Annotated in this window: 44 protein-coding genes (1 of these 44 only partly in view); 21 read left to right on the top strand and 23 right to left on the bottom strand. The window is 71.3% G+C overall.

Annotated features, from left to right (window positions below):
- Positions 1-371: 371 nt before the first annotated feature.
- From fliQ to LDL48_RS18695, 6 genes are all read left to right on the top strand, one after another.
- Positions 372-641, top strand: coding sequence for a flagellar biosynthesis protein FliQ (gene fliQ, locus LDL48_RS18720; RefSeq protein ID WP_225253844.1), 270 nt, complete (start codon positions 372-374; stop codon positions 639-641).
- Between the two features lie 99 nt (positions 642-740).
- Complete coding sequence (locus LDL48_RS18715) at positions 741-1100, top strand: YciI family protein (protein WP_225256436.1); 360 nt, start codon at positions 741-743, stop codon at positions 1098-1100.
- Complete coding sequence (locus LDL48_RS18710; RefSeq protein WP_225256435.1) at positions 1097-2347, top strand: RNA polymerase sigma factor; 1251 nt, start codon at positions 1097-1099, stop codon at positions 2345-2347. Before LDL48_RS18715 ends, LDL48_RS18710 begins: the two co-directional genes overlap by 4 nt.
- The gene (locus LDL48_RS18705) at positions 2344-3066 is read left to right on the top strand and encodes a response regulator transcription factor (RefSeq protein ID WP_225256434.1); all 723 of its coding nucleotides are present in this window, start codon (positions 2344-2346) and stop codon (positions 3064-3066) included. The genes LDL48_RS18710 and LDL48_RS18705 overlap by 4 nt, the downstream gene beginning before the upstream one ends.
- Positions 3023-4438, top strand: a complete 1416-nt coding sequence (locus tag LDL48_RS18700; protein WP_372472142.1) for a sensor histidine kinase — start codon at positions 3023-3025, stop codon at positions 4436-4438. The genes LDL48_RS18705 and LDL48_RS18700 overlap by 44 nt, the downstream gene beginning before the upstream one ends.
- Before the next feature lie 34 nt (positions 4439-4472).
- Positions 4473-4982 carry a hypothetical protein gene (locus LDL48_RS18695; RefSeq protein WP_225256432.1) on the top strand — a complete coding sequence of 170 codons (510 nt, stop codon included), beginning with the start codon at positions 4473-4475 and terminating at the stop codon, positions 4980-4982.
- Positions 4983-5023: 41 nt separating this feature from the next.
- Here LDL48_RS18695 and LDL48_RS18690 read toward each other — a convergent pair whose 3' ends face one another.
- Together LDL48_RS18690 and LDL48_RS18685 are read right to left on the bottom strand one after the other, a co-directional pair.
- Entirely contained in the window at positions 5024-5794 is a 771-nt protein-coding gene (locus LDL48_RS18690; RefSeq protein WP_225256431.1) for a DUF5995 family protein, read from the bottom strand.
- A 159-nt stretch (positions 5795-5953) separates the two neighbouring features.
- On the bottom strand, positions 5954-8755 hold the full coding sequence (locus tag LDL48_RS18685; RefSeq protein WP_225256430.1) for a helix-turn-helix transcriptional regulator: 2802 nt from the start codon (positions 8753-8755) through the stop codon (positions 5954-5956).
- A gap of 175 nt (positions 8756-8930) precedes the next feature.
- Between LDL48_RS18685 and LDL48_RS18680 the strand changes: the two genes are divergently transcribed.
- From LDL48_RS18680 to LDL48_RS18670, 3 genes are all read left to right on the top strand, one after another.
- Positions 8931-9530, top strand: a complete 600-nt coding sequence (locus LDL48_RS18680) for an adenylate/guanylate cyclase domain-containing protein (protein ID WP_225256429.1) — start codon at positions 8931-8933, stop codon at positions 9528-9530.
- Between the two features lie 157 nt (positions 9531-9687).
- Positions 9688-11745 (top strand): DNA gyrase/topoisomerase IV subunit B, encoded by a 2058-nt coding sequence (locus LDL48_RS18675; RefSeq protein WP_225256428.1) that lies wholly within the window; start codon positions 9688-9690, stop codon positions 11743-11745.
- A 14-nt stretch (positions 11746-11759) separates the two neighbouring features.
- On the top strand, positions 11760-14294 hold the full coding sequence (locus LDL48_RS18670) for a DNA gyrase/topoisomerase IV subunit A (RefSeq protein ID WP_225256427.1): 2535 nt from the start codon (positions 11760-11762) through the stop codon (positions 14292-14294).
- A gap of 92 nt (positions 14295-14386) precedes the next feature.
- On the opposite strand, the gene LDL48_RS18665 is transcribed toward LDL48_RS18670, so the two are convergent.
- Positions 14387-15460 (bottom strand): HD domain-containing protein, encoded by a 1074-nt coding sequence (locus LDL48_RS18665; RefSeq protein WP_225256426.1) that lies wholly within the window; start codon positions 15458-15460, stop codon positions 14387-14389.
- A gap of 248 nt (positions 15461-15708) precedes the next feature.
- Between LDL48_RS18665 and LDL48_RS18660 the strand changes: the two genes are divergently transcribed.
- Positions 15709-16161 carry a DoxX family protein gene (locus LDL48_RS18660; protein ID WP_225256425.1) on the top strand — a complete coding sequence of 151 codons (453 nt, stop codon included), beginning with the start codon at positions 15709-15711 and terminating at the stop codon, positions 16159-16161.
- 82 nt (positions 16162-16243) lie between these two features.
- Positions 16244-16546 carry a hypothetical protein gene (locus LDL48_RS18655; protein WP_225256424.1) on the top strand — a complete coding sequence of 101 codons (303 nt, stop codon included), beginning with the start codon at positions 16244-16246 and terminating at the stop codon, positions 16544-16546.
- Between the two features lie 48 nt (positions 16547-16594).
- On the opposite strand, the gene LDL48_RS18650 is transcribed toward LDL48_RS18655, so the two are convergent.
- The 4 genes from LDL48_RS18650 to LDL48_RS18635 all read right to left on the bottom strand — a co-directional run bounded on the left by LDL48_RS18650 (position 16595) and on the right by LDL48_RS18635 (position 19726).
- Positions 16595-17440, bottom strand: coding sequence for a hypothetical protein (locus LDL48_RS18650; RefSeq protein ID WP_225256423.1), 846 nt, complete (start codon positions 17438-17440; stop codon positions 16595-16597).
- A gap of 230 nt (positions 17441-17670) precedes the next feature.
- The gene (locus LDL48_RS18645; protein WP_225256422.1) at positions 17671-18564 is read right to left on the bottom strand and encodes a hypothetical protein; all 894 of its coding nucleotides are present in this window, start codon (positions 18562-18564) and stop codon (positions 17671-17673) included.
- Positions 18565-18695: 131 nt separating this feature from the next.
- Positions 18696-19010: an HD domain-containing protein gene (locus tag LDL48_RS45055; RefSeq protein ID WP_225256454.1), complete on the bottom strand. Its 315-nt coding sequence runs from the start codon at positions 19008-19010 to the stop codon at positions 18696-18698.
- Between the two features lie 272 nt (positions 19011-19282).
- On the bottom strand, positions 19283-19726 hold the full coding sequence (locus LDL48_RS18635) for a MarR family winged helix-turn-helix transcriptional regulator (protein ID WP_225256421.1): 444 nt from the start codon (positions 19724-19726) through the stop codon (positions 19283-19285).
- A 75-nt stretch (positions 19727-19801) separates the two neighbouring features.
- On the opposite strand from LDL48_RS18635, the gene LDL48_RS18630 reads away from it, so the two are divergent.
- On the top strand, positions 19802-20176 hold the full coding sequence (locus tag LDL48_RS18630; protein WP_225256420.1) for a cupin domain-containing protein: 375 nt from the start codon (positions 19802-19804) through the stop codon (positions 20174-20176).
- A 768-nt stretch (positions 20177-20944) separates the two neighbouring features.
- Here the strand turns inward: LDL48_RS18630 and LDL48_RS18625 are convergent.
- Positions 20945-21154: a hypothetical protein gene (locus LDL48_RS18625; protein ID WP_225256419.1), complete on the bottom strand. Its 210-nt coding sequence runs from the start codon at positions 21152-21154 to the stop codon at positions 20945-20947.
- A 55-nt stretch (positions 21155-21209) separates the two neighbouring features.
- Positions 21210-22040, bottom strand: coding sequence for a class I SAM-dependent methyltransferase (locus LDL48_RS18620; RefSeq protein ID WP_225256418.1), 831 nt, complete (start codon positions 22038-22040; stop codon positions 21210-21212).
- Between the two features lie 105 nt (positions 22041-22145).
- Here LDL48_RS18620 and LDL48_RS18615 point away from each other — a divergent pair, with 105 nt between their 5' ends.
- Positions 22146-23396: an ROK family protein gene (locus LDL48_RS18615; protein ID WP_225256417.1), complete on the top strand. Its 1251-nt coding sequence runs from the start codon at positions 22146-22148 to the stop codon at positions 23394-23396.
- A 45-nt stretch (positions 23397-23441) separates the two neighbouring features.
- Here the strand turns inward: LDL48_RS18615 and LDL48_RS43540 are convergent, their stop codons facing one another.
- The 12 genes from LDL48_RS43540 to LDL48_RS18555 form a co-directional block, all read right to left on the bottom strand.
- Positions 23442-24104: a DUF305 domain-containing protein gene (locus LDL48_RS43540; protein ID WP_225256416.1), complete on the bottom strand. Its 663-nt coding sequence runs from the start codon at positions 24102-24104 to the stop codon at positions 23442-23444.
- 4 nt (positions 24105-24108) lie between these two features.
- A complete protein-coding gene (locus LDL48_RS18605; RefSeq protein ID WP_225256415.1) occupies positions 24109-25365 on the bottom strand; it encodes a copper amine oxidase in 1257 nt (418 codons plus the stop codon).
- Positions 25366-25382: 17 nt separating this feature from the next.
- A complete protein-coding gene (locus LDL48_RS18600) occupies positions 25383-26153 on the bottom strand; it encodes a hypothetical protein (protein WP_225256414.1) in 771 nt (256 codons plus the stop codon).
- A 194-nt stretch (positions 26154-26347) separates the two neighbouring features.
- The gene (locus tag LDL48_RS18595) at positions 26348-27751 is read right to left on the bottom strand and encodes a GH1 family beta-glucosidase (protein WP_225256413.1); all 1404 of its coding nucleotides are present in this window, start codon (positions 27749-27751) and stop codon (positions 26348-26350) included.
- A gap of 26 nt (positions 27752-27777) precedes the next feature.
- Positions 27778-28785 carry an ABC transporter ATP-binding protein gene (locus tag LDL48_RS18590; RefSeq protein ID WP_225256412.1) on the bottom strand — a complete coding sequence of 336 codons (1008 nt, stop codon included), beginning with the start codon at positions 28783-28785 and terminating at the stop codon, positions 27778-27780.
- The gene (locus LDL48_RS18585) at positions 28782-29867 is read right to left on the bottom strand and encodes an ABC transporter permease (protein ID WP_225256411.1); all 1086 of its coding nucleotides are present in this window, start codon (positions 29865-29867) and stop codon (positions 28782-28784) included. Before LDL48_RS18585 ends, LDL48_RS18590 begins: the two co-directional genes overlap by 4 nt.
- 3 nt (positions 29868-29870) lie before the next feature.
- Complete coding sequence (locus tag LDL48_RS18580) at positions 29871-30851, bottom strand: ABC transporter permease (RefSeq protein ID WP_225256410.1); 981 nt, start codon at positions 30849-30851, stop codon at positions 29871-29873.
- Entirely contained in the window at positions 30848-31954 is a 1107-nt protein-coding gene (locus LDL48_RS18575) for an ABC transporter ATP-binding protein (protein WP_225256409.1), read from the bottom strand. The genes LDL48_RS18580 and LDL48_RS18575 overlap by 4 nt, the downstream gene beginning before the upstream one ends.
- Positions 31955-32034: 80 nt before the next feature.
- Entirely contained in the window at positions 32035-33720 is a 1686-nt protein-coding gene (locus LDL48_RS18570; protein ID WP_225256408.1) for an ABC transporter substrate-binding protein, read from the bottom strand.
- 113 nt (positions 33721-33833) lie between these two features.
- Positions 33834-34838 (bottom strand): LacI family DNA-binding transcriptional regulator, encoded by a 1005-nt coding sequence (locus tag LDL48_RS18565; protein ID WP_225256407.1) that lies wholly within the window; start codon positions 34836-34838, stop codon positions 33834-33836.
- Positions 34839-35019: 181 nt separating this feature from the next.
- A complete protein-coding gene (locus LDL48_RS18560; protein WP_225256406.1) occupies positions 35020-35454 on the bottom strand; it encodes a hypothetical protein in 435 nt (144 codons plus the stop codon).
- 55 nt (positions 35455-35509) lie between these two features.
- Positions 35510-36352, bottom strand: coding sequence for an NAD-dependent protein deacetylase (locus tag LDL48_RS18555; RefSeq protein ID WP_225256453.1), 843 nt, complete (start codon positions 36350-36352; stop codon positions 35510-35512).
- Positions 36353-37270: 918 nt separating this feature from the next.
- Between LDL48_RS18555 and LDL48_RS18550 the strand changes: the two genes are divergently transcribed.
- The 5 genes from LDL48_RS18550 (at position 37271) to LDL48_RS18530 (ending at position 41199) form a co-directional block, all read left to right on the top strand.
- Complete coding sequence (locus LDL48_RS18550) at positions 37271-37594, top strand: transposase (protein ID WP_372472141.1); 324 nt, start codon at positions 37271-37273, stop codon at positions 37592-37594.
- Positions 37591-38484: an IS3 family transposase gene (locus LDL48_RS18545; RefSeq protein ID WP_225256405.1), complete on the top strand. Its 894-nt coding sequence runs from the start codon at positions 37591-37593 to the stop codon at positions 38482-38484. The genes LDL48_RS18550 and LDL48_RS18545 overlap by 4 nt, the downstream gene beginning before the upstream one ends.
- Before the next feature lie 239 nt (positions 38485-38723).
- On the top strand, positions 38724-39200 hold the full coding sequence (locus LDL48_RS18540) for a hypothetical protein (RefSeq protein WP_225256404.1): 477 nt from the start codon (positions 38724-38726) through the stop codon (positions 39198-39200).
- A gap of 132 nt (positions 39201-39332) precedes the next feature.
- A complete protein-coding gene (locus LDL48_RS18535) occupies positions 39333-40031 on the top strand; it encodes a hypothetical protein (RefSeq protein ID WP_225256403.1) in 699 nt (232 codons plus the stop codon).
- Positions 40032-40155: 124 nt separating this feature from the next.
- Positions 40156-41199, top strand: coding sequence for an App1 family protein phosphatidate phosphatase (locus LDL48_RS18530; RefSeq protein ID WP_225256402.1), 1044 nt, complete (start codon positions 40156-40158; stop codon positions 41197-41199).
- A 15-nt stretch (positions 41200-41214) separates the two neighbouring features.
- Here the strand turns inward: LDL48_RS18530 and LDL48_RS18525 are convergent, their stop codons facing one another.
- Positions 41215-41379: a hypothetical protein gene (locus LDL48_RS18525; protein ID WP_225256401.1), complete on the bottom strand. Its 165-nt coding sequence runs from the start codon at positions 41377-41379 to the stop codon at positions 41215-41217.
- A 41-nt stretch (positions 41380-41420) separates the two neighbouring features.
- On the opposite strand from LDL48_RS18525, the gene LDL48_RS18520 reads away from it, so the two are divergent.
- Complete coding sequence (locus LDL48_RS18520; RefSeq protein ID WP_225256400.1) at positions 41421-42071, top strand: hypothetical protein; 651 nt, start codon at positions 41421-41423, stop codon at positions 42069-42071.
- An 83-nt stretch (positions 42072-42154) separates the two neighbouring features.
- Entirely contained in the window at positions 42155-42508 is a 354-nt protein-coding gene (locus tag LDL48_RS18515) for a VOC family protein (RefSeq protein ID WP_225256399.1), read from the top strand.
- A gap of 217 nt (positions 42509-42725) precedes the next feature.
- On the opposite strand, the gene LDL48_RS18510 is transcribed toward LDL48_RS18515, so the two are convergent.
- Positions 42726-44237 (bottom strand): DEAD/DEAH box helicase, encoded by a 1512-nt coding sequence (locus LDL48_RS18510; RefSeq protein WP_225256398.1) that lies wholly within the window; start codon positions 44235-44237, stop codon positions 42726-42728.
- Between the two features lie 243 nt (positions 44238-44480).
- Here LDL48_RS18510 and LDL48_RS18505 point away from each other — a divergent pair, with 243 nt between their 5' ends.
- A protein-coding gene (locus tag LDL48_RS18505) for a sigma-70 family RNA polymerase sigma factor (protein ID WP_225256397.1) crosses the window boundary here: on the top strand, positions 44481-44903 show its 5' portion. The gene runs 426 nt beyond the window's last position; the window shows 423 of its 849 coding nt (coding positions 1-423); it begins with the start codon at positions 44481-44483; its stop codon lies off the right edge, out of view.

Below are 44903 nucleotides of genomic sequence, written 5' to 3'. Positions count from 1 at the left end.
GCCGGACCGACTCACCCGCCGCCCGCCCTAACCCGATCCGTTCCCGCTCCAACGCCGACAATCTCCCTGCCACAACCCACTCCTACCTGCAGAAACGTGGGTGTTGCATCCAAACCTTGAAATCGCCTATCCGACCTCAGGTTCCCAAGATCCACCAGTAACGCAGCCGCCACCAGGCTGAAACGCTCCATGAGCCCGTCCGCCTGAAGGTCTCCCGAGTCCCGCAGGCGGTAACCGGACAGATCGGCAAACCCCCGCTCAGCGGCAGCCGGGGCGCCGGACTTGAGGGGTCGGCGGGGGTGAACCTAACGGCAACCGGGGCGCGTCCGTCCTGCACTCCGGGGGCGGTGTGGTGGCCCGATGGGGATGGCATGACTGACACGCAGATCGTGGAGCTGGGGCTGCAGGCGATGACCATTGCGGCGAAGATGAGCGCGCCGGTGTTGTTGACCGCGTTGTTGATCGGTTTCGCGATTTCGTTGTTCCAGTCGGTGACGCAGATTCAGGAGGCGACGCTGTCGTTCGTGCCGAAGGCGGTGGCGGTCGGGGTGGCGATTCTGGTGAGTGGTAACTGGATGTTGCACGAGATGATGACGTTCACGACGCAGTTGTTCGAGCGGGTTCCGGCTCTGCTGGGCTGACACCGAATTTTCGGACCGGTGCATGTCGAGAACACCGCGGCCGCACCGACCCTATGGTGAACGCGCCCCGCCGGGGCAGCCGATCCAGGGAGAGACGCGATGAAGTACATGCTGATGATGTTCGGTGACGGCGCCACGATGATGCAGTCCCGTACCCCGGAGTGGGTCACCGAGATGATCTCGTTCATGGGGTCCTTCAACGCCGAGCTGGAGCGCACCGGCGAGGCGGTCGAGGCGCGCGGCCTGGCCGACCCGACGTCCGCCAAGACGGTTTCGCTGGTGGACGGCCAGGTGGTGGTCACCGACGGGCCGTTCGCCGAGGCCAAGGAGTCGCTGGCCGGCTACTGGGTGTTCGACGTCAAGGACGAGGACCGGGCGGTGGAACTCGCCTCCCAGGTGGTCGTCTGGGCCGAGCGGGTGGAGCTGCGCGAGGTTCCGGACGGGCCGCCCGAGCAGTGAGCGCCCCGGTGGTCGAGGACCTGCTGCGTGAGCTGGCGCCGCAGGTCCTCGGGGTGCTGATCCGCCGGTACGGCCGGTTCGACGCCGCCGAGGACGCGGTGCAGGAGGCGCTGCTCGCGGCCGCGCTGAAGTGGCCCGGCGAGGGCGTACCGGACAACCCGCGGTCCTGGCTGATCTCGGTCGCCGGGCGCCGGCTGATCGACGAGTGGCGCAGCGACGGCGCCCGCCGCGACCGCGAGGTCACCGTGGCGCTGCGGGACCTGCCGGCGACCGTGCCGGAGCGGGACGACACGGTGACGCTGCTGTTCCTCTGCTGCCACCCGTCGCTGTCCCCGCCGTCGCAGCTGGCGTTGACGCTGCGGGCGGTCGGCGGGCTCACCACCGCGGAGATCGCGTCCGCGTTCCTGGTGCCGGAGGCGACCATGGCGCAGCGGATCAGCCGCGCCAAGCAGAAGATCCGGACCAGCGGGCTGAGTTTCGCCCTGCCGCCCGAGGCGGAGCGGGCCGACCGGCTCCGGGTGGTCCGCCAGGTGCTGTACCTGATCTTCAACGAGGGGTACACCACCAGCGGCGGCGCGGCGCTGCAGCGTACCGACCTGACCGCCGAGGCGATCCGGCTGACCCGGATGCTGCGCGGGCTGATGCCGGACGACCGGGAGACCGCGGGACTGCTGGCCCTGATGGTGCTGACCGATGCGCGGCGGGCCGCCCGCACCGACGCGCACGGCGCGCTGGTCCCGCTGGACGAGCAGGACCGCACCAGGTGGCACGCCGGCCAGATCGCCGAGGGGGTGGCGCTGATCTCGGCGACGCTGGGCCGCGGGCCGATCGGCCCGTACCAGCTGCAGGCCGCGATCGCCGCGCTGCACGACGAGGCGCCGAGCGCGGACGCCACCGACTGGCCGCAGATCCTGGCACTGTACGAGGTGCTGGAGCGGATCACGCCCGGCCCGGTGGTGACGCTGAACCGGGCGGTCGCGGTGGGCATGGCGCGCGGGCCGCTGGCCGGGCTGGCGGTGCTCGGCGAGCTGGACGGCGACGAACGGATGGCCGGGAACCACCGCCTCCACGCGGTCCGCGCGCACCTGCTGGAACGGGCCGGGTACACCGCTGAGGCGCACGCGTCGTACCTGACCGCGGCGCGGATGACCAGCAGCGTGCCGGAGCAGCGGTATCTGACGGTGCGGGCGGCCCTTACCTCGTCCGAACACGGCCCGGACGATAACCCGGGCAGAATGGGCGGGTGACCGATGCGCGGGCCCAGGGCCTCGTCCTGGTGGTCGAGGACGAGCGCCCGATCGCCGATCTCGTCCGGCTGTACCTGAGCCGCGACGGCTTCGGCGTGCACGTGGAGCACGACGGCGCGGCCGGGCTGGCCGCCGCGCGCCGGATGCGGCCGGTCGCCTGCGTGCTGGACATCGCGCTGCCCGGGATGGACGGCACGGAGATCTGCCGGCGGCTGCGCGCGGACGGCGACTGGACGCCGGTCATCTTCCTCACCGCCCGCGACGACGAGGTGGACCGGGTGCTCGGCCTGGAACTGGGCGGCGACGACTACGTGACCAAGCCGTTCAGCCCGCGCGAGCTGGTGGCGCGGGTCAAGGCGCTGCTGCGCCGGGCCGCCGGTCCGGGCGGCGCCCGGGTCCGCACGCTGGGTCCGGTGACGCTGGACCCGGAGCGGCGGCTGGCCACCGTGGACGGCGCGGCGCTGACGTTGACGTCGACCGAGTTCGACCTGCTGTCCCACCTGCTCGGCCGGCCCGGACGGGTGTTCACCCGGGAGGAACTGCTGGCCGCGGTGTGGGGATACGCCGCGCACGCCGGCACCCGCACCGTCGACGTGCACGTGGCGCAGGTACGCGGCAAGCTGGGTCCGGCCGCCACGGTGATCCGTACCGTGCGGGGTGTGGGCTACACGGCCGATGCCACATCCGCCGGCCCCGCCCACCACCCTGAGCCGAACTGACGTGCTGACCTTCCGTACCCTGACAGCCCAGGTCGTGGGGGTCACCGCCGCGACCGCCGTGGTCGCGGTGATCATCACCGCGCTGGTCGCGGTGCCGCTCGCGGTGCACTCGGCGAACCGGCAGGCCCGGGAGGAACTGGTCGACACGAGCGCGCTGGCGGTCGAGCTGCTGTCCGGCGAACGGCCCGCGGCCCGGGAACGGATCGTCCGGCAGCTGCGCCGCGACGACATCGCCGTCTACCTGATCCGCCGCGGCGTGGTGGACCGGGCCGGGCTGCCCGACCGCGTGGTGCAGCAGGTGGCCGGCGGCGCGCTGGTGAACACCCGGGGGCGGGTCGACGGCCGGTCCGCGTTCATCGTCGGGCGGCCGCTGTCCGGCAATTCGGGTGGCGTCGTGCTCACCCGCCCGGCCTCCACCGGCACCGCCGGGCTGGTGCTCGGCGGGGTCTGGCTGGCGTTGCTGGCCGGCCTGCTCGGCGGGGTGGGCGCGGGGGCGGTGCTGGCCCGGTTCATCGCGCGGCCGATCCGGCAGGCCGCCGCCGCGGCCGCGCACCTGAGCGCCGGCGACCGGTCGGTGCGCCTGACCGGCGGGGGACCGGCCGAGGCGGCCGAGCTGGCCGCCGCGTTCAACCACCTGGCCGCGGCGCTGGCCACCAGCGAGGGGCGGGAGCGGGACTTCCTGTTGTCGGTCTCGCACGAGCTGCGCACGCCGCTGTCCACGATCCGGGGGTACGCCGAAGCGCTCGCCGACGGCGTGGTGGGCGCGGACGGCGTACCGAAGGCGGGCGCCACCATGGTCGCCGAGGCGGACCGGCTGGACCGCCTGATCGCGGACCTGCTCGTGCTGTCCCGGCTGGAGGCGGCCGACCTGCCGCTGGACGTGGTCCGGGTGGACCTGGTGGAGCTGATGCGCGCCGCCGCCGAGGCGTGGGCGCCGCGCTGCGCGCCGGACGGGCCGCGCCTGCTGGTCGAACTGCCGCCGGAGCCGGTGCTGGTGGACACCGACCCGGGCCGGGTCCGGCAGGTCGTCGACGGCCTGTGCGAGAACGCGCTGCGGATCGCCCCGCAGGGCGCCCCGCTGGTGCTGGCGGTGCGCGCCGGACCGCGGGCCGGGGTGCTGGAGGTGCGCGACGGCGGGCCCGGTTTCACCGACGACGACCTGGCGGTGGCGTTCCAGCGCGGGGCGCTGCACCGGCGGTACCGCGGTATCCGCAAGGTCGGCAGCGGGCTGGGCCTGGCGCTGGCGGCCCGCCTGGTGGCCCGGCTGGGCGGCCGGATCGAGGCCGGGCACGCGGCCGAGGGCGGTGCCCGGTTCACGGTCGAGATCCCGTACCCGGACCGCGAGCCTTACCGGACCCGAACATTGCCCTGACACCGGTCGAGTGCGGGCGGCGCAGGCTGCTCCCATGACACGAAACCACCTGGCGCTCACGCTCAGCACACTCGGTCTCGCCGGTGTCCTCGGCCTCACGGGCTGTGGTGCCGCACCGGACTCCTCCGGTGCCGCGAACCTCGCGGACGAGGCGTACGCCCTGCAGGCGGTCGGTCTGGAGACCGGTCTGGCCGCCACGCCCGCCCCGTCGGCGTCGGCCGGCGAGGACAAGCCCGGGCGGCACCCCGGGGTCCGCCGGCACCTGCGCAAGAACACCCTGCACGGGGAGATCGTCGTGCAGGCCAAGGACGGGGTACGGACGGTCGTGGTGCAGCGCGGTGCGGTCACCGCGGTCGACGGCTCCACGGTCAGCGTCCGGTCCACCGACGGCTACGTCATCACCTGGACACTGCACGAGAAGGTGCGGGTGCGGCACGCCAAGAAGAAGGCCGACGTCGCCGACATGAAGGCCGGTGCGCAGGTCGGCGTGGCCGGCGCCAAGGACGGCGACGCCACCGTCGCCCGGCTCGTGGTGATCCAGTAAACCGGCCCGGGCCCGCGTCCTCCCCGGCGCGGGCCCGCCGACTACTGGAGCAGCGCGCCGAGCGGTGACAGCAGCAGGCGGCCCAGCGCCGCCGCGTTGCTGTCCAGCCGCTCGCGTTCCTTGGCGGTGGCCGGCAGGTCGTGCCGGACGGACCAGAGCCGCTGGCCGTTGCGCCAGGCGACGTTGCGGGCGTACTCGATCGTCTCGCCCTGCCACCAGTCGTCCAGGTCACCGTTGATCGTGTCGATCAGCAGTTGCCATTTCTCCAGGTAGCCGCGGCGCAGACCGGGGATGGCGTCGGCGAAGATCTCGTTGATCTGCAGGTAGTCGGCGTGCTGGTCGCCGTCGTCCACCGGGTCCGAGCCGAAGTAGTCGAACGTGGTGACCAGCGCGAACGGCAGGTCGAAGTTGATGTGCGCGTTCACCCCGGCGGCGGCCGACGGCAACGGGCGGCAGTCCGGGCCGCCCACCCGGTGGAACAGCACGCTCCACACCCGCGGGCACGCGGCGCTGCCCTGGCTCCAGTGTCGCAGCGCCTCGAAGTACCGGGCCGCGAACTCCACGTCGAGACGGGACAGGAACGCCGGGTCGGCGAAGCGACCCTCGTACAGCCGGTCCAGCACCGTCGTGGTGATGTGCAGGTAGAGCTTGTTGAAGTCGGCGAGCGGATTGCTGCACAGCAGCGGCGGCACCCGTTCCAGGATGTCCTGCAGCTTGGTCAGCTGGTCCACCACGGCGGGTACGTCGTCGGGTTGGCCGGTCAGGAGCGCGGTCATGTCCTGGTGCACGGGTCCCCAGACCGACACGGTCATCGGTTCCTCCACGGGCGGTTCGGGAAAGCGGAGGGGCCCCCTAGCACCGCCCGCCGGCGGATGCCGCCGGGCGGTGCTCCCCCGTGCAAGGAGCCTGGCACCGGCGACGTAGGTAGGGATCGGTAGAACGACGTATTTCCGCCGACCGGGGCGGGACGGTCAGACCGCGCCCAGGTACACCCGGCTGGCCTGCACACGGGTGCGGACCTGCAGCTTGTCGAAGATGTGGCCGACGTGTACGCCGACCGTGCGCTCGCTGATGAACAGCTGCTGCCCGATCTCCTTGTTGGTGAGGCCCTCGGCCACCTTCGCCAGCACCTCGCGTTCCCGCCCGGTCAGCACGCCCAGCGGATCACCGGCGTCCGGTGCCGGCGTGGCCGCGACGGCGTCCGGCTCGCCCAGCGTGACCCGGGCCCGGGCCGCCACGGCGGCGATCTCCGCGGCGAACGGCTTGGCGCCCATCGCCTGGGCGGTGGCGTACGCCTCGCGCAGCGCCGTGATCGCGGCGCTCCGCTTCCCCTTGCGGGCGAACGACGCCTCGGCCATCCGCAGCCGGGCGTACGCCGCCGGATACGGCTGCTGGCGCTTGTCCCAGACGGCCGCCGCCCGGGCCCACGGATGCGGATCGTGGCGGTCCTCGATGCGGCTCAGCTCGGCCGCGCAGAGGTCCTGGTAGCCGTCGATCACGGCGCGGACCGGGGGAGCGGCGTTGGCGACGCCCCGGGTCATCCGGTCCACCACCGTGGTGAGGCGGCGGACCGCGGACGGGTCGACGGTGCCGCCGGCGGCGTGCGCCTCGGCCTCGGCGCGCAGCCCGTGCCAGGCCAGGATGCCCATCAGGACCAGGTCGTCGGAGCGGGTCTCGGTGAGCCCGCGTTGCACCGCCGCGCGGGCCTCGGCGTGCCGGCCCTGCCACATGGCGAGTCCGGCGCGCAGGGTCAGCATCGGCAGGACGTGCCGGGCGCCGCCGCCGGCCAGCACCGTCGCCACCGCGTCGAGGTCGCGGTCGGCCGCCTCGATGTCGCCGAAGCCGACCCAGAGCCGGCAGCGGGCCAGCAGCAGCTCCACCGCGTCGGCGCCGGACGGCCGGTGCCGCATCGCGGTGTCGATCACCCGTTCCGCCTCGGCCCACTGACCGACCCGGAACAGGCCGTTGGCGGCGATGGCCAGCAGCCGGGTCTGGTAGCTGCGCCCGACGCCCATCTCGGCCAGCTTCTGCGCGCCCCGCCGGGCCACCAGCACGCCCTCTTCCAGCGAGTTCAGCGGGCCGGTGAGCAGCTCGGCCAGGTGCAGGTAGGCGCAGCCCAGGTCGTCGGGGTGCCCGGAACGCTCGGCGATCTCCACGGCGTGCCGGATGACCGCCAGCCCGGCGTCCGGGTCCTCCCGGAACGCCTCGCTGAACCCCAGGGCCGCGCTGGCCCGGACCAGGTCGGCGGTGGTGCCGTCGGCCTCGGCCAGGCGCAGCGCCTCCCGCGCCCGCGCGCCGGCGTCCGCGTACCGGCCCAGGTGCAGCAGCAGTTCGGCGAGGTACGCCGCCGCGGTCGCCTTCTCGCCCGGGGTGCAGGCGGGCACCGCGAGCGCCTTCTCGTACTCGATCTCCGCGGTCACCGACCGCCCGGCCGCCGCCAGGTAGCGCGCCCGGCGCAGGTGGATCTCGCACTCGCCGGGCCCGTCCGGCCGGGCGGCCAGCTCCTCCAGCCGGGTCAGCGCGCGCTGGTGCTCGCCGCACTGGTGCGCCGACTCCGCGGCGTGCGCCAGCAGCTCGGTGCGGTCGGTGCTCGCGTCGCAGCTCAGGTCCAGTGCCAGGGACCAGTAGCGGTGTGCCTCGGCGAAGCCGTACAGCCGTTCCGCGGCGTGTGCGGCGGCCACCACCGACGGCAGCGCCCGCTGCGGCTCGCCGGCCTGCTGCCAGTGGTGTGCCAGCCGGGTGTGGTCGGCCGACCCGGTGGCCTCCAGCGCCTCGGCGTACCGGCGGTGCAGCACCGCCTGCTCGGCCGGCAGCACCTGGTGTTCGAGGACCTCGGCGACCAGCCGGTGCCGCAGCCGATAGCCGTCCGGGGCGCCCACCACGAAGCGGTGTGCCACCGCGTTGCGGATCCCCTCGATCAGCCGGTCCTCCGGCAGGGTGAGGACCCGGGCCAGCACCGGGTGCTCGACCGGCTCCACCCCGGCCGCGACCGCGTGCACCACGGCGTGCGCCTGCGGGTCCAGCTCGTCCACCCGGGACAGGAAGATCTCGCGCAGAGTGTCAGACAGTTCGACCCGGCCGTCGCGCAGGTCACGGGCCAGTTCCTCGGCCACGAACGGGTTTCCGCCGGAGCGCTTGAACACCCGGTCGGCGTCCTCGGCCTCGACTCCGTCGCCGGCGATCGCGGTGACCAGTTCCTGGGTGCCGGCGCGGTCCAGCGGGGCCAGGTCGACCACCCGGACCCAGCGCAGCCGGCGCAGCTCGGCGAGCACCCGGCGCAGCGGGTGGGTGCCCTGCAGCGACTCGGCGCGGACCGCGGCGAGCACCGACAGCCGCACGTCACCGAGGCCGGCCAGCAGGTAGAGCAGCAGCTGGCGGGTGCTGCGGTCGGCCCACTGCAGGTCGTCCAGGACCAGCAGCAGGTGGCGTTCGCCGGCCACCGCGCGCAATTCCCGGGACACTCGTTCCAGCAGGGCTCCGGCGTCGCCGTCCACCTCGGTGACCGCGGACCCGCGCCGGCGCAGCGCCTGCAGCACCGGGTGCAACGGGGAGGCGTCACCGATGTCGAGGCAGGTACCGGTGAGTACGGCGGTGCCGCCGGCGCGCAGCGCGTCGGCCGTCTCGCGCAGCAGCCGGCTCTTGCCGACACCGCTCTCGCCGGTCACGAAAACCGCGGCCGTCCCGCCGGGCCCGGTGTCCAGCAGGTCGGTGCGGATGGCGTCCAGCGTGGCGGTACGGCCGACGAGTGGCGCGTCGTCCCCCACCGAGTCCATGCGTGGCAGCCTAGACCGAATCCACCTACCACGGTTTCGTCGGTTCGGCCGGTTCTGCGTCACAAACTTGACGGTCGGCCCGGGCGTCACAGATAGGTAGTTCTGCGGATCCGCTCCGGCGGGTCCGGCTGGCACGGTTTTCTCAGCCACCGCCGGCACTAGGGGGAGCGTGGGAATGACCGTCACCGCGAACGGCATCCGCAGGCAGACTGTCACCGTCTGGTTCGTCGACATCGTGGGCTTCACGGCCCTCGTGGACGAGATGGACTGTGCGGACGTCCGGGCGCTGCAGATGGACTATTTCCGCGCGGTGTCGGCGGTGGTCCGCGACCAGGGGGGTGTCGTGGAGAAATATGTGGGGGACGCCGTCATGGCGGTGTTCGGACTGTCGCCGGGCGACCCGGGGGAGGGCGCCGCGGCGGCGGTCCGGGCGGGACTGCGGGTGCAGGAGGTGCTGCGGGGGCGGCACCTGGCCGGGCGGTTCCCGGTGTCCACCCGGGTCGGCGTTGCCACCGGCGACGTCATCGTCGACCTGGACACCGCCCATGACGGCGGGCAGGCCATGATCAGCGGGAGCGTGGTCAGCACGGCGGCCCGGCTGCAGGCGTACGCGCCGCACGACACCGTGGTGGTCTGCAGCGCCACCCGCGCGGCCAGCGACTCGGCCATCGCGTACCAGGAACTTCCGCCGGTCGCGGTGCCCGGCAAGGCACAGCCGGTGGAGCTGTCCCGCGCGCTGCACCCGCAGGACGCCCGGACGGTCGCGCTCTGCTGACCACCACGATCGTGTCGTGGCTCACGACCTGGCACTTTTGCCGGTAATGTCCGCCCAGTTTCCGGTCCGGCCCCGCCTGGGCTCCCGAATCCTGTCCCAGGCGCCCGGTAGGCTCGCCGCGTTGTAAGCCCACCCTGCCGATCGGGAGTACCACCTCGTGACTGCGCAACCGGAGCTGCTCTACGGTGCGGACGACCTCACCCACCTCGAGGGACTCGACGCCGTCCGCAAGCGTCCGGGCATGTACATCGGGTCCACCGACAGCCGCGGCGTGGGCCACCTGGTCAACGAGATCCTGGACAACTCCACCGACGAGGGCGTGGCCGGCCACGCCACCAGCGTCGCGGTCACCCTGCACGCCGACGGCTCGGTGCAGGTCGACGACGACGGCCGGGGCATCCCCACCGACATCAACGCCAAGTCCGGGCTCAGCGGCGTCGAGCTGGTCCTGACCCGGCTGCACGCCGGCGGCAAGTTCGGCGGCTCGGGCTACAAGACCTCGGGCGGCCTGCACGGCGTCGGCGCGTCCGCGGTCAACGCGCTCTCGCTGCGTTTCGACGTCACGGTCAAGCGCGAGGGCAAGGTCCACGAGCTGTCCTTCCAGCGCGGCGTGCCGGGCGCGTTCGACGGCCCCGGCCCCAAGGCGAAATTCCACCCCGAGTCGGGCCTGCGGGTGGTCCGCAAGATGAAGCGCGGCGAGGCCAGCGGCACCTCCATCCGCTACTGGTACGACGCCCGTTACTTCGAGACCGGCGCCCGGCTCGACGTCGACGCGGTCCGCGCCAAGCTGCGCAACACCGCGTTCCTGGTGCCCGGCGTGGCCTACACGTTGCGTGACGAGACCGCGGCCGAGCCGGTCACCGAGACGTTCCACTTCCCCGACGGCCTCACCGACATGGTCGAGTTCCTCACCCCGAGCGGCGACAAGCCGGTCTCCCAGATCCTGATGGTTACCGGCGAGGGGACCTACAAGGAGAACGCCGCGGACGCCAACGGCGTGATGCAGTCCAACGTCGAGCGGGTCGCCCAGATCGAGGTCGCGTTCCGGTGGGGCACCGGTTACGAGCGCACCGTCGAGTGCTTCACCAACACGATCCGCAACGTGCACGGCGGCACCCACCGCAAGGGCTTCGAGCGGGCCCTGGTCCGGGCCTTGTCCGAGGCGGTCCGCAACGCCCGCGGGCTGCTCAAGCCCAAGGAGGACCCGCCGGTCCTGGACGACCTGCTGGAGGGCATGACCGCGGTCATCCACGTGCGCCTGCCGGAACCGCAGTTCACCTCGCAGACCAAGGACGAACTCTCCACCGCCGGCATCACCCGGGTGCTGCAGGGCCTGGTGGAACGGCACCTCAAGGAATACGTGGACGGCCGCCGCACCAAGGCCGAGGCCCGCACCGTGCTGCAGAAGGTGGTCGACGCGGCCCGGGTGCGCCTCACCCAGAAGCAGCAGAAGGACGCGGCCCGCCGCAAGACCGCCCTCGAGGGCGCGTCGATGCCGCCGAAACTGGTGGACTGCCGGTCCACCGGCATCTCCCGCAGCGAGCTGTACATCGTCGAGGGCGACAGCGCGCTCGGCACCGCCCGGATGGCCCGCAGCTCGGAATACCAGGCCCTGCTGCCCATCCGCGGCAAGATCCTCAACGTGCAGAAGGCCAGCCTGCAGCAGGTCCTGGACAACGCCGAGTGCTCGGCCATCGTGCAGGTGCTCGGCGCCGGCAGCGGCCGCACGTTCGAGCTGGCCAACCTCCGCTACGGGCGCATCATGATCATGGCGGACGCCGACGTGGACGGCTCACACATCCGCACCCTGCTGATCACGCTGTTCGCCAAGTACATGCGGCCGGTGATCGAGCAGGGCCGGTTGTTCGCCGCGATGCCCCCGCTGCACAAGATCGTGACCAAGGGCCGCAACACCGAGACGCTCTACACGTACACCCAGCAGGAGATGGACTCGACCGTCGCGCGCCTGGAGAAGTCCGGCAAGCAGGTGGTCAAGCCGGTGCCCCGGTTCAAGGGTCTCGGCGAGATGGACGCCGACGAGTTGTGGGACACCACCATGAACCCGGCCACCCGCACCGTCCGGCGGATCACGCTGACCGACGCCGAGCGGGCCGAGGCCACGCTCGAGTTGCTGATGGGTGAGCGGGTCGAGCCGCGCAAGAACTGGTTGATCGAGGCCGCCGGCCGGATCGACCAGGAGACGATCGACGCCTGAGAGGTTCGTAACACATGGCACGCCGCAAGAAGGAACAGACGCGGGTGGACCTGTCGGCGTTCGACCAGGCCGGCGCCCGGGTCATCGACAACCCGATCACCACCGAGGTCGAGGACTCCTACCTGGAGTACGCGTACTCGGTCATCCACTCCCGCGCGCTGCCGGACGCCCGCGACGGGCTCAAGCCGGTGCACCGCCGCATCCTCTGGTCGATGCACGAGCAGAACCACCGCCCCGACCGGCCGTACGTGAAGTCCGCCCGGATCGTCGGCGACGTGATGGGCCGCTACCACCCGCACGGCAACCTGGCCATCTACGACGCCCTGGTCCGCCTCGCGCAGGACTTCTCGCTGAACGCGCCGCTGATCGACGGGCACGGCAACTTCGGCAGCCCCGACGACGGGCCGGCCGCCGAGCGCTACACCGAGTCCCGGATGTCGCGCGAGGCGATGCTGCTGGTCGGCGAGCTCAACGAGGGCACCGTCGACTTCAAGCCCAATTACGACGGCTCCGAACTCGAGCCCAAGGTGCTGCCGGCGGCGTTCCCCAACCTGCTGGTCAACGGCACGTCCGGGATCGCGGTCGGGATGGCGACCAACATGATCCCGCACAACCTCGCCGAGGTGGTCGCCGCGGCCCGTCACCTGATCACGTCGCCGGACGCCGATCTGGACGACCTGATGCGCTTCGTACCCGGCCCGGACCTGCCCACCGGCGGGCAGCTGCTCGGCCTGGACGAGGTGCGCCGGGCGTACGAGACCGGCCGCGGCGTGGTGCGGATGCGGGCGCGGGCGAACACCGGTCCGCTGGAGGGCGGCCGGGGCCGGCAGGCGATCACGGTCACCGAGCTGCCCTACGGCGTCGGCACCGAGAAGATCATCGAGGCGATCACCGACGAGGTGAAGGGCAAGCTGATCGTCTCCGGCCCCCGCAAGGGCCAGCGGCAGGCGGTCCGGCTGCAGGGCATCGCGGACGTCAAGGACCTCACCGACCGCGAGCACGGCACCCGGCTGGTCATCGAGTGCAAGGTCGGCGTCAACCCGCAGGCGCTGCTCGCCGACCTGTACCGGCTGACCCCGCTGGAGACCTCGTTCGGCATCAACAACCTGGTGCTGGTCGACGGTCAGCCGCAGACGCTCGGGCTCAAGGCTCTGCTCGAGGTGTTCCTGCACCACCGCTACGAGGTGGTCACCCGGCGCACCACCCACCGGCGGACCAAGCGCCAGGACCGGCTGCACCTGGTCGAGGGCCTGCTCATCGCGCTGATCGACATCGACCGCGTGGTCGCGCTGATCCGGGCCAGCGACGACGCCGCCGCGGCCAAGACCGGGCTGATGAGCGAGTTCGGGCTGACCGACATCCAGGCGACGTACATCCTGGACACGCCGCTGCGGCGGCTCACCCGCTTCGACCGGATCGAGCTGGAGACCGAGCAGGACCGGCTGCGCACCGAGATCGCCGAGCTGTCCCGCATCCTCGACGACGAGTCCGTCCTCAAGCAGGTGGTCTCCGACGAACTGGCCGAGGTCGCCTCGGAATACGGCACCGCCCGCCGCACCACGCTGATCGACGGCGACCTCAAGGAGGTGCTGGCCGCGTCCGTCCCGGCCGGGCCGCTCGAGGTCGCCGACGACCCCTGCCAGGTGATCCTGTCGGCCACCGGGCTGATCGCCCGGAGCGCGGCGGAGAGCGAGGAGGCCACCGAGGGCCGCCGGCGCAGCGGCCGGGTCAAACACGATGCGGTACGCGCCGTCGTGCACTCCACCGCCCGCGGCCGGGTGCTCCTGGTCACCAGCACCGGCCGCGCCTTCAAGATCGACGTGCTGCCGCTGCCCGTGCTGCCGGAACAGTCCGGCACCGTGTCGCTGCGCGGTGGCATGTCCGCCTCCGAACTCGTACCGCTGGAGAAGGGCGAGCGCGTGGTCGGCCTGGCCCCGCTCGGCGGCCCGTCCGCGGAGGGCTCGCCCGGCCTGGCGCTCGGCACCCGCAACGGCGTGGTCAAGGTGTGCAGCCCCGAGTGGCCGGTCCGCTCCGACGAGTTCGAGGTCATCACGCTGCGCGACGGCGACGAGGTGCTGCAGGCCACCTGGCTGACCGACGCTGCCACCGAGGCGCTGGTGTTCGTCACCTCGGACGCGTCGTTGCTGCGCTTCCCGGCCAAACTGGTCCGCCCCCAGGGCCTCAAGGGCGGCGGCATGGCCGGCATCAGCCTGGGCGCCGGAGCCGAGGCGATCGCGTTCAACGTGGTCGACTCGGCCGACCCCCAGCACGGCGACCCGATGGTGGTCACCTCGACCGGCACCCAGGTCAAGGTCACCCCGTTCGCGTCGTACCCGGCGAAGGGACGCGCCACCGGCGGCGTCCGGGTGCAGCGTTTCCTCAAGGGCGAGTCGCGCCTCACCGTCGCCTGGGTGGGACCACGCCCGGTCGGCGCCAGCAACACCGGCGATCCGGTCGAGCTGCCGGCGCCGGACAACCGCAGGGACGGCTCGGGCGAGGCGGTGCTGATGGGCCCCCAGCTGGTCGGGCACCACATCGAACGCGACTGACCCGGTGACGTACCTGGCCGTCGTCGAGAGCGACAAGTGGCGACTGGACCGCGACGTCCTGGTCCAGTCGCCGGCCCGGGACTGGCACGGGGTCAGGTGGCGAACGGCGTCGAGAGCATCATCTCCACGAGCGCGGGCGGTTGGTATCCGGGCACCCGGCCGGGCTGGAACAACGAAGGGAAGTGCAGGTGCATCGCCGGTTTGGTGGTGTACATGTCGATCATGTTGGCGCGGGCCTCCTCCTTGAACCCGAGACGCGGGAACGCGGACAGGATGGCGTCGATCGAACCCGCCGGCATGATGTCGTAACCGATCCCGGCGAAGTCGAGCCCGCTTCCGAGGGACACGATCGCGATCTCCGGCCGCTTGCGGAGTGCGATGCCGAAGACCGTGTGCAGTGCGATGGCGTCCCAGACGATGTCCACCTTCTCCGCTGCCAGCCCGCGCGCCGCGAGGAAGCTGCCGGCCGCATCGGCACCGTCCACCTCGAACCGCTGCTCCGGCGTCCAGTATTGACGCAGCACGCCCAGGTCATGCAGCAGGCAGGCCAGGAACGTCAGTTCGTCGTCGTAGTCCGTGCCGGTCTCCTCCCGGTGCAGGATGCTGCCGAACAGGAACGTTCGCATGACGTGGTGGAACAGGACCTCGGACAACGAGGCACGGGCGAAGGACAACGTCTCGTCCACGAGGTCCGACCGCGGAATCCGGACACCGGCGACCTCCTCCGGTAACCCGATGCCCGGCGCGGTGGCCGCGGTGGCGGGGCCTGCTTCGGGGGTGGCCGCAGTAGCCGGGCCTGCTTCGGGGGTGGCCGGGGTACTCGGGCCTGCGCCGGCGGCGGCCGCCACCACCGGCACGGCGCGTCGCCCGACGACCTTGGAACCGGGCAGCCGCCCGGCCTTCGACCGCCCGGTCATCTCATCGCCGGAGATGGTGACGTCGAACGTGAGACGGAGCCACATCGGCTTGGTGATCGTCTGCGCCCACGTCAGCCGCCCGCCGTCGAGCACGATGTCCCGGAGCGGAACCTCCTCGTCCGACCCCGGATCCCGGGCGACACCCCGGAGCACACCGTCGTCGCTCGACAGCACCACGACGGCCGCCAGTCTGCCGATCGGGGTGTGCAGGGTGAGGTTCCACGTTCCTTCCGCGGCGACCCCGGTCATGACCGTGCCACCGGGTCCCGCTCGACACCCTCGGCACACCCCGGATCCAGGCGGCCGACCAACAACACGCGAACAAGCATGAGCGGGAAGTTACGCCCCGGCCGGCCCCGCGAGAACGGGCTGGATTGCCACCTTCCGACGGTTCCCGGCCAGCGCGGGCACCGTCCCGGTGTGTGAAAGTGGTCGCTGGCACGGTTCGACAACACCCACCGCCCACGGGCGACCAAAGCCGACGGGAAGAGGCGGCCATGCGGCGCGCGGCCAACACCACGGGCCAGATCCTCCTGGGTACGCTGCTGCTGTTCACCGGCACCGCCCACCTGACCTTCGCCCGCACCGAGTTCCAGGCGCAGGTACCGTCCTGGCTGCCGCTCGACGAGGACGTGGTGGTGGTCGCGTCCGGCGCGGTCGAGCTGTGCCTCGCGGTGGCCCTGCTCGCCACCTGGAGGCAACCCGCCCGCGGCGTCGTCGGCGCCGTCACGGCGGCCTTCTTCGTCGCGATCCTGCCCGGCAACATCGCCCAGTTCACCGAACACCGGGACGGCTTCGGTCTGAACACCGACGCGGCCCGCGCGATGCGGTTGCTCTTCCAGCCGCTGCTCGTCCTCTGGGCACTCGCCGTGACGAACGCGATTCCCACCCTGCGTTCGGTACGCCGGCGCTGCACCCGCACGACAGCGGACGACGCCGGCCGCACCTGATGGTCGTGCAGGGAGTCGCGGGTGGTGTGCGGCGGTGTCATTGCGGCCCGTTTACCACCACCGGGGCGCCTAGCATGGTCGCGTGGACACTCCCGGAACGCGACCCGGCGACGTCCCGACCGAGCGGGCTCGCGCAGAACAGGCCCTGCGGCGGCTGTCCGGTGTGCCGGTCGTCCTCGCCGCCGCCGTCGGAGAACTCAGCCGTGGCAGCGGTGTCTACGCGTGGTGGGCTGCCCCGTCGGTCCTTCCCGACCTGCCCGGGCCGCCGAACCGGAACGTCCCGTCGCTGCGAACGCTGTACCTCGGCCGGGCGACCAGCCCGCGGAGCCGAATCCTGCGCAACCAACCGGCCAGGAACGCCTGCCACTCCGGCGCCCGGTCCTGAGATGGGTCTGCGACCTCGATCGCACCGTCGCCTCGACGTGGCTTTCCGTCAAGGCCAGACGCGGGCGAGGAACTCGGCCTGGTTCTCGTCGAAGTTCACGGTCTGCAGCACGTAGCCCGTTCGGCGCTGCCCGCTCGTACGGAAACAGATGAACTTCTCGTTCTCGAACTCGACGAAGGACTGCTTGGGCAGCGGGCTCCCCAGTCTCATGTCGCAGTCGGCCTTCGTCGGTGGATCGTCTGGCGACGCCATGAACGTGGCCGCCGACGTGTTCGGGCCGATCTCCACACCGTAGGCCTCGTTCTTGCGTGCCACATAGCGCAGATCGGCTCGGGCCGCGTCCTTGACATGGCCGGGCGGCTGGGCATCGAAGGAGAACCACGTGGTGCCGATCTGCACCCGGTCGTCGAACTCCTCGGCGGCCCGCGTCGACGGCTCCCCGGTGGGCGTCTGCGACGGGGCGGACGGCGGGGGAGCGGGCGGGGTGGTGGCGGCGACCGGCGGCCGGGACGGGTTCGGATCGGGCACGTCGCCGGGCGCAGCCGTGCCCGCGGACCTCGCCTCCCGGGCGGAGTCCCGGTCGAGCCAGACCATGCCGCCGACACCCGCTACCACCGAGAACAGGATCATGACGGTGAGCGGCAGCAGGACCCGGAGCTTCCGCCGGCCCGACGCGGGCGGTGACGCCGGCGCCGGCCCGGTATTGCCGGCCAGCACGCTCAGCACCGCGATCATGATGGCGATGAGCAAGGAATTGACCGAGGCGAACTGGTCGAGCTGTTCCCGGGCGTTGTTCCCCAGCACCTGAGCGGTAACCCACGCCGACGCGACGGTGACGGCCAGCGGGATGCCGATGACCACGATCCAATAACGCAGGGTGTTCCGCTGGGGCATCCGCCCAGTCTGTCGGCATCGGCCGACCCACGTAAGCAGTGGTAGCCGTGAATGGGCTGATCGGGCCCCGCGGTTCGGTCCTAGTCGATGAATCCCGATGGACCAAACCGCCACGAAGCCGAACCGACAGTCGCGAGGTCGTGCCCATCGGCCTCAATGGACTGTGCTGATCCACCGCCGCGCATGCACGTCTCGCCTGAGCGCACCGGTGCCGAGGCGGCCACCACCGACTAGAACCAGGTCCCGAACATTGAATTTGTCTCGCTCTTCCCGGTGAATCTCGAATGGAGGTCCACCGCCTGATCCTCGGTCATCGAGGCGACGAAATCGCACACACTGCGAGCTATGACGACGTTCTCGGAGACGCCACCCGGTCCACTCCTCCGCGCCTCGTCTTTTTTGTTGTGCTCGTAGTTCTCGACGAGCTGGATGGGAATGCGAGGGCTGCCTCTGGACGCCGCCAGAAGATTACTGAGTATTCGGTACAGCTCTTCGATGATCTTTTCCTGGCCCACCTGGGTCACGGCGAGCGGCGGGTTGTCGATCACGTAGTACCAGGTGAGCTGCTTGAGTGCTTCGACCTCGTACTGGAGATCGGCGTTGATTCTCACGTAAGGTGGGCCGGGGAGTATTTCCAGAGCCCCGGTCCCGGAACTCTCGTCCCAGACCTGCGAATATAGGCCGATCCGGTCCGAGATGAAATCCTGAATCTTCTGCCGATCGATGCGGGAGCCCCGGAACTCGCCTTTGAGGGGCTGATCCTTGAGGCGTTCCACCGCGTCACTCAGTTTGGCCGTGTCGAAGCCGTCGCCGTACTTCTTCTGGAGCTTCCCTGCCGCGTAGGTCAGGAACTTCGGGTTGTTCCCGAGCTGGTGCAGTGGAACCAGGCCGGTCGTCGAATAGTCTTCGATGTCGTGCGTGGCGTACGAGACGTCGTCGGCCCAGTCGACCAGGATCGCCTCGAGCGTCCGTTCCGCTCCGGCCGGTCCGCCTTCACGGGTCCAGGTGAAAAGGGCGTGTTCCTGATCGTATATGCCCCATTTTGCCCCTCGGCTGCGGTCCAGCCAGTCGCTCGGTGTCTCTGCGTCCTTTCGTAGGCAGGGATACTTCAGCGAGGCATTCAATGTCGCTCTGGTGAGGTCCAGTCCGCGGCCACTGCCCTTGATGGCGAGTTTGGCGACTATGCGGAATGACTGTGCGTTTCCCTCGAATCCGCCGCAGTCCGGACCGACGAGGTCGTCGAGTTTGTGCTCGGCTATGTGGCCGAAGGGGGATGTCCTAGGTCGTGAATCAATCCCGCCGTTTCCACCACGTTGGGATCCAAGCCGATCTCGTCTCGGAATCGAGGATCCTTCTTGATCAGTGCCTGAGCCATCCGGCGGCTCAGTTGCGCGACTTTCAGCGAATGTGTGAGGCGATTGTGCAGGAGGTGCTTCTCCGACACTGCCGCGACTTGTGTGACGCCCGCGAGGCGGCGAAAGCTTGACGAGTAGAGAACCCGGTCTCGGTCCCGCTGGTACCACGTTCGTACCTCACCGGGTGGAACACTGAGTCCCGCATGCTTTCGCATGGCCCGCAGATTCTGTGTCGAGACTTCTGGAGTCATGATGCCCCCGCACCGATAGGCGACCGGAATCAACAGAACTTGACACGGCTGGAGCTGTCCGCAATGGCGACCGGACTCGGCGACGATCTGCCTGATCGCCAAACGTAGTCACGATACTGCCGGACCGCGGCCGCCGGGACGAAACCCGCGAGGTCCTCGTGGGCCATGCGCCGCACACCGGAATAACCGGGTGGTCGCGGCGTGCGGGAATGCCGGGTTCGACCCGCCGGGCGCGGTCACCAGATGGGGCGGAGCCGGCCGGGTACGGCGAGCCGGGACAGGTCGGCCCGCAGGGCGGCCAGCCGTTCCGTGCCGAGTGCGTCGGCCCAGGGGCGGAGGATCTCGTCGGCGGCCTCCTCCGCGGCGCGGGTGCACGCCCAGCCCTTGTCGGTCAGCACGATCAGCCGGGCGCGGGCGTCGTCGGGGTGGGGCCGTCGTTCCACGTACCCGCGCCCCACCAGGTCCTCGATCATCTGGCTGGCGGCCTGCTTCGTGATGTCGAGATGGTGCGCCAGCTCGACGGTCGTGGCGCCGCCGTGGGACAGCAGCGCGAAGGCGAAGCCGTGTGCCGGTCGCACTTCGGTGAAGCCGCGCGCCCGGACGCCGGCGTCGATGCCGTCGATCAGGGCGCGTGCGGCGCCGAGGAACAAGACGGGCAGGTCCAGAAGGTCGCGATCCACCTCCGCAGTTTGACACATCGGTCAAGCAGCTTGACTATGTAGTCAAGTAGCCTGACCAACTGGAGGGAGAGGATCATGCCGATCGTGCGGAGGTCCGAGGCGGTCGCCCATCGGATGCACGGCACCACGTTCCACTCGTTCGCCGCGCCGTCGCGGGGCAGCGCCGAGCTGTGCGCCTGGCGGGTCGAGTTCGCACCGGGCAGCGCGGGCGTCGCTCACCGGGTCGGCCGGGAGGAGGTCTTCCTGCAACTGACCGGCGAGCTGACGGTCACCGTGGACGGCGTCACCGGCACGCTCGGCGCCGGTGACGTACTGGTGGTGCCGGCCGGCGGCGAACTGACGATCGACAATCCGTCGGCCGAGCCGGGAACCGCCTGGGTCACCACGAGCGTGGGCTTCCAGGCGACCCTGCCGGACGGCTCGACGATCAGCCCGCCGTGGACGCGGTGACACTTTCGGCCGGCTTCCGCAACGGAGGTGCAGGGACGCCTTAGGTCTCGGTTAAGCCTGGGCCGGAGCGTTTCCTCATCGATGAGGATCTAGATACGGTATGCCGGTTCCGCCTGCCGACGCCCCGGCCGGCGGGACCCGAACCCCCACTTTCGGAAGGCAGTAAGCGTGCCCCCCACGCCGACCCGGCCGGCCCCGGCCACCGCACCATCCCTGCACCGACCCGGAGGCGACGAGCCGTCTTGCTACCGCGTGGACCGTGGCGTCCGTCCCAGTCCCGGCACGACCCGCCGCGACCGCGCCCGGCCCGGCCACGGCCGGACCGGCCCGGCCCGGCGCGCCCGTGGCGGCGCCCGCGCCGGCGGCGCGAGGCCTGACCGGCGCGTGCACGTCGGGCGGGTGCGCCGTCGGATGGCCAGGGTAGGGGTGGGACACGCCTGACCGGGCCGGGCGCCGGGCCGCTTCGGGCAGATGACCGCCTCCGGCCGCACCATCATCCCCTTCGGGACCGGCTCCGCCGTTCCCGCGCAACGTGTCCCCGTGCGGGACGCGCAGCCAGGCATGGGCGATGTCCGCGTCCAAGCCTGGTTCTCGAGCCGGCACGCCTGGCGGGGCGTGCCGGCTCCCTAACCTCCGCGGCGCCACGCGGCGACCCGGAAACCGGACACCGGCCTGGTACTGCCTGGTACTGCCTGGCGCGCGAACCGGAAACGGCCCGGCCCCGAAGCGGGAACCGGACCGTCCGATGTGGCCATCCTCGGCCCCGGCCTACTTGCTGGGCTCCGGGATGTCACAGGTGATCTTCGGGTTGACACCCAGCCAGTTGAGCGGGCCGGCGACCACCGTGACGATCACCGTGCCCGCCTCCGCGCAGCTCGCGTCGCCCGTCTCGCGGAAGTAGCCGCGTTCGAAGGCGGCGATGCCGCCGAGGATCAGCCAGAGAAGGACAATGACGCCGCCGATCGATCCGAACCGCATCCGAGTCTCCTATTTCGTGGGGATGGACCGCGGGATACCCGGAACGCGTCGATCTCTAAACGGAAGGTTTGACCGCCTGCAGAGTGTAGGTGTGCGGTAACCGTTCGGGCCGGTCGCTGATCTGCCATTCGTTCTCGGCGACCTTGGTCATCCGGCCGGGCAGCGCCTCCCACGGCACGCTCTGGTGCTCGACCAGTCCGGTGAGCGTGAGGCCGGCGTCCAGCACCGCGGTGACGATCTCGCCGAGGCCGTGGTTCCACTCGTGCGTGACGGTGTGGGTGAACTCGGCGTCCGTCGCCACGTACGTGCCCGGTTCGTCGTACACCTGGGGTTGCTCGTGGGTGAAGTAGGACGTGTGCAGCGCGAGCAGGTCGTCGGAGCGGTCGTAGTCCAGCGCCCACAGCACCGGGTGACCCTCGCGGAGGAACAACCGCCCGCCGGGTCGCAGCAGGGCGGCGACGGTCTGCGCCCAGCGCCGGATGTCGGGCAGCCAGCACAGCGCGCCGACGCCCGTGAAGACCAGGTCGAACCGGGCGCCGCCGAGCGCCTCGGGGGCGGCGTACACGTCGGATTCCACGAAGTCGACCGGGGTGCCGGCCTGCTCCGCCAGCCGCCGCGCCTGCTCCAGCGACTTCGGCGAGAAGTCCACGCCGGTCATGGTGGCGCCGAGCCGGGCCAGCGACACCGTGTCCGTGCCGATGTGGCACTGCAGGTGCACGCCGCGCAGGCCGGCGACGTCGCCCAGCCGCGGCAGGTCGAACCGGACGACCTCGCTGAGGTGCTGCGGATCGGCGGCGAACCGGTCCAGGCCGTAGTCGGAAGAGGCGGCGTGGGCCTGGGCGCGCTCGTCCCAGTTCGCGCGGTTCACCTCGCGGTAGTCGGTCATGGGGGCACGGTACGCCAGGGCCGGTACCGCCCGGTGCTGGTTTTGCACCGGGCCGGGCGACATGATGAGCGGGCACGACAGTCGGACGGCAGGGATGGTGCGCGCGTGGAGACCAGGCGGACGACGGTACGGGATGTGCGCCGGGCGAACCGGGCCAGCCTGCTCACCGACCTGTTCCACGGCGGGCGGCAGAGCCGTCAGCAACTCGGCGACACCACCGCGCTGAGCCAGGCCAGCGTCAGCAACCTGATCGGCGAGATGATCGACGAGGGGCTGGTCGAGGAGGCCGGGCTGGTCGGGTCGGACGGCGGACGGCCGCGGGCCCTGCTGCGGGTCGCACCGGGATACGGGTACGTGGCCGGCGCCGACGTCGGTCCCACCCGGGTGCTGGTCGAGCTGTACGACCTGGCGATGTCCCGGCTCGGCGTCGCGACGTACGCGCTGGGTGAGCGCGGTGGCGATCCCCGGCTGGTCGCCGCGAAGCTGCTCGAGGGGCTGGCCGCGGTCGTCGACGAGGCCGGCGTTCAGCCGTCCGAGGTGCTCGGGTTCGGCGTGGGCGTGACCGGCGTGGTGGACCAGACCTGCGACCCGGTGGTGCACTCGCAGACGAACGGCTGGGACGGTGTGCCGCTCGGCGCGATGCTGCGCGAGGGCACCGGCGTGCCGGTGTTCGTGGAGAACGGCGCCAAGGCGGTCGGGCAGGCCGAGATGTGGTTCGGCGCCGGCCGGGGCGCCCGGCACGCGGTCATCGTGATGGTCGGCGCCGGGGTGGGCGCGGCCGTGGTGATGGACGGGCGCGGCTACCGCGGCGCGAACAGCAACGCGGGGGAGTGGGGACACACCACGCTGGTGTACGACGGCGACCGGTGCCGGTGCGGCGCGCGGGGGTGTCTCGAGGCGTACATCTCCTCGGACCGGGTGGACGCCCGGCTGGCCGAGGCGCTCGGTTGCGAGCCGGACCCGGGGCTGTTGCCGCGGGTGCTGAGCGGCCCGGTCGACGGGCCGGCCGCCGAGGTGATCACGCAGACGATCGGGTACCTGGGCGCGGGCATCGCCGGGCTGATCAACCTGTTCAGCCCCGAGCGGATCGTGCTGGGCGGGCGGGCCGGTCTGGCGCTGGGCGAGCGGTGCCTCCCGGAGATCCGGGCCGCGTCGGCGCGGTACGCCCTGCGGCATCCGTACTCGAAGACCCGCATCGACATCGGCCAGCTCGGGCCGGACGCGGTGGCGATGGGCGCGGCGACGCTGCCGATCGCGCGGCTGCTGACGGACGGGGGTCTGCCGGCGGCCGGCGGGGCGCCGATACCGTTCTCCCGCGCGACCCAGCGCCGTCAGATCAGCCGCGCCCGGGGCTGACCTGACGGCCGCGAGGTGCCCGGGTCGCGGCGGGTGCCCGGGCGGTCAGTTCAGCTCGGTGAGCATGCCGCGCATCGCCTCGTTCTCCGCGGTCTGCTCGTTCACGATGTGTTTGGAGAGCTGCCGCACGTAGGCGTTGCGCCCGTCCTCCAGCGCCGACTGTGCCATCGTGATGGCGCCGTTGTGGTGTTCGATCATGTGCCGCAGGAACAACCGGGTGGCCTCCGCCGGTGCCGCCGCCCCGGCCGCCGCCACCTGGGTCTCGTCGACCATGCCGTGGGCCGCGCCGTCGCGGCCGTGCAGGCGGTGCAGGGCCGGGTCGGCCGGGTTCACGGCGGGTTGCCCCCAGGCCTGGAGCCAGGCGTTCATCTCCTCGATCTCCCGCTGCTGGTCCTTCGCGATGTAGGCGGCCACCGCGTGCGCGCGTTCCGGGATGCCGGGCTTGGCCACCAGGTCCCGGCTCATCCGCACGGCCTGATCGTGGTGGACGATCATCATCTTGGCGAACAGCAGGTCGACCCCGTTCGGCGGCGCCGTGCTCGGCGCCGGTGCCGCCCCGGCACCCCCGGACGACCCGGACGGCGAGGCGGCGGGGCCGGCCCCACCGGCCGCGCCCGGAGGCGTGGCCGGCGGAGCCGGATCCGAACCGCAGCCGCCCAGGACGGCCGCGGTCAGGATCAGCGCGACGGACAGCCGGCGTACGTGCACCGACTCAGTTTCCCGACCCGTTGACGTTCGTCCGGCCGTCCGGCACCAGCGGGTTGACCGCGGTGAAGTCGCGCGGGGACAGGTCGAAACCCTGCCAGTGCAGCGGCATCGGGCTCTGGTCCTCGTCGCGGGGGACGTGGTGGAAGCCGACCCGGACCCACATGATCGGGTCCTTCAGGTCCTGCTTGTCCTTGGCGTAGTCCAGGACCGTCGTGCGGTTGGCGCACTGCGGGTCGGTGTTGTCGGTGGCGTACTTCTCGCACGTCTGGTTCTGGGTGAACGTGACGTCCGGCTTCATCTCCGGGTGCGCCTCGTACACGTCGCTGGGCCCGGTGACCAGTTCGTACGAGCGGAGGTGCCCGTCGGTGTTCTTGGTCGGGCTGGCGACCCGCCACCAGCGCTGGTTGGTCTTGGTGAAGCTGCCCTCCTTGGCGATGTCGGTCTTCGACGTCTTGAGGATCGCCTGCCCGGTCTCGCCGTCCTTGCCGTCGGTCTTGGTGTCGTACTGCTCGACCTTCTCGCCGCCCTTGCCGTCGATGTTGAAGTCGACGCGCCAGAAGGCGGTGTGGAAGTGGTTGGTCTCGTAGTCCTTGGCGCCCTTGCCGATCGGCCAGCCCGTGTCGGGCTTGGAGAAGTCGTTCGCCAGGTCGCCGGTCGCGCCGAGACGGGCCGAGACGGTGCCGTCGTCGTGGAACCGGTACTCGGTCACGTACTCGTACCAGCCGATCTGGGCGATGGACCGGAGCACCAGATCGTGCCCGAGCTTGGAGTAGACCTTGTCCTCCCCGGACGCGCGGTACGCCAGTCCGGACGGCTCCGCGCTGACGCAGAGCAGCTTGCGCTTCTTCAGCGGGTTCTCGCCGTCGCTACCCTCGCGCGCCGACCCGCCCTTGCAGTCGTCGCCGGCGATGGTCTGCGCGAAGGAGCCGCCGAGGCCGTACTCGGTGACGTCGTTGTACTCCACGCCGCCGTGGTCGTAGGGCACGTTGAGCTGGGCGAGCCGGATGTTGTCGAGGATCTGGACCGGCGTCGGGTTCCGCTTCGTCGCCGTCGTGACCTTCTCCAGGATCAGGCCGGCGCCCGTCTGCATCCGCCAGCACATGTCCCAGACGGTGCCGTTGGGCAGGGTCTCCCTGACCTGGGTGGCCGTCCCGCACGGCGCGGGTGCCGCCATGGCGGCCGTGGGGGCGGCGATCGCCGCACCGAGCGACAGGACCATGGTCGCCGCCGCGGCGGCGCCCGTGATGCGCTTGACCGTCATTTCCGCAGTTCCCCGTTTCATCCGAGCCGGACGACGGCGCGCCCGGAAAGGTTGATGATCACGTCGTTGAGGTCGATGAAGGTGCCTTCGCCGGCCTCGACGATCAGCCGCACGCAGCGGTGCTTGCTGCACTTCTTCGCGTCGGAGTCCGCGGGCCGCGGCTCGTAGGTGTGCGCGGTGACGGTGATGTCCTGCGGCCCGGCGAACGCCCGGCCGGTGGCCTTGGCGTAGCCGTCGCGCAGCTTGGCGCCCTGCGCGTCGGCGAGCAGCAGGTTGAGCGCCGTGCTGACCTCGCGGTCGTTGGCCGGCGGCTGCAGGCCGCCCGCCGCGTACGACCCGGTCAGCTTGCCGGCCTTCAGGTCCACGACCTGCTTGTGCAGCTTGTTGGCGGCGTAGTCGTAGAAGTACACGTCGGCCCGGCGCCCGGCGTCGTCATCGGTGATCTCCGCGGACAGGAACTCGGGTCCGGCCTTGCCGGTCACGTCCTTGGCCGCGCCGGCCAGGTTCGGCGTCAGGGCGATGGCGCGCGCCTTGTCCATCTCGGACGCGGTCAGCGGGTCCGAGCCGACGCCGGTGGCGCCGGTGGGCACCGGCTCCGGGTTGGACACCGCGGCCGGCGGGATGCCCGGTGCCGGCGGTGGGTTGGGCGCGGCGTTCGCCTGCCAGGACGACACGCCGAAGGCGCTGACCGCGGAGACGGTGGCGATGCCCAGGCCCCAGACCCACCGCCGGGCGCGGCCCGGTCCGGTCGGGCCGGGCGATGCGGACCGCGTTGTCGATTGACGCACGGAAGTAGCTCCCCCCACTTGATGTGTGCTGGGGGAAGCTTGCTGAGCGGTGCGTAATGCCGAGGTAAATCGATGATCACTAAAGTAAGGAAAGATGCCAGTAATGCCGAGCTGACCTGCGACGGCGCCCCGGGTGTCGGCTAGCCGACAGGGGACACGGCCGAGCCGGCCGTGTCCCCGGGGTCACCGGCGCACTACCGGCCGCGGTCGCGGTTGATCGCGTCGCGGTACCAGAGCGCGCTCTGCTTGGGCGTGCGCTTCTGCGTCGTGTAGTCGACGTGGACGATGCCGAAGCGCTTGGCGTACCCCTCGGCCCATTCGAAGTTGTCCATCAGGGACCAGGCGAAGTAGCCGCGCACGTCCGCGCCCTGCTCGCGGGCCGCCGCCACGGCGGCGATGTGCTCGGCCAGGTACGCGGTCCGGTCGTCGTCGCGCACGAAGTTCTCGTCGTCCGGGCGGTCGTCGAACGCGGCACCGTTCTCCGTGATGACCAGCGGCAGCCCGGGGTAGTCGCGGTGCAGCCGGACCAGCAGCTGGGTGAACCGTTCCGGCGTGATCGGCCAGTCCATCGCGGTCCGCGCGGTGCCGGGGAAGACCTGGCGTACCACCGGCAGGCCGTCTCCGTCGACCGTGTTGCCGTTCTCGTCGGTGCCGCTGAAGTCCTGCCCGAAGTAGAAGTTCACGCCCAGCACGTCGAACGGCGTGGAGATGATCTCCAGGTCGCCGTCCCGCACCGGGAACGCGGATCCCTGGGCGGCGATGTCCGCCACCATGTCCTCGGGGTACCGGCCGTGCCGCAGCGGGTCGAGGTAGATCCGCAGGCCCATGCCGTCCGCCCGGCGGGCCGCGTCCCGGTCCGCCGGCGCGTCGGTGGCCGGGTCGGCGGTGCCCATGTTGAGCGTGATTCCGTACGTGTGCGGCCGGGTCTGCGCCGCCCGCATCCGCTGGGTGGCCAGTCCGTGGCCGAGCAGCAGGTGATGCACCGCGGAGATGGCCGCGCCGAAGTCCCGCCGGCCCGGGGCGTGCACGCCGATCTGGTATCCGAGCCAGGCCGAGCACCAGGGTTCGTTCAGCGTGGTGAACGTGTCCACCCGGTCGGCCAGCTTGTCGAAGACCAGCATCGCGTAGTCGGCGAACCGGTACGCGGTGTCCCGGTTCGGCCAGCCGCCGGCGTCCTCCAGTTCCTGCGGCAGGTCCCAGTGGTACAGCGTGACCCACGGCGCGATGCCGGCCGCCAGCAGTTCGTCGGTGAGCCGGTCGTAGAACGCCAGGCCGGCCGGGTTCGCCGGGCCGCGGCCGCCGGGCTGCACGCGCGGCCAGGCCACCGAGAAGCGGTACGAGTCCACGCCCAGGCTCTTGATCAGTGCCACGTCCTGCGGCATCCGGTGGTAGTGGTCGCAGGCGACGTCACCGTGGTCGCCGTCCCGGACGGCGCCGGGTACCCGGCAGAACGTGTCCCAGATCGAGGGGGTCCGGCCGTCCTCGGTCGCGGCGCCCTCGATCTGGTACGACGACGTGGCGACGCCCCACCGGAAGTCCGGTGGGAAGGTCGCGTACGGCAGCAGCGGTCCGGGAGCGGGGGTGACGGTGGGGTTCATGGGTCTCCTGTGGGGATGAAAAAGGCCTAGCCGACCGACTCGACGACTGGGTGTAGCCAGCAGGCTACCGAGCGCGATGCGCCGTCCGGGGTTGTTGGGCGTCCCAGCACCGGAATGTTGCCGGCGCACGGCTCGAACACCTTCGGGCAGCGCGGGTGGAACGAGCAGCCGCTCGGCATGCCCTTGAGGTCGGGCGGCGAGCCCGGGATGCCGGTCAGCTCGCGGCGGGGACCGCGCAGTGCCGGGAACGAACTCAGCAGGCCCGCGCTGTACGGGTGCAGGGAGTCGCGGTACAGCGACGCCGCGGGCGCCTCCTCGACGATCCGGCCGCCGTACATGATGGCGATCCGGTTGGAGAACTCCACCAGCAGGGACAGGTCGTGGGTGATGAAGATGACCGAGAAGCCGAGCCGCTCGCGCAGCTCGATGAGCTGGCCCAGGATCTGCCGCTGCATCACCACGTCCAGCGCGGTGGTGGGCTCGTCCATGATGACCACCTGCGGCTGCAGGATCAGCGCCATGCCGATCATCACCCGCTGGCGCATGCCGCCGGAGAGCTGGTGCGGGTACGCGTCCATCCGGTCCGGTGAGATGCCGACCAGCTTGAGCATCTCGCGGCAGCGCGCCTGGCGGCTGTGTGCGGACATCGTCGGCTCGTGCGCCGCCAGCACGTCGCCCAGCTGGGTGGAGATCTTGTGCACCGGGTTCAGGGAGTTCATCGCGCCCTGGAACACGATGGCCGTCTCCGCCCAGCGGAACTCGCGCAGCCCGCGGTCGGACAGCGCCAGCACGTCGTACGCCTCGCCCTGCTCCGGGTGGTAGACCACCTCGCCGCCGGTGATCACGCCGGGCGGTGCGAGCAGCCGGGTCAGGCCGTAGGCGAGCGTCGACTTGCCGGAGCCGCTCTCCCCGGCCAGGCCGAGCACCTCGCCGCGGTGCAGGGTCAGGTTGACGTCGCGGACCGCGTGCACCGCCTGCTCGCCCAGCCCGTAGTCGACGTTGAGGTTCCGGATCTCGAGCACCGGCTCACTCATGGATTCACCTCTTCGGTGCGTTGCACGGGGGTGGCCCCGTTCAGGTTGATCGGCATGGGCCGGGCGTGGGTGTGCGGCTCGGCCGAGTTCGCCAGCACCGGGGTGAAGCCCACGCGCATCCGTACGGTATGGCCGGAGGCGGTCTTGATCTTGGTTTTGCCGGCGCTGCGCAGGCGCGGGCTGACGAACTCGTCGATGCCGAAGTTGATCAGCGACAGCGCGGTGCCGAGGAACGCGATCGCCAGGCCGGCCGGGACGAACCACCACCACGCGCCCTGGGCCAGGGCCTGCTGGCTCTGCGCCCAGAACAGGATCTCGCCCCAGTTCCAGTTCGAGATGCCGCCGATGCCGATGAACGCCAGCGTGATCTCGGTGGCCACCGCGAAGATGACGGTACCCACGAAACCGGAGGCGATGATCGCCGTGAGGTTCGGCATGATCTCGAAGAAGATGATCCGGCAGGTGGTCTCGCCGGACGCCCGGGACGCCTCGACGTAGTCGCGCCGCCGCAACGACAACGTCTGCGCCCGCAGCACCCGGGCACCCCACGCCCACGAGGTGAGCCCGATGGTCAGGGCGACGATCGTCGAGCCCGCGTTCTGGAAGGTGGACGCGACGATGATGATCAGCGGGAGCGCCGGGATGACCAGGAACACGTTGGACAGCGCGGACAGCGCGTCGTCCCAGCCGCCGCCGAGGTAGCCGGCGGTCACCCCGACGATGACCGACAGGATGGTCGCGGCGACGCCGGCGGTCAGGCCGACGACCATCACGCCGCGGGTGCCGACCAGCAGCTGGCTCAGCACGTCCTGCCCGAGGTGGGTGGTGCCCAGCCAGTGGTCCGGGGACGGCGGCGCCACCAGCTGGCTGCTGCGCGCGCCCGGATCGTACGGTGCGATCCACGGCCCGATGACCGCGAACAGCAGGTAGACGCCGAGGATGACCAGGCCGGTCGCGGCCTTCGCGTTGGTCACGAAGCGGAACCGCTGCCGCTTCGCCTTGACCGGCTTGGCCTCCTCCGGCTGGGCCATCGCACCCTGGCCGGGGATGACCTGGTCGATGCTGGACGTGGGAATCGTCATCGCTCAGCCCTCCTTACGGGTGCGGGGGTCGAGGAGCAGGTAGAGGATGTCGGCGATCAGGTTGGCGACCAGCACCGCGATCGTGATGATCAGGAAGATGCCCTGCATCAGCGGGTAGTCCTTCGCGCCGACCGCGCGGAACAACAGGAAACCCAGGCCGGGGTACGAGAAGACGATCTCCACCAGCAGCGTGCCGCCGACGATGAAGCCGAGCGACAGCGCGAAGCCGGACACGTTGGGCAGCAACGCGTTCCGGGCTGCGTAGCTCAGCGCCACCCGCCGCTCGGACAGGCCCTTGGCGTGCGCCACGGTGATGTAGTCCTCGGCGGCCACCGTGACCATCATGTTGCGCATGCTGAGGATCCAGCCGCTCACCGACGAGATCAGGATGGTCAGCGCGGGCAGCAGGCTGTGCTGGATCGCGCTCGGGATGAAGTACTGGTCCCAGGCGGGCACCAGGCCGCCCTCGTAGCCGCCGGAGGACGGGAAGAAGCTGTCCGGCCCGGCCAGCAGGAAGATGGCGAGCAGGCCGAGCCAGAAGTACGGCACCGAGGACAGGAACGTGGTCACCGGCAGCAGGCCGTCCACCCAGGAACCGCGCCGCCAGCCGGCCAGCACGCCGAGGCTGGTGCCGAGGAGGAAGCTGATGACCGTGGTGATGCCGACCAGCGCAACGGTCCACGGCAGCGCCTCGCCGATGATCTCGGAGACCGGCGACGGGAACGCGGAGAAGGACAGGCCCAGGTCGCCCCGGAACAGCTGACCCCAGTAGTCGACGTAGTCGCTCCACAGGCTGGAGTTCTTGTCGATGCCGAACAGCACGTACAGCGATTCGATCGCGTCGCTGTTCAACTGGCCCTGGAAGCGGGCGAGCAGCGCCTGGACCGGGTCGCCGGGGATCATCCGGGGGATGAAGAAGTTGATGGTCATCGCGGCCCACGCGGTGAAGACGTAGAACGCGATCCGCTGCAGGACATATCTCATGGCGCCTCCTCCCGGACGATGCCGGCCGCGGCCGCGGAACCGGGTTGCTCGGCCGCCACCGTGCCCTGGTCGTAGAGCCAGCAGGCGGCCCAGTGCCCGGGCCGGTCGCCGATCTCCAGGCGGACCGGCAGATCGGTGGTGCACCGGGGCATGGCCATCGGGCAGCGCGGGTGGAACCGGCAGCCGGCCGGCGGCCGGATCAGGCTCGGCGGTTCGCCGTTACCGCGATCGCGGGTGTCGGCCTCGAGCGTGCCGTGCAGGCGGTCCGGATCCGGCGCCGAATCGATCAACAGCCGGGTGTACGGGTGCGCCGGCGACTGGGTCACGGTCTCGCTGTCGCCGCCCTCGACCATCCGGCCCGCGTACATCACCACGGTCTCGTCGGCGAAGTACCGCGCCGAGGCGATGTCGTGGGTGATGTAGAGGATGGCCAGGTTCAGCCGTTCCTTGAGGTCCCGCAACAGGTTCAGCACACCCAGCCGGATGGAGACGTCCAACATGGACACCGGCTCGTCGGCGAGCAGCGCCTCCGGGTTCGCGCCCAGCGCCCGGGCGATCGCGACGCGCTGCCGCTGGCCGCCGGACAACTCGTGCGGGAACTTGTCGAGGTAGCGTTCGGGCGGCGTCAGCGACACCCGGTTCAGCAGGTCGTGCAGTGCGCGCTCGAGGTCGGCCGAGGTGCGGCCGGCGTTGTGGTGGATCTTCAGTGCCCGGGTCAGGTGGTACCGGATGGTGTGCACCGGGTTCAGCGACGCGAACGGGTCCTGGAAGATCATCTGCACCCGCGCGGCGTACTGCCGGAACTGCCGGCCGCCGGAGACCCGGGTGGACGTGCCGTGCAGCCGGATGTCACCGCCGGTCCGGGGATAGAGCTGCGCGAGCAGGCGGGCCACCGTGGACTTGCCCGAGCCGGACTCGCCGACCAGGGCGGTCACCCGGCCCCGGCGCAACGTGAGGTCCACGTCGTCGACGGCGTGCACGGCGTGGTGCGTCCGGCTGAAGAGGTCGCGCAGGCTGCGGCGTACCGGGAAGTGTTTGGTCAGGCCGGCCGCCTCCAGCACCACCTCGCTGGCCGGCGCCGGGGCGTCTTGAATCGACGTCATGCCGAGTTCCTGTCTTGATGGGGTGGTCAGCGTGCCGCCCCCGGCACCGGCGTCGTGCCGGTGCCGGGAGCGACGTGAGATCAGGAAGTGGCGGGCTTCAGGTGCAGGACCACGTCCAGCGCGTTGGCCTGGGTGGGCTGCCCGGCGCCGTACGGGTTGCTGTCGTCCGGCCAGCCGACCCAGTTCTTCGTGCTGTACGCCGCGCCGACGTTGTCCGCGCCGACCGGCACCATCGGAACCTGCTCCACGAACACCTTCTGCATGGTGTTCAGCGCGGCGGTACGGGCGGCGTCGTCACCGGCCTCGCGGTACGCCTTGATCGCCGCGGTCGCCTGCGGGTTGTCGAAGCGGCCGAAGTTGCCGGCCGGCGAGGCCTGGCCGATCGGCTTGAGCAGCGCGCCGTCCATCACGGTCTGGTAGATGTCGTACGGCGTCGAGCCGCCGTTGGTCCACCGGAACGTGGCGTCGAAGTTGCCCTCCTCGACGTTCTTGAACCAGGCGTCCTGGTTGGCCTTCTCCACCGTGGCGGCGATCCCGATCTGGGACAGGTTGTCCTTCACGATCTCCAGCGAGGTCTGGTAGTCGGACCAGCCGGCCGGGTCGGTCAGCGCGATCTTCACCGGCTTGCCGCTCGGGTCGGTCAGCGTGCTGCCGTTGAGCTTGAAGCCGGCCTGGGTGAGGACCTGCTTGGCGGCGGCGACGTCGACGGCGTGGGTCTTGCCCTTGTACTCCGGGGCGATGAACGTGTCACCGGCCGGCGACGGCAGGCCCGTCACGCTGGTCACCACCGGGTGGAAGTAGCCCGCCGACGCCTGCTGGAAGATGTCCTCGCGGTTGACCACCAGGTCGATCGCCTTGCGCAGCGCCACGTTGTCCAGGGGCGCCTTCTTGGTGTTCAGGTAGAGGCCGTGGATGCCCAGCACCGGCGGCGCCCAGACCTTGTAGTGCTCCGGGTTCTTGTCGACGAAGACGGCCTTGTAGTTCGGGATGAACACGAACGACCACTCGGCGGAACCGTCGGCCAGCGCCGTGGTCTGCGCGTTGTTGTCGGTGTACGAGGTGTACCGCAGCTCCTTCACGGCCGGCAGTTCCTGCCAGTAGCCGGAGGTGCGCACGCTCAGCGTGGTGGTCTGCGGGGTGAAGGACTTCAGCGTGTACGGGCCGGAGCCGACCGGGTTCTTCACCGCGTCGGTCGTCGGGTCCTTGATGTCCTTCCACAGGTGCTCGGGCACGATCGGGTTCTGGCCCAGGAACTTCTCCCGGTACACGAACATCGACGAGGTGAACTTGATGGTCACCACGTTGCCGGTCGCCGAGATGTCGCCGTACGGCGTGTTGTTGGTGTTGAGGGCCTTGGTCTTCTTGATCAGGTTGTGCGTGAACGCGACGTCGTTCCCGGTCACCTTCTGGCCGTCGGACCAGGTGGCGTTGTCCCGCAGGGTGATCTTGACGCTCTTGTTGTCCGGGGCCCACTCGGCGCCGGTGGCCAGCCACGGCTTCGACGGCTCGGCCGGCTTCACCGGGTTCCACATCATCAGGGGCTCGTAGATCATCCACTTGTAGCCCAGCATGGAGCCGGCCGACGTGGACAGGAAGGGATTGTGGTTCTCGGTCTGCGGACCCTGCGGCATGCCCACGCTGAGGAACGTGGCGGCCTGCTTGTTGCTGTTGGAGTTGTTGGCGTTCGGCGAGTCGCCGCACGCGGCGAGGCCGCCCGTGGCGAGCACGCCCGCCAGGGCGATCGGGAACAACCTTCTTCTCTGCATCGAATTTCTCCTCGGGTACTGCAATCGGGTGAGAGGTGTGCCCCCGGTACGAGGGCGTGCGGTATCGCGGCGCCGGCCGGGAGCCGGTACCTCGATGTCCGTGGAATGCGGGCCTAGGGGCCGGTGGTGGAGGCGCGTGCCATGAAGGTGGCCGGGATGACGGTCGGGCGGTTGGGCAGGGGTGAGCCCTCGAAATGGGCCAGCAGGGTACGGGCCGCCGCCTCGCCCATCTCGCGCAGCGGCTGGTGCACCGTGGTGAGCGGCGGCTGGGTGTGTGCCGCCATCGGGATGTCGTCGAAGCCCACCACCGCCACGTCCTGCGGCACGCGGCGGCCACTGTCCACCACCGCCTGCATGGCGCCGGTGGCGGACAGGTCGTTGTGGGCGAAGACGGCGTCGAACTCCAGGCCGGCCTCGACGGCGCGCTGCACGCCGGCGATGCCGCAGGCGATCGTGAAGTCGCCGGGCAGCACGCGGTCCGGGGTGACCGGGTGGCCCGCCTCGGCGTACGCGCCGGTGAAACCCTCCAGCCGCTGCACCGTGCAGCCGAAGCGCTCCGGTCCGGCGATCACCAGCGGGCGGACCCGGCCCAGCGAGAGCAGGTGCCGGGCGGCCGCGCCGGCGCCGGTGTGGTTGGTGGTGCCGACGCTCGGGATCTGCCGTGGCTGGACGTCCCGGTCGTCGATCAGCACGACCGGCAGGCCCCGGGCGTGCAGGGTGGCGATGTAGTCGAGCGTGCCCTCGGGCTCGATGACCAGCAGGCCGTCGAAACTCTTGGCGGAGACCTGCGCGCCGAACTGGCGCATCGACTCCTCGCCGCGGTTGCAGGTGAACAGCAGCAGGCCGTACCGCTCGGTCTCCAGCACGTCGACCGCGCCCTGCAGCACCTCGCCGATCCACGGCCAGGTGAGCGAGGGCACCAGCATGCCGACCACCCGGGTGCGCCCACGGGCCAGGCCGACGGCCCGGGAGCTCGGCACGTAACCCAACTCGTCGATCACCTTGCGGACCCGGGCGGCGGTGGACTCGTCCAGCTCACCCTTGCCGTTGAGCACGCGGGACACGGTCGTCTTGCTGACCTTGGCCCGCGCCGCGACGTCGGCGATGGTGATCGGCACTGGTCCTCCGGGGATGTCCGGCCGGTTGCCACGTCATTTCGGAACCGGTTTCGGGAGCGGTTCCGGCAGTTAACTCCAGTGAGTCCGGTCACGTCAATGGACCGTCGTCTTTATTTAGGTTTCAGCACGGTTACGGTCCAGCAAACGCTCTCTAGGTGGACTTAGGCGGCGAAATGGACGCTCAAGGCCGGCCGAGTCTACTGGGGACGGTCGACGAGGCGGGCCACCGGTCCCGCACCAGGCCGGTCAGCAGCACCACCGCCGCCGTACCCACCGTCATCCCGGCCGCCACCAGGATCGCGCCGACCAGGTACAGCCCCGAGTCGTCCGCCGCGGCCGCCTGCACCGTCCACGCCACGGTGAACGACACGGTCATCACGGCTGCCGCCGGCCGGCGCGGAACCCCGGCCAGCACGGCGACCACCAGCACCGCCGACAACGTCAGCACGCAGCCGGCGACCTGCATCGCCGAGTACGGCCCGGTCTCGTTGCCGGTTACCGGATCCAGCTCCTTGGTGGTGTCCCCGCCGAGCCAGCCCCACCAGACCAGAACCGTGACACCGGCCAGGGCGACCGCACCGAGCACCGGGCGACCCCGGAAGATCATCAATGTCATACCCACGAACCTAGGCGACCGGCGGACCCGCCCGGATGAGTACGGATACCCGACCTCAACTGGTGACCGGGGCCTGCCCCAGCCGGTCCGCCAGAGCGGTCAGCGCCGCACCCAGTGGTGCGTCCACCCGCAGCCCCGCATACGGGTCGCCCCGGGTCACGCCCTGGTTCACGATCGCCACCCGGATGCCCTCCTTGGCCGCCCGCAACACGAAGCGGCGCCCCGACATCACCGTCAACGACGACCCCAGGACCAGCAGGGTACGGGCGGCGCACACCAGAGCGAAGCTGGCGCTCACCCGCTCCGGCGGCACGGTCTCCCCGAAATACACCACGTCCGGCTTCAGCATGCCGCCACACCCGGCACAGTCCACCACCGAGAACCCGTCCAGCTCGGCGTCGTCGATCTCCACGTCACCGTCCGGGTTCACCGCCGACACCGCCGCCGCGAACCCCGGATTGGCCGCGTCCAGACGCCGTTCCAGGTCCTGCCGCCCGCTCCGCTCACCACAGTCCAGGCAGACGATCCGGGACAGGTTGCCGTGCAGTTCCACCACGTCCCGGGCCCCGGCGGCCGAGTGCAGGCCGTCCACGTTCTGCGTCACAATGCCGTCCAGCACGCCGAGGTGCTGCAGCCGCGCCACCGCCCGATGCCCGGCATTCGGCTGGGCGTCCCCGATCGTGCGCCAGCCCAGGTGGCTGCGCGCCCAGTAACGCCGGCGCGCCACCGGATCGCGGGTGAAAGCCTGATAGGTCATCGGCGTCGCGCGCCGGGCCGCGCCGGACGGGCCGCGGTAGTCCGGAATGCCGGACTCGGTGGACAGGCCGGCCCCGCTGAGGACCACGACGCCACCGTCGGCGATCCAGTCCGCCAGCTCACCGGTCCGGTCGGTCTGCACAAGGTTCACCCGTCCATGGTCCCTCACCCGCCGCGGTGGCCACCCCGCCTCTCGGGCAGCGTGCCGAGGTCGTCGCGAGTGCCCGTGGTGTGCCGGCGCTGGCGGGCGGGGTGTCTGCGGCATTTGTGCGCTCCGACTGCGGAATTGCGGTGGTGACGATGACCGCATCGCGCCAGGTGTCGGCGTGTCACGACGTCGGATCGCCGGATTCTGGCGGGGCGGCGTGGTGCGCCTTGCGGAGGTCGCGCGGGCACGGGCCGGCGCAACGGCGCGTGTGGTTTCGGGGTGCTGAGGGTGCCGCATTTCTGCACGTGGTGCTGGGTCGGCTGGCCGGGTGTGTGGGTTTCGGGTTTGGAGGGTGCCGCATTTCTGCACGTGGTGCTGGGGCCGGCTGCGTGTGTGGTTTTGGGGTGCGGAGCGCGTCGGATTTCTGCACGCCGTGTTGGGGGTGGTTGCGTGTGTGGTTGTTGGGCGCGGAGGGTGCCGCATTTCTGCACGAGGTGCTGGGGCTGGCCGGGTGTGTGGGTTTCGGGTTCGGAGGGTGCCGCATTCTGCACGTGGTGCTGGGGCCGGCTGCGCGTGTGGTTTTGGGGTGCGGAGGGTGCCGGATTTCTGCACGTGGTGCTGGGGCTGGCCGGGTGTGTGGTTTTGGGGTGCGGAGGGTGCCGGATTTCTGCACGTGGTGCTGGGGCTGGCCGGGTGTGTGGTTTTGGGGTGCGGAGCGCGCCGGATTTCTGCACGCCGTGTTGGGGGTGGTTGCGTGTGTGGTTGTTGGGCGCGGAGGGCGCCGCATCTCTGCACGAGGTGCTGGGGCCGGCCGGGTGTGTGGGTTTAGGGTTCGGAGCGCGCCGTATCTCTGCTGGGCCTGACCCGCTTTGACGGACATCTGAGATCTGGAGCCGGTGGGGTTCCGGGAGGATGTCGAGCATCATGGAGAGTGTGGGGAAGAAGCGGTCTCGGCCTCGGCGGGCGTTCACGCCGCAGTTCAAGGCTGAGATTGTCGAGTTGTGTCAGCGTGGTGACCGCACGATCGCTCAGGTCACCGAGGATTTCGATCTGACCGAGACCGCGGTGCGGCAGTGGGTCAAGCAGGCCGAGGTTGATGCGGGTACGCGGTCGGATGGGTTGACGTCCGAGGAGCGGGCGGAGTTGTCGCGGTTGCGGCGGGAGAACCGCCGGTTGCAGCAGGACGTCGACATCCTCAAGCGGGCGACGGCTTTCTTCGCGAGGGAGACCCGGTGAACGTGTATCCGTTCGTCGAGGCGGAGCAGGCCGGCGAGCACAGCGTCAAACGCGCGTGTGAGCTGTTGAAGGTCTCCCGGTCCGCCTACTACGCCCGCCATGAGCGCAGCACCCGCGCGCGGGTCGATGAGCAGCTCACGGTCAAGATCCGCGAGGTGCATGCGGCGTCGGACGGCACCTACGGTGCACCGCGGATCCACGCCGAGCTCGCCGACGCCGGTCTGCGGCATGGCCGTAAACGCATCGCCCGCCGGATGCGGGCCGCCGGGATCCGCGGCAAGAGCCCACGCCGGTGGCGGCTCACCACGATTGCCGACCCGAACGCGACGGCGCGGCCGGACCTGATCGGCCGGGACTTCACCGTCGACGCAACAGCGGTCGACACCCGCTGGTGCGGCGACATCACCTACATCAACACGTGGGAAGGGTGGCTGTACCTGGCCACCGTCATCGACCTGGCATCGCGGCGGGTGGTGGGCTGGGCCGTCGCCGATCACCTACGCACCGACCTGGTCGACGCCGCCCTGTCCGACGCCCTCACCCGGCGCCGGCCGGCTGACGGGCTGATCTTTCATTCCGACCGCGGCTGCCAATACACCAGCGCTCAACACGCCCGCCTCGCTGGCCAGCACGGGGTGCGGTTGTCGGTCGGCCGGCGTGGCCAGTGCTGGGACAACGCCGTCGCGGAGTCGTTCTTCGCCACGCTCAAAACCGAACTCATCCACCGCCAGGCCTGGCCCACCCGCACCGCCGCCCGGCAGGCGATATTCGCCTACGTCGAGGGCTGGTACAACACCCGGCGCCGGCATTCCAGCCTCGGCTACCTCAGCCCAGCCGCATACGAAACCGCCACCAGCGCCCAGCCGCCAACCGTCCGCACAGCAGCTTGAGGATCAACACACATCAACCCTGTCCGTCGAACCGGGTCAAGCCCATGCACGTTGTGCTCGGGCGGCAGGGCGTGTCGCGTGGTGGAGGGGCGCCATGATCTGCTCCGTCCCTCATGATCGGGCCGCCGCGCCGGTCGGCGCCGAGATCGCCGGCCGGCATGCCCCCATGGTGCGCGGGACGAACGCCGCACATGGGATGACCTGTGCAGGTTCGGGGGCAGACCGGTAAGTTGGCGATTGTGGCCGAGGTTGCGCGCATCCTGCCCCGTCATTGGGACGGGCACCGGCTGCTGCGCTTTCTGACCGGTCTGGCCCTGCTGGCGCTCGCCTTCGCGGCCCCGGCCTTCCCGGCGCCCAGCTTCGGCCCGGACGTGACGGCCCAGCCGGCCCTCCACGCCGAGGACCGCCCGGTTGAGAGCCGCCTGGCCGAGAGTCCTGCGGTCGCGGGCCGCCCCGCTGACAGCCCTGCGGTCGCGGGCCGCCCCGCTGACAGCCCCGCGGTAGCGAGTCGCCCCGCCGACAGCCCCGCCGTCGCCAGCCGTCCGGCAGGAAGCCCCGACCCCGGAACGGCCGCGGTCGCAGTGGCCCTCGCCGCGCCCCGCCTCCCCACCGCACTCCACCCGGCCGAGATCGACCGGCCGCACCCGGACGCCGCCACCCTCCCTGCCGGCACCGGCCCCCGGGCCCACGGGTCGCGCGCCCCGCCGCTGTTCTGATCGCCGACATCCTGCACCCGTGACGTCCCGGGCCGCCGTCCACACCTGCGGCCGCCCGGAGCAACGGTCACCGTGGAACGCCGTCCCGGCCCCGAAGCTCCGAAGCGAACTCCATCCCTCGAGGTGTCGATCATGCTTGAAGCCATTCCGAACGCCGCCGCCATCTGGATGATCCTGCTGCTCCTGGTCGCACTCGTCGTGGCGATCATGGCGCTGCCGCACAATCTCGTCACCAGTCCGCCGCCTGCGGCGAAGACCGTCGATCCGGGGTACGCCACGGAGCTGGCGGCCGCCGCCGACCGGGCCGCCGCGCATGCCGGCCGTTGCCGTACCGCCTGGCAGCACGCGCTCGCCGAGGTGGACGCGGCCTGGGCCGCCTACGCGGAGGCGGACGCCGAGTCCCGCCGGGTGACCGCCGCCACCGCGTACCCGCTGATGCGCCGCCGCCGGGCCCGCACCGAGAACGCCGACCGGGAGCGCTACCTGCACCGCACCGCCGTCGCCGCGTGCCGCCGCCGGGAGATCTCCATCGCTCAGCTGAACGAGGCGCTGGCGCACCGTGGCTGGGACCCGCGGGCACACCCGACGGTGCAGGAGGCCGCGTTGCGCCGCGCCGTCCGGGACCACCGGCTGGCCGGGTACCGGGCCGCCACCGAGCGGGAACGGCAGGCCTGGGAGACGGCCGAGCGGGCGGCCGCGGAACTGCGTACCCTCCGGGCCGAAGCCTGTGCCGCGCCGTTGCGCACCACCGCGACCATGCCACCGGCCGGCGCGGGCCGACGGGCCGAGCAGTGGGCGGCCGCCGAGCCGGTGCGTGCCGCGGCGGCCTGACCCCGCACCGCGTCGACAGTGGACCGACATCACCCGTTCGGCTCGTTCCACAGCAGTTGTCAGACCCGCCGGGTACCGTCACACGGACGGCGGGGACCAGGCACAACCGGCAGGAGGCAACGGCGTGGCGGCAGATTCGGCGGGAGCCCTTTCCGAGGTGCGGCTGCATCGGGCGGCGCGCATCGAGGATGCGGTCCACGAGATCATCGAGCGCCGGCTGCGGCAACGCGGCTGGCAGCCGGTGATCACCGCCTACACCGGGTACGGCGCGTCGGGCTGGGCCCGGGTGATGGCCCGGGTGGTGCTCACCCGGCACCCGCAGCCCCGCAAGAAGCAGCTGGAGAAGCTCCGCGGCTGGCGCAGCTTCACCACTTCACCGGTCAACCACGCGCGGGTGCAGATCCAGGTCGGCGACAAGATCCACGAGACGTACACGGACCGCAGCGGCTACGTCGACTGCCGGGTCGAGGGCGAGCTTGATCCGGGCTGGAGTTCGGTGCGGCTGACCGCCGAGGGCGCGGAGCCGGTCGAGGCGCCGATCCGGGTGGTCGATCCGGACATGAAGTTCGGGCTCATCTCCGACATCGACGACACGGTGATGGTGACCGCGCTGCCGCGTCCGCTGCTCGCCGCGTGGAACACCTTCGTCCTCGACGAGCACGCCCGGATGGCGGTGCCCGGCATGGCGGTGCTCTACGAGCGGCTGGTCGCGGCGAACGCCGGCGCCCCGGTGTTCTACCTGTCCACCGGCGCGTGGAACGTCGCGCCCACGTTGACCCGCTTCCTGTCCCGCCACCTCTATCCGGCCGGGCCGCTGCTGCTCACCGACTGGGGCCCGACCACCGACCGGTGGTTCCGCAGCGGCCAGGAGCACAAGCTGAACACGTTGCGCCGGCTGGCCTCCGAGTTCCCGGACATCCGCTGGCTGCTCATCGGCGACGACGGCCAGCACGACCAGGAGATCTACTCGGAGTTCGCCCGCGCCCACCCGGAAAACGTGGCCGCGGTCGCGATCCGGCGGTTGTCGCCCACCCAGGCGGTGCTGGCCGGTGCGGTGCCGGGCCCGTCCAACAGCGCCGAGGCGGTCGGTTCCGGCGGCAAGACGTGGTTCGCCGCACCGGACGGCGCGGGTCTGTGGTCCCTGCTGCGGGACACCGACATTGTCTGACCGCCGGTCCCGCCGTTACGCCTCGCCCGGTCGCTCGACCGGGTCGCTTCCCGACGGCGTGGTGTCGCCCACCCGCGCGTGCAGCCGCTCCCGGATCTCGTCCGGGGTGTATGCCCTTCGCCGACGCTCCGCCCGGGTGAGCACCACTCCGGTGGCCGCCACGCCCGCCAGTCCGGCCAAACCTGCAATTTTCCACCAACGCATCAGCCGAGGATAGACACGTGGTAGCCGCCATCGGCCTCGACGAGGCCATCGATCTGACGCGTACGGGTGACATCTGGATCTTCCGGGGTCGCTCGGCGCCGGACCGCGCCATCCAGGCCATGACGAACAGCCCGGTGAACCATGTCGGGATGGCGCTGGTGGTCGAGGACATGCCGCCGCTGATGTGGCATGCCGAGCTGGGCCGTTCGCTGCCCGACCTGTGGTCCGGCAGTTTCCAGCGCGGCGTGCAACTGCACGACCTGCGCGACGCGGTGACGGTGTGGGCGCACCGGTACGGTCAGCGCGGCTGGCTGCGCCAGCTGGAGCCGGAGGCCACCCGGGACATGGAGGACCGGGCGTTGCGGACGGTGGCACGGCTGGACGGCACGCCGTTCCCGTCCAGCGCGCAGCTCGCCTGGCGGTGGCTGCGCGGCCGGGTGCCGCAGGTCCGTCCGCCGTGGCGGGCCGGGGAGACCAGCGACGCCACGCTGGAGACGGCCTACTGCGCCGAGGTGGTCGCGGTGACGTATGAGGACATGGGCCTGCTGCCGCGCGGCCGCCAGCCCAACTGGTACGACCCGGGCCGGTTCTGGAGCGGTGACGACCTGGACCTCTGCGACGGCTACCGGCTGGGCGCCGAGGTGGCGGTGGACGTCCCGCTGACCTGAGCCGATGTGCGCGGCGGTGCGCGGTGGTGCGCGGTGGTGCGCGGCGGTTGATTCGACCGCGGCGAACCGGGTATCCGGCCGTCATGACGAGCCGTATCGCGCAGTGGACGTTGGACGTGCAGGACGTCACGGTGATGGCCGTGTTCTGGTCGCAGGCGCTGGGTTACCGCGTCGAGGCCGGTGGCGACGGCAGCGCCAAGCTGTACCCGCCGGACGGCGGGATGACCATGTGGCTGCAGGGGTCGGCGGGGCCCAAGTCCGGCAAGAACCGCAACCATCCCGACCTGGTGGCGGACGACCCGGCCGCGGAGGTGGAACGGCTGCTGGGGTTGGGCGCCCGCCGGGCGGACGTGGGCCAGCGCGGGGACGAGGGCTTCACCGTGCTGACCGATCCCGAGGGCAACGAGTTCTGCGTCCTCGACCGCAAACCGATGTAGCCACCGCGCCTCCGCGCCGACGGACGCGAGCGGTCGGGCAGACCGGAGCGGGGGAGACACAGAGCTGCCCCACGCCGGACACCGGCGTGGGGCAGAACAATCAGCGGCCGAGCCGCCGGTTGGCGTCCGAGTGGAGCCGGTCAGCGGCCGAGCCGCCGGTTGGCGTCCGAGTGGAGCCGGTCAGCGGCCCAGCCGCATCGGCGTGGGCGCGAGCCGGTCAGTGGCCGCGGCGGCCGCCGGCGCGGGTGCCGGCCGAGAACGCCGCCGCCCCGCCGGAGGACCGGGCCGGTGCGCCGGCTCCGCCCGCGGAACGGGCCGCCCCGGTGCGGGGTGCACCGGTGCGCGCTGCCCCGGTACGCGGTGCCCCGGACCGGGATGCACCCGACCGCGGCGCCGCCGCGTGGGATCCGCCCCGGGCCGGTGCGGCCGAGGTGGTGGCCGAGCCGCCGCTGCGGGACCGTCCGCCCCGGCGCCGGCCCTGGCCGGCCCGGCCGGAGGCCGAGTCGGCGGCGGTGCCGGTGCGCCGGACCTCCGGCCGCTCCGGTGCGGCGGGCGGTGCGGTCCGGTAGGTCCGCTCGCCGGGGGCCAGTTCGGCCAGCACGGTGTCGCCGGGACGCGCCCGCGTGGTGGTCGGCTTGATGCCGGCCTTGCGGGTCAGGTCGCGTACGTCGCCCTGCTGGTCGTCGGTCATCAGCGTGATGACCGTGCCGGCCGCACCGGCCCGGGCGGTCCGGCCCGAGCGGTGCAGGTAGGCCTTGTGTTCCACCGGCGGGTCGGCGTGGATCACCAGCGCGACGTCGTCGACGTGGATGCCGCGCGCCGCGATGTCCGTGGCCACCAGCGTCTCGGCGCTGCCGTCGGAGAACTGCGCCAGGTTGCGGTTGCGGGCGTTCTGCGCCAGGTTGCCGTGCAGCTCGACGGCCGGCACGCCGGCCGCGATGAGCTGCCGGGTCAGCGTCTTGGCGCGGCGCTTGGTGCGGGTGAACACCACGGTACGGCCGGGCGCGGCGACGAGGTCGACCAGCACCGGGAAGCGGTCGTCGTGGCGGACGTGCAGCACGTGGTGCGCCATCTCGATCGGTGCCTCGGCGGCCGCGTCGACGTGGTGCGTGACCGGCTTGTGCATGAAGCGCTTGACCAGCACGTCCACGCCGCCGTCCAGGGTGGCGGAGAACAGCATCCGCTGGCCCTGGCGCGGGGTGGCGTCCATCAGCCGCCGGACCACCGGCAGGAAGCCGAGGTCGGCCATGTGGTCCGCCTCGTCCAGCACGGTGATCTCGACCGCGTCCAGGTTGGCGTGGCCGTTCTGCAGGTGGTCGAGGAGCCGGCCGGGGCAGGCGACGAGCACGTCGACGCCGGCGCGCAGGCCGTTGATCTGCGGGTTGGCGCCCACGCCACCGAACACGGTGAGCGTGCGCAGGCCGAGTGCCTTGGCGAGCGGGGCCAGCGTGGCGTCGATCTGGCCGGCCAGTTCGCGGGTCGGCGCCAGGATCAGCGCGCGGGGGCGGCCCGGACGGCGCGGCGAGCCGCTGGTGGCCAGGCGGGCCAGCACGGGCAGCGCGAACGCGTACGTCTTGCCGGAGCCGGTGCGGCCCCGGCCCAGGACGTCCCGGCCGGCCAGTGAGTCCGGCAGCGTGGCGGCCTGGATCGGGAAGGGGTGCGTGATGCCGAACTCGGCCAGTACTGCGGAGAGTTTCGCGGGCACGCCGAGATCGGTGAATGTGGTCATGTAGTGGAGCACTCCGTACGTCGTTGAGGGTCGTCCTGCCCGGCGCAGACTCACACGGTCGCGGCGCGTGGTGGTCGATCCGAAGGCGGCCCGAGGCAAGACTGAGCGGGCCGCGAGATCAAGTGTACGCGCCCACCGCCCGCAACCATGCTGCACCCGGCAATGACCCGATTTGCACCCCCTGCGGCCGACCGTCTTCCTCAGCGCCGGGATCCCCCTCCCGGCCGGTACGGAGGAGACGCCATGACCGGTGCACCGCTTGCCGATCGCCGCCGCGAGGACCTGGTCCGCAGTCACATGCCGTTGGTCGGCCACCTCGTCCGGGAGACGCTGTCCCGGGTTCCCGCCCACGTGAGCCGGGACGATCTACTGTCCGCCGGGTACGCCGCGCTGGTGGCCGCCGCCCGTGGTTTCGACGAGGACCGCGGCGTGCCGTTCCCCCGTTTCGCCGCCACCCGGATCCGCGGTGCGCTCCTGGACGAGCTGCGCGGGCTGGACTGGGCCAGCCGCTCGGTGCGGCAGCGGGCCCGGCGGACCGACTCGGCCCGCCAGGAACTGACCGCCGAGCTGGGCCGCAACCCGAGCGCGGCGGAGGTGGCGGAGCGGCTGGGCTGCACCGTCGACGACATCGAGTCGGCGGACGACGACGTTCAGCGTGCGGTGGTC

The organism is Jidongwangia harbinensis, assembly GCF_020216025.1.
GTDB classification, from domain to species: Bacteria; Actinomycetota; Actinomycetes; order Mycobacteriales; family Micromonosporaceae; genus Actinoplanes; species Actinoplanes harbinensis.
This window is presented reverse-complemented; position numbering and strand designations above follow the sequence as displayed.

Excerpts from the sequence above, each read along its gene's own strand:
- LDL48_RS18630 (WP_225256420.1), top strand. The coding sequence starts at position 19,802 with ATGCCGATCGTGCGGAGGTCCGAGGCGGTCGCCCATCGGATGCACGGC.
- LDL48_RS18590 (WP_225256412.1), bottom strand. The coding sequence starts at position 28,785 with ATGAGTGAGCCGGTGCTCGAGATCCGGAACCTCAACGTCGACTACGGG.
- LDL48_RS18650 (WP_225256423.1), bottom strand. The coding sequence starts at position 17,440 with ATGCCCCAGCGGAACACCCTGCGTTATTGGATCGTGGTCATCGGCATC.
- LDL48_RS18620 (WP_225256418.1), bottom strand. The coding sequence starts at position 22,040 with ATGACCGACTACCGCGAGGTGAACCGCGCGAACTGGGACGAGCGCGCC.
- LDL48_RS18685 (WP_225256430.1), bottom strand. The coding sequence starts at position 8,755 with ATGGACTCGGTGGGGGACGACGCGCCACTCGTCGGCCGTACCGCCACG.
- LDL48_RS18625 (WP_225256419.1), bottom strand. The coding sequence starts at position 21,154 with ATGCGGTTCGGATCGATCGGCGGCGTCATTGTCCTTCTCTGGCTGATC.
- fliQ (WP_225253844.1), top strand. The coding sequence starts at position 372 with ATGACTGACACGCAGATCGTGGAGCTGGGGCTGCAGGCGATGACCATT.
- LDL48_RS18585 (WP_225256411.1), bottom strand. The coding sequence starts at position 29,867 with ATGACGATTCCCACGTCCAGCATCGACCAGGTCATCCCCGGCCAGGGT.
- LDL48_RS18695 (WP_225256432.1), top strand. The coding sequence starts at position 4,473 with ATGACACGAAACCACCTGGCGCTCACGCTCAGCACACTCGGTCTCGCC.
- LDL48_RS18560 (WP_225256406.1), bottom strand. The coding sequence starts at position 35,454 with ATGACATTGATGATCTTCCGGGGTCGCCCGGTGCTCGGTGCGGTCGCC.
- LDL48_RS18535 (WP_225256403.1), top strand. The coding sequence starts at position 39,333 with ATGCTTGAAGCCATTCCGAACGCCGCCGCCATCTGGATGATCCTGCTG.
- LDL48_RS18515 (WP_225256399.1), top strand. The coding sequence starts at position 42,155 with ATGACGAGCCGTATCGCGCAGTGGACGTTGGACGTGCAGGACGTCACG.
- LDL48_RS18595 (WP_225256413.1), bottom strand. The coding sequence starts at position 27,751 with ATGAACCCCACCGTCACCCCCGCTCCCGGACCGCTGCTGCCGTACGCG.
- LDL48_RS18700 (WP_372472142.1), top strand. The coding sequence starts at position 3,023 with ATGCCACATCCGCCGGCCCCGCCCACCACCCTGAGCCGAACTGACGTG.
- LDL48_RS18665 (WP_225256426.1), bottom strand. The coding sequence starts at position 15,460 with ATGACCGGGGTCGCCGCGGAAGGAACGTGGAACCTCACCCTGCACACC.
- LDL48_RS18690 (WP_225256431.1), bottom strand. The coding sequence starts at position 5,794 with ATGACCGTGTCGGTCTGGGGACCCGTGCACCAGGACATGACCGCGCTC.
- LDL48_RS18715 (WP_225256436.1), top strand. The coding sequence starts at position 741 with ATGAAGTACATGCTGATGATGTTCGGTGACGGCGCCACGATGATGCAG.
- LDL48_RS18670 (WP_225256427.1), top strand. The coding sequence starts at position 11,760 with ATGGCACGCCGCAAGAAGGAACAGACGCGGGTGGACCTGTCGGCGTTC.
- LDL48_RS18575 (WP_225256409.1), bottom strand. The coding sequence starts at position 31,954 with ATGACGTCGATTCAAGACGCCCCGGCGCCGGCCAGCGAGGTGGTGCTG.
- LDL48_RS18550 (WP_372472141.1), top strand. The coding sequence starts at position 37,271 with ATGTCGAGCATCATGGAGAGTGTGGGGAAGAAGCGGTCTCGGCCTCGG.
- LDL48_RS18660 (WP_225256425.1), top strand. The coding sequence starts at position 15,709 with ATGCGGCGCGCGGCCAACACCACGGGCCAGATCCTCCTGGGTACGCTG.
- LDL48_RS18680 (WP_225256429.1), top strand. The coding sequence starts at position 8,931 with ATGACCGTCACCGCGAACGGCATCCGCAGGCAGACTGTCACCGTCTGG.
- LDL48_RS18580 (WP_225256410.1), bottom strand. The coding sequence starts at position 30,851 with ATGAGATATGTCCTGCAGCGGATCGCGTTCTACGTCTTCACCGCGTGG.
- LDL48_RS45055 (WP_225256454.1), bottom strand. The coding sequence starts at position 19,010 with ATGCGAAAGCATGCGGGACTCAGTGTTCCACCCGGTGAGGTACGAACG.
- LDL48_RS18570 (WP_225256408.1), bottom strand. The coding sequence starts at position 33,720 with ATGCAGAGAAGAAGGTTGTTCCCGATCGCCCTGGCGGGCGTGCTCGCC.
- LDL48_RS18605 (WP_225256415.1), bottom strand. The coding sequence starts at position 25,365 with ATGACGGTCAAGCGCATCACGGGCGCCGCCGCGGCGGCGACCATGGTC.
- LDL48_RS18510 (WP_225256398.1), bottom strand. The coding sequence starts at position 44,237 with ATGACCACATTCACCGATCTCGGCGTGCCCGCGAAACTCTCCGCAGTA.